Here is a 57,671-nt window from a genome sequence, read left to right as displayed (position 1 = left end):
GAAGAATTACAGCGAGAAACACTAGCTATTGTTGGTTGGCGTAAAGTTCCTATCAATACGGATATCTTAGGAAGTATTGCGCTTTCAACACTTCCTATGATTGAACAAATTTTTGTTAACGCCCCAGCAGGCTGGCGTGGAAGCGATGTAGAACGCAGATTATTTGTCGCGCGCAAACGCATAGAAAAACGCATCACTGATAACGATTTTTATATTTGCAGCCTTTCTAACTTAGTAACGGTTTATAAAGGCCTTTGTATGGCGACTGATTTACCACGTTTTTTTACTGATCTTGCTGATTTACGAATGGAATCCGCTATTTGTCTTTTTCACCAACGTTTTTCAACTAATACCACCCCTAAATGGCCACTAGCACAACCTTTTCGTTACCTCGCCCATAATGGTGAAATTAATACCATTACAGGGAATCGCCAGTGGGCGAGAGCGCGATCTTACAAATTTCACACGCCATTAATTCCTGATTTACAAAGTGTCGCGCCTTTTGTTAATGAAAGCGGATCAGACTCGAGTTCATTAGATAATATGCTCGAGCTATTTCTAAATGGTGGTATGGATATTGTTCGTGCTATGCGTTTATTAGTACCACCTGCATGGCAAAATAACCCTCAAATGGATGAAGATTTACGTGCTTTTTTTGATTTTAACTCTATGCATATGGAACCGTGGGACGGCCCTGCTGGTATCGTTTTATCTGATGGACGTTATGCTGCCTGCACTCTTGATAGAAATGGTTTACGCCCCGCTCGTTACGTAATAACAACAGATAAACTGATCACTTGTGCTTCTGAAATTGGTATTTGGGATTATCAGCCAGATGAAGTTGTCGAAAAAGGCAGAGTAGGTCCTGGTGAATTAATGGTGATTGATACCTATAACGGTCGTATTTTACATTCAACTGAAACGGATGAAGATTTAAAACGACGCCATCCATATAAATTATGGCTAGAGCGTAATGTGAAACGCTTAAAACCGTTTGAAAACCTGCCCGAAAACAAAGCAGTAGGCGAGCGAGCCTTTGATGATAATTTGCTGGCTACTTACCAAAAACAATTTGGCTATAGTCGTGAAGAGCTTGAAAGCATTCTGCATGTTTTAGGTGAGAATGGACAAGAAGCAACAGGTTCTATGGGCGATGACACACCATTTGCCGTATTCTCTCAGCGCCCTCGTATTATTTATGACTATTTTCGTCAAAAATTTGCTCAAGTAACCAATCCACCAATAGATCCTTTAAGAGAATCGCATGTAATGTCTTTAGCGACCTGCATTGGCCGCGAAATGAATGTCTTTTGTGAGGCGGAAGGTCAAGCGCATCGTTTAAGTTTTCAATCACCCATTTTGCTCTATTGCGATTTTCAACAGTTAATCAACCAAGACAGCAGCCACTATCAATCCATCACTATTGATATTACTTATTCACCTTCAGAGATTAATCTAGAAACAGCAATACATCTTCTATGTGAAAAAGTGCAACAAGAAGCCAAACAAGGTGCCGTTTTACTGGTTTTATCCGATAGAAATATTAGCCAAGAGCGCCTACCTATTCCCGCACCTATGGCGGTTGGGGCTGTTCAAAAAGCGCTTGTGGATAATAACTTACGTTGCGATACCAATATCATTGTTGAAACAGCAAGTGCTCGTGATCCTCATCATTTTGCTGTGTTGTTGGGTTTTGGTGCAACGGCAATTTATCCTTATCTTGCTTATGAATCATTAGCTCAACGAGTTGATAAACAAGCGCTTTCTGGTAGCTATGCTCAAGTGATGTCGAATTACCGCAACGGTATCAACAAAGGGCTGTATAAAATTATGTCCAAAATGGGCATTTCTACCGTTGCTTCTTATCGCTGCTCCCAGCTTTTTGAGGCCGTTGGATTGCATGATACGGTAACCGATCTCTGTTTTTATGGTGTTGATAGCCGTATTAATGGCGCTGATTTTAACGATTTTGAACAAGATTTATTTAACCTTTCTAAACGAGCATGGTTAATTCGTTATCCTATCGAGGCTGGTGGATTACTGAAATATGTCCATAAAGGGGAATATCACGCTTATAATCCTGATGTCATTCAAACCCTACAAAAAGCCGTGCATAGTGGCGATTATCAAGATTATCAACGTTATGCTTCATTGGTTCAGCAACGCCCAATCACGACACTACGAGATATGTTAATACTCAATCGCAATGCGACGCCGATTGCAATTGATGATGTTGAGCCTGAAACCGAATTATTTAAACGTTTTGATACCGCAGCAATGTCTATCGGAGCATTAAGCCGTGAAGCACATGAAGCACTCGCTGAAGCGATGAATACACTAGGTGGGTTTTCCAATTCAGGTGAAGGCGGTGAAGATCCCGCACGCTACGGAACCAATAAAGTATCAAGGATCAAACAAATTGCATCAGGTCGCTTTGGTGTCACACCATCATATTTAATGAGCGCCGATGTACTGCAAATCAAAGTAGCGCAAGGCGCAAAACCCGGAGAAGGCGGGCAACTCCCAGGTGATAAAGTCACTCCTTATATTGCACAGCTACGCTACGCTGTTCCTGGTGTAACGTTAATTTCACCACCTCCTCATCACGATATCTACTCGATAGAGGATTTAGCACAATTAATTTTCGATTTAAAACAGATAAATCCAACCGCTCTAATTTCCGTCAAATTAGTCTCTGAACCCGGTGTAGGCACTATTGCCACTGGGGTTGCTAAAGCTTATGCCGATTTAATTACTATCGCGGGTTATGATGGTGGCACCGGTGCTAGCCCATTAACATCGGTAAAATATGCCGGAAGCCCTTGGGAATTAGGTCTAGTCGAAACACAACAAGCTTTAGTCGCAAATAATCTTCGCCATAAAATTCGATTACAAATTGATGGTGGATTAAAAACAGGTTTAGACATTATTAAAGCCGCAATTTTAGGTGCTGAAAGTTTTGGTTTTGGTACTGGTCCTATGGTTGCTTTAGGTTGTAAATATTTACGTATTTGCCATCTTAATAACTGTGCAACAGGCATTGCTACTCAAGATGAAACCTTACGACGTAATCACTATCACGGATTACCAGAACGCGTAATTAACTACTTTCGCTTTATTGCGCAAGAAACACGTGAATTAATGGCATTGCTAGGTGTAAGAAAACTCACGGATTTAATTGGCCGAACAGATTTACTTTCATGCTTAGAAGGCTATAGCAGTAAACAACAAAAATTGTTCCTTGAGCCTTTATTAGAAACGGTAACACCCTCTACTGGCACCGCACTTTATTGCCAAGAAAAAAATGAAACTTACGACAAAGGCGAATTAAATCAGCGAATTATTTCTCAAACTAATCAAGCAGTAGAGCAACGGAAAAGTCAGACATTTTATTTTGATATTCGTAATACAGATCGCTCTGTGGGTGCAACTTTATCTGGTGTGATTGCAAAAAAATATGGTGAAACAGGGTTATCAACAACACCATTAAAATTGCATTTTACGGGTACCGCAGGACAAAGTTTTGGCGTTTGGAATGCGCAAGGTGTTGAACTAACATTGATTGGTGATGCTAATGACTATGTTGGTAAAGGCATGGCAGGCGGGCGTATTGTAATTTCACCACCAATAGGTTCAGCATTTAAAAGTCATCAAGCAACCATTATGGGCAATACCTGTCTTTACGGTGCAACAGGTGGCAAACTTTATGCGGCCGGCTTAGCAGGTGAGCGTTTTGCAGTCAGAAATTCTGGTGCTATTGCAGTTGTTGAAGGCGTGGGTGATAACGGCTGTGAATATATGACAGGCGGCATTGTCTGTATTTTAGGTAAAACGGGTATTAACTTTGGCGCAGGCATGACAGGTGGATTCGCTTATATTTTAGATGAAGAGGCAACGCTCTCGCAACGCATCAATACTGCTTCTATTGAGCTACTTTCTGTTGCTTCTTTTGCTATTCTCGCTGAACACCTAAGGGGCATGATTGCCGAGCACGTTAGATTAACGGGTTCACAACAAGGTGAAGTATTGCTTTCGCAATGGGAATACTGGTCACAACACTTTAAATTGATTAAGCCTAAATCTAGTGATGTAAATGCATTATTGGGTCATCCTCGTCGCTCATCAACTGAATTACGCGTTCAGGCACAATAGGAAAATAATATGAGTCAAAATGTGTATCAGTTTATCGACTTAAATCGTATTGAGCCGACAAAAAAGCCATTAGCACTGCGTAAAATTGAGTTTGTAGAAATTTACGAAGCCTTTTCATCGCAGCAAGCAGCAGCCCAGGCAGACCGTTGCTTAAGTTGTGGTAATCCTTACTGTGAATGGAAATGTCCCGTTCATAACTATATTCCCAATTGGCTAAAATTAGCCAATGAAGGTCGTATTATAGAAGCCGCTGAGCTTTCTCATCAAACTAATAGCTTGCCTGAAATTTGTGGCCGCGTTTGTCCCCAAGACAGACTCTGTGAAGGTGCTTGTACGTTAAATGATGAATTTGGTGCGGTGACTATTGGTAATATCGAGCGCTATATTAATGACACTGCATTAGCGCAAGGATGGCGTCCTGATCTTTCTCATGTCACGATGACCAATAAAAAAGTAGCCATTATTGGTGCAGGTCCTGCAGGTCTTGCTTGTGCTGATGTCCTTATTCGTCATGGTGTTAAACCTGTCGTTTATGATAAGCACCCAGAGATCGGTGGCTTACTTACTTTTGGTATTCCCTCTTTTAAACTCGAAAAATCACTGATGGTAAGACGTAGAGAGCTCTTTAGTGAAATGGGCATTGAATTTTGCCTTAATACTGAAATAGGTAAAGATATCTCTCTTAAATCACTGACAGAACAATATGATGCAGTATTTATCGGCATAGGAACGTATCATAGCCTAAAGGGGAACTTTGCACATGAAGATGCTTCTGGCGTTTATAGTGCACTACCCTATTTAATTGGAAATACGCGTTATTTAATGGGTTATGAAGAAGATCCACAAACACCTTATATCGACCTAAAAAATAAACAAGTCGTAATCTTAGGTGGCGGTGATACAGCAATGGATTGTGTTCGTACAGCAATTCGACAAGGCGCAACTAAAGTAACGTGTGTTTATCGTCGTGATGAAGCCAATATGCCAGGCTCAAAACGCGAAGTGAAAAATGCCAAAGAAGAAGGTGGCGAATTTTTATTTAATCTTCAACCTGTTGATATTGAAATTGATAACAAAAATAATGTTTCTGGCATTCAGGTTATTAAAACGCAAAGTAATAATACGATGGAGCATATTAAAGGCAGTGAGCATATATTATCTGCCGATGCTGTTATCCTCGCATTTGGTTTTAAGCCCGCACATTATCCGTGGTTAGATGAAAATAATATTGCTTACAGTAAATCAGGAAGAATTATTATTTCTGAAAATCAAAAAGTAATGAATCAAACAACAAATCCAAAAATATTTGCCGGTGGCGATATAGTGAGAGGCTCTGATTTAGTGGTAACGGCTATTGCAGAAGGAAGAGATGCAGCGGAAGGGATCTTACATTACTTATCTTGTTAAAATTTATTGCTTTTAACTTTAATTTTTAACTATTTATTCTATTTATTATCCCATTTCTTTAACGTGGGATAATTTATTTTTGTGTTTTATTTTCTAATAAACATTACTTTTATAACTAAAATGAATTTAATTAAATAACCATTCTCATTACCATTTGATATATTTTGTTGTTTTATATATTAATAAAAGTAGGTATTATTTTTTGTATCAAAATAACAGCTGCACTCTATAGTTAATATAATTTATTTTCGTACTGTTTACTTCTTCTCTTTTTATTTAACTTTTCTGTCATCTTTTAATGATAAATATCTTGTAGCATTTGTTAATAACATCACAGTCTAAAAAAATAGATTTTATTTCGGCTATTAAATTTGATAACAATCAAATATTGTCAATCAACCAACTTCATAATGGAGTCACCTAATAACTTTACAGAAAAATATAATTTATTGATGTTAGGTTCGTTTTCATAAAATTGTCATAATTAACTAGGGGATCACTATGGTGATGCAACTTATAGCTGTAGCCGTTATTATCGTAACTGTCTATTTGCTAATAAAAAAATATGAAACCCGAATGGTGCTAATTGGCGCGGGCTTATTGCTATGTATTTTAAGCCTAACCCCATTAGATGCATTTAATGCATTTAGTGAGCGCATGGTGTCTTCATCATTAATTCAAGCAATCTGTGCGAGTATGGGTTTTGCTTATGTAATGAAATACACCAAATGCGATATGCATCTGGTACATGTATTATCAAAAGTATTAACGCGTCTTGGTTTCTTCTTGATCCCAGCGACTGTTATCGTTACTTATTTCATTAACATTGCAATTCCATCAGCAGCAGGTTGCGCAGCCGCGGTAGGTGCGACATTAATTCCATTATTAATCGCCGCACGTATTCACCCAGCTATCGCGGGTGGTGCAGTTTTATGTGGTACTATCGGCTCGATGTTAAGCCCTGGTATGTCGCATAATGCCTTCGTTGCTAATATGGCAAATATGGAAGTAGTCGACTTAATTGCTCGTCATAGTCCATACAGCTTAATGGCAGGTGGTATTGCAGCCGTTTCACTGGCCGTTGTCGCTTTAGTGAAAAAAGAGTTTAAAGTTGCAGTTGCTGGAGATGCAGCTTCAGCATCATCAGCTCAAGCAACACCAGAGGCGGTTCGCCCTAACTATTTATATGCTACCGCGCCTTTTATTCCATTACTTCTGCTCATTTTGCCATTCTTTGAAACGTTCAGTACCTTCAAATTGTCAGTACCAGCAGCAATGTTAATTGGTTCAATCTATGCGCTGTTCATCACATTAACTAACCCTGCTCAAGTTACTAAAGAGTTCTTTAAAGGTATGGGTAATGCTTATGGTGATGTATTAGGTATTATCATCGCAGCAGCAGTATTCGCAGCAGGTCTGAAAGCATCAGGTTTAATCGACGCATTCATTAGCTTCTTAACTCACTCTCCTGAGTTCGCACGTTGGGGTGGTACTTTAGGGCCATTCTTAATGGGTATTATTACAGGTTCTGGTGACGCAGCAGCATTCGCATTCAACGAAACAGTGACACCACATGCATCACTGTTTGGTTATGAAATTCCAGACATGGGTATGGCTGCAGCGCTATCTGGCGCATTAGGTCGTACAATGTCACCACTTGCAGGCGCAGCAATTGTTTGTGCTGGTCTTGCAAATGTAAATCCTATGGAAATCGCAAAACGTACTGCACCGGGTATGATTATCGGCGTCATCGCTGTTGCGTTATTCATGTTATAAGTGTGGAGAAATGAATATGTCAGCAATTACTCTCGAAAAATTAATTAAATGGCGTCGTGAATTTCATCAATATCCTGAAATTGGTTGGTCTGAATTTTTAACTACAGCAAAAATCGTTAAAGAATTACGTAGTTTAGGTTTAGAAGTTAAAGTCGGACCCGATGTTATTAATCAAGAGTTTGCTTTTGGTCGTCGCCGTCAAGTAGTCGAAAAAGGACTAGCTGTAGCAAGAGAGCATAAAGTTGATGAAGCTCTGCTAAGCGAAATGAAAGAACTTACTGGTTGTGTGGCTATTTTTGACAGTGGAAAAGCAGGTCCAACTGTTGCACTACGTTTTGATATTGACTGTGTTGGTGTTAATGAAGCAACCGAAGATAAACATCGTCCACATGCAGAAAATTTCGCATCTTGTCACGCTGGTGAAATGCATGCTTGTGGTCACGATGGCCATATTTCTATCGGTTTAGGTGTTGCACACTGGTTAGTAGAAAATAAAGATAAAGTTGTTGGTAAAGTTAAAATCTTATTCCAGCCAGCAGAAGAAGGCGTTCGTGGCGCAAGAGCAATGGCTGAAAGTGGTATTGCTGATGATGCTGACTACTTTTTAGGTGCTCATTTAGGCTTTATCGCTAACAGTGGTGAAATCGTTATTAATCCAACGCATTTCCTTTGTACAACCAAATATGATTTTCGTTTCAAAGGTGCGCCATCTCATGCCGGTGCTGAGCCTGAATTAGGCCGTAACGCATTAGCGGGTGCTTGCCATGCGGCAACACAAATGCTGGGTATTTCTCGCCACGGTAAAGGAATGTCACGCATTAACATCGGTGTATTAAAAGCGGGTGAAGGTCGTAACGTCACTCCTGCTAATGCCGAAATGCAAATCGAAGTTCGTGGTGAAAATGAAGAGATCAACAGCTTTATGGCTGCAAACGCAGTACGTATGGCTGAAGGCGCAGCACATAGCTTCCAATTAGAAATGGAAAGCGAAATCATGGGTGAAGCCGTTGACCTTACTAATGACCAAGAACTGATTGATGTGATGACGAAAGTTGTCGGCAAACACGCTGAGCTCACCGCTGTTGCGACTCGCCCGTTTGGGGGAAGTGAAGATGCGACTGTTCTAGCTAAACGAGTACAACGTTGTGGTGGTAAATCACTGTACTTCGTTGTAGGTGCTGATAGAACGGCGGGTCATCACCAAGCGGGTTTTGACTTTGATGAAAAACAATTAATGACCGCAGTTAATCTTTACACGGGTTGTTTAGAAGAACTGCTGAAATAATTTCAGTTAAATACTTAACAAAACGCGCTATAGAAATATAGGGCGTTTTTTTTCTCTCGATAGCCAGAAACAATAAATAGCTTAATAAAAATAAAAAAGCCCAGTTGTTTTAAACTGGGCTTTCTAATTTATAAACAATAAATTCAATAAATTATTTAACGACTCGCAGTGATGGGCGACCTGTTGGACGAGGTGGCTCTGGATCACCATCTGGCGGGGTTGTATCGTCAGAAGCGTTATCTGTTACTAAAGATAATACTTCACCAGTAGGTGCTTCTGAGCTCTCTTGACGATCTTCTTCAGCAAATGCTGATGGTTGGCCATCTTCATATGCAGGTTCAGGCTCAAACATCATTCCCGCACCGTTTTCTCTCGCATAAATTGCCATAACAGCAACCATTGGCACTCGTACTTTACGAGGTATTCCACCAAAGCTTGCGCTAAATAATACCTGTTGCAGTGTTAACTCTAAGTTATTCACAGCTCGAGGTGAAATATTCAGTACAATTTGACCATCGTGCGCATATTCCATAGGAACCTGAACACCAACAATATTCACATCGACAACAAGATGTGGGGTTAAGTTGTTTTCTAGGATCCACTCATAATGCGCACGCAATAAATGCGGACGGCGCGGAGACATATCCATAATCTCCATGCTCAATTACCCTCTTGAAGGTAAGCGCATTTCACGCTCTGCTTCGGTTAATGACGCAAGGAAAGAGTCGCGTTCAAAAACACGTTGCATATAAATTTGCACATCTTTAGCCGCTGCACCACTTAGGTCTACACCTAATACTGGTAAGCGCCATAATAATGGAGCAAGGTAGCAATCTACTAAGCTAAATTCTTCACTCATAAAGTAAGGATATTCTTTAAACACTGGAGAAATAGCTAACAGTTCTTCTGCTAACTGTTTACGTGCAGCGTTAGCTTGTTGCTCTGTACCTTTCTCAATGATGTTCATGAGAGAATACCAATCCTGCTCAATGCGGTGCATCATTAAACGGCTGCTACCACGAGCAACTGGATAAACAGGCATTAAAGGAGGATGAGGGAAGCGTTCATCAAGGTATTCCATGATGATACGTGAATCATACAGGGTCAATTCGCGATCAACCAAAGTCGGTACACTTTGGTATGGGTTCAGATCGATAAGATCCTGTGGAAGATTACCAGCTTCAACCTGTTCAATTTCAACACTGACACCTTTCTCCGCTAGGACAATTCTGACCTGATGGCTGAAAATATCAGTCGGACCGGAAAACAAAGTCATTACCGAACGTTTGTTGGCAGCGACAGCCATGAAAACCTCCAAGTTAATCAATTAAAGGAATGAATCCGTTTATGCATCCATCATTCCCCCATTCCTAAAAGACAAGCATACCAAAATAGCTAACTTAAATAATTATCTAAGCTATTTCGCTATGTTGGGTGACTACCTGTATAAACGAATTATCGAGGGATAATCTTATTCTACAAAGGTAAATGTTCACTTGTCTTTGCGGCACATATCATTATCAAGCAATACCAAAACAATCACACAGCCACATAACGTCACTGTCGTTATAATAGTTTTGGTATTACTTTCAAATTATTAATGAGCATTATTATAAAAACACCCACTAGGCAGCATTATGAAATCACAGAAAGAAAGACGCCAAAGTACGCTATTCTATCAGATTTCATGTTACTTAGGGTGACTCATGCAAATAATTCAACAGAATATGTCATGTTATTAAAGAATAAAGATAATAATATTAAAAAATAATTTAAATTAGAATATTAATCTAAAAATAGTGATTTTTTGTTCTAATTAGTGCTTACCTATTATGTGATTTAGTTACGTTAACGCCTAAATACATACAATTAATTTATTTTCATACAGTTAACAAAGTTAATTAACAAAACAATGAAAATAAAAAAACCCGCCTGTGAAGACGGGTTTCAACATCAAATTGATATCTAGAAGATAACAAATTAACGTTTTGAGAACTGTGGACGACGACGTGCTTTACGCAGACCCACTTTCTTACGTTCAACAGAACGCGCATCACGGGTAACGAAACCAGCTTTACGCAGATCAGAACGTAGAGTCTCATCGTACTCCATCAGTGCACGAGTGATACCGTGGCGGATCGCACCTGCTTGACCAGAAATACCACCACCTTTAACAGTGATGTATAAATCTAATTTGCCCAGCATATCAACTAATTCCAGCGGTTGACGAACAACCATACGCGCTGTTTCGCGGCCGAAGTAAACTTCTAGGCTACGTTTGTTGATTACGATATTACCGCTACCTGGCTTAATGAAGACACGTGCGGAAGAACTTTTGCGGCGACCTGTGCCGTAGTATTGATTATCAGCCATTGCCTAATATCCCGATTAAATGTCCAGAACTTGCGGTTGTTGTGCCGCGTGGTTGTGCTCAGATCCTGCGTAAACTTTCAGTTTACGATACATCGCACGACCCAGAGGCCCTTTTGGCAGCATGCCTTTTACCGCGATTTCGATTACACGCTCAGGACTACGGGCGATCATCTCTTCGAAAGTCGCTTGTTTGATACCACCTACGTGACCAGTATGACGGTAGTAAACTTTGTCAGTACGCTTATGACCAGTTACCGCTACTTTTTCAGCGTTTAAAACGATGATGTAATCACCGGTATCAACGTGCGGAGTGTATTCTGCTTTGTGCTTACCGCGCAGGCGGCTAGCGATTTCAGTTGCTAAACGGCCTAAAGTTTTGCCGTCTGCATCAACAACATACCAGTCGCGTTTTACGGTTTCTGGTTTAGCTGTAAAAGTTTTCATTATTGAAAATTACCCAATGTTTAGTTACACGTTGGTGAACGCTCGGTTCAAATACTATTGAGGTTCACACGACTCTTGTGTCCAGCAAACCTACCCCTTCGAGTAGCACTGCTGACTCTAAAATGCGAGTTTTTTGGGAAATAAAAAACTTGCTGCAACGTGGGGTCGCAAGATTATAGAGAAGTCAGAAAAAAAAATCGAGTTATAATTGAAAACAATTGAATTATTTTTTATCAAATTCGCTTTATCAGCCAATTTAACCTGATTTCCTGGGCTAACCAATCTAACTATTAAAATCAATGCCACCTGAAGAGAAGAATTGTCCCTTTCCAAAGCGCTTGCTAGTAGCTGAGTGATTCTTACTTTAACGTAGAAATAGCTCTGTGCTACTCAACGGGTGCCATCCTAACACAGTAAAAGCTGACTTTCTTCAAGAATTAAGCAAGATGAGGCTCTATTAAATACGCTTCACTTTGCATCTCTTGTAAGCGAGATAAACAACGCTGATATTCAAAGCGTAAGAAGCTCCCTTGATAAATATCATCCATCGCCACTTCAGCATTAATGATAAGCTTCACTTTACGCTCGTAAAATTCATCAACTAAAGCTAAAAAACGTCGTGCAGCATCTTCATTTCTCGAGTCCATTTTTACCATTTTATAAATTAAAACAGTGTGATAGCGTTTTGATAGCTCGATATAATCTAGCTGACTACGCGCTTCAATACACAGCGTTGAGAAGTTGACGCCAAGTACACCATTAGCTGATTTTATAACTTGCATCGGCCGATGATTAATCATTAATGTTTGTTCTGATTGACCTTCATGGCTAGCTAGATTATTAAAAATCCTCTCCATTTCTTGAGTATTTTTATCTGTTAACGGTGATAAAAAAAGATGAGCTTGCGTTAACGTGCGCAGGCGATAATCAATACCCGCATCAACATTTAAAATGTCACAATGCATTTTAATTTGTTCTATTGCAGGTAAAAAGCGAGCACGTTGTAACCCATTACGATAAAGATTATCAGGTGGAATATTTGATGTTGCCACCAGCGTTATGCCGCGTGCAAATAAGGCTTCAAGTAATGTTCCTAAAATCATTGCATCGGTAATATCCGAGACAAAAAACTCATCAAAGCAGAGCACATCTGTTTGTGCTTTAAAAGTATCAGCAATGATTTCTAAGGGATCCTCTTGCCCTTGCAAAACTTTTAATTCATCTTGAACCCGCAACATAAAACGATGAAAATGTAGGCGAAGTTTTCTTTCAGTTGGCAAACTATGATAAAACATATCCATCAGCCATGTTTTACCTCGACCAACCCCTCCCCACATATATAAACCACGCTCTGGCACCACTTGCTCTTTCTTGTTACGAAAACGGCCAAATAAGCGCTGAGTTAAGGTATTTTTTTCTGGCGAAGTTGGCTTTAGTAATGCATGGTATATCTGTTGAAGATGGATAACCGTTTGTCGTTGAACGTCATCAGGTTGGTAATCACCCTGTTTTAATGCGGCTTCATAAAGAGATAACGGCGTGCTAACAGTCATGAATGCCCTCGGTCCTTAAATTTATAACATGCTGATTATAGTCGCTAGAATGACACCATTATAAGCATTAAAAATTGATTTAACATCGACGTAACACGTGAATTTCATATTAAGATTAAGGATATTATTCCACTCATGCCTTTTAGTGGTTATGATGTTATAAGAATCCATCGTCCTCACTATTAGATGAAAAGGAGTTGCCATGGTTTGGGTTTATGCACTGATTGGATTAGTTGTTGGTCTCATTATCGGCGCACTCGCAATGCGTTATGGTAATAGCACCCTTCGCCAACAAGACGCTATAAAAGCAGAATTAGATACTAAAAAAGAAGAACTTGATACTTATCGCAATGAACTTGTTAGTCACTTTGCGAGAAGCGCTGAACTTTTAGATAATATGGCGAAAGATTACCGTCAGCTTTATCAACACATGGCAAAAAGCTCTAATGAGTTAATGCCTGATATGCCAGTACAAGATAATCCGTTTAACTATCGGTTAAGCGAATCTGAAGCGGCGAATGACCAATCCCCAATTAAGATGCCGCCTCGCGATTATTCCGAAGGTGCTTCTGGATTGTTCAGACCTACTGAGAAAAAAGATAGCTAAGATGAAAACGCCGCAACTTCAAACTTGCGGCGTTTTTCTTTCTAAATAAAAGTATAGAAACAGCAATAATTTATTGTGGTTTTAAAGATAACTATTGTCTTGTAAATCCATGTAAAAGGAAGCAAAACTCGCCTTCTCTCAGTGAACTTTCCTTTGTTAGTACAGGTCTTAGTGACATCGCGCCCAAATTGGGCACTCAATATTGTTTTGATAACTGTATCAAGAGACTCTAATTCATGTTGACTAAAAAAAGAAAATTATTACTTAGCGCACTTGCTATGAGTGTCGGACTTTCACTATCAACAATCCCGACAACCAGTATGGCTGCTCTTCCTGCGGTAATGCCTGCGGGTCAAGAGTTACCAAGTCTTGCACCAATGCTAGAACAAGTATTGCCAGCCGTTGTTAGTGTGCATGTTTCAGGTACTCGCGTACAAAATCAGCAAGTACCTGAAGAGTTTAAATTTTTCTTTGGCCCTAATTTCCCATCACAGCAACAAAGCACTCGTCCTTTTGAAGGATTAGGCTCTGGCGTGATTATTGATGCACAAAAGGGCTATGTATTAACGAATAACCACGTTATCGATAGCGCAGATAAAATTCAGTTACAAATTAACGATGGTCGTGAATTTACCGCTAAATTGATTGGTAGCGACCCACAAACTGATATCGCCCTACTTCAAATCGAAAAACCAGTCAATTTAACTGCAATAAAAATGGCAGATTCAGACAAACTTCGAGTGGGTGATTTTGCCGTAGCTGTTGGTAATCCGTTCGGTTTAGGTCAAACCGCGACCTCAGGTATTATTTCAGCATTGGGTCGTAGTGGTTTAAATCTTGAAGGTCTAGAAAACTTCATTCAAACCGATGCCTCTATCAACCGTGGTAACTCTGGTGGTGCTTTAGTTAACCTAAATGGTGAGCTAATTGGTATTAACACAGCAATTTTAGCGCCTGGTGGTGGCAATATTGGTATCGGTTTTGCTATCCCAAGTAATATGGCTCGTGACTTAAGCCAACAGCTTATTGCTCATGGTGAAGTTAAACGTGGCATTTTAGGTATTCGTGGCGCTGAAATGAACGCTGACCTTGCGAAATCCTTTAATATCGATGCACAACGTGGTGCTTTTGTTAGTGAAGTGCTCCCCGAATCATCCGCAGCAAAAGCAGGCATCAAACCAGGAGATGTGCTTATTTCTGTCGATGGCAAACGCATCAATAGCTTCGCTGAATTAAGAGCAAAAGTCGGTACAACACCACCAGGTAAAGAAATCTTAATTGGTTTAATCCGCCAAGGTAAACCAATGGATGTCAAAGTGACCTTGGAAAAACAGTCAGCTGATGCGACCCGTGCAGATAACTTCTCACCAGCATTACAAGGTGCGACACTCAGTAATTATGTTAATAAACAAGCAAAAGGGGTTGTTGTCGATTCAGTTGAGAAAGACTCTCCGGCAGCAATGTCTGGTTTACAAAAAGGCGACCTGATCATTGGTATTAATAATACTCGTATTGAATCATTAGGTGACTTACGTAAAACCATTGATGCAAAACCACCAGTACTGGCATTAAATATTCAACGTGGTAATGAAGAAATTTATCTTTTACTGCGTAATACACCACGCTAATTAATTCGCCTTACACATACTTTGTTTGTTTCCTTATGCCCTATAACTGTTCCTGTTATAGGGCTTTTTTTATCACTCTTTTCGTATGAATCAGGAATTTATGCGCTGGCATATCCTTTCATAAGCCAAACTATGATATTCTCGCTGCACTTGTACAAATAATCTCCCAATCAAACATAAATACAGGATTTTTATGTTAACTAAGCTACTGCGATCTACCTTGATTGGTATTTTAACAGCTGCCATTCTCTTGGTTGCGGTACCCTCTATTCGCCCTATTTTTATTGAGCACTTACTCAATGGCGACTTTCTAAATGCCCCATTTAGTTACAATAAAGCAGTACGGCGAGCAGCGCCGGCTGTCGTTAACGTCTATAGCAGTACAATGGGAAGCTTCTCTCAAGAAGGTAGAGAGTTAACCTCACTAGGAGCTGGCGTTATTATGGATAGCAGAGGTTATGTTTTAACAAATCAGCATGTTATTAATAATGCGGATCAAATAATTGTCGCATTACAAAATGGTGATCTCTATGAAGGCTTATTGATTGGTTCTGATCCTTTAACTGATCTTGCTGTCTTAAAAATTGATGCTGAAAATCTTCCTACCATCCCCATTAATAGTAAAAGAGTTTCTCATGTAGGTGATGTTGTTCTCGCTATTGGCAACCCCTTTAATATAGGGCAAACCATCACTCAAGGTATTATTAGCGCTACGGGGCGGGTGGGACTTAGCCCGACTCGTTACCAAAATTTCCTACAGACTGATGCCTCAATTAACGAAGGTAACTCTGGAGGCGCATTAATTAATACTGAAGGCGAACTAGTGGGTATTAATACAATGACGTTTGATTCGGGCACTTATAATGGCTATCGCCCAAGTGCGGAAGGTTTGGGATTTGCGATCCCTACTGAACTTGCTGTAAAAATAATGAATAAACTCATTCGCGATGGTCGTGTTATTCGGGGATTTATTGGTATCACCGCCAAAGAGCTACCAAAAATTCGCTCTTCAAATTCAGATATCAAACAAATTCAAGGATTACGTATTTTCCGTATTAGCCCTAATAGCCCTGCGGATAAAGCGGGTATGAAAACAGATGATATTATTCTTAGTATTAATCATGCACCCGCAGTCTCTGCAATGGAAATGATGGATTATATTGCAGAAACACGTCCAAATACGGTATTGCCAGTCACACTATTACGCAATGGCGAAGAAATTAACCTTAATGTCACCATTTCTGAATATCAGCCTGAATCATAAAGCAAAAAACGCCCTCTTTAATAGGGCGTTTTCATATAAAACGTAGCGTCTTGTAAACAATTTTGTTCAAAATCCACCGTTTGTCGGTAATCAGCCAAAGTACTATGGTTGCATTCACTGTATTTATCACCTGTAGTACCATCGTTTTGCCAGCCACAAACGGGACAAATTTCAAAAAAGGCTTCGTCTTTATCTTTAAAAACTAAGTAGTGACAAGCGACACAACTTACTTCCAAAGGAAGATGACAACTTCGCTTCTCCATAAATATCAACTCCGATCACAATCATTCATTAACGTGACATTACTCTTTATGTGTTTTGTCAGCGCTATCGATACCTATCAAGCTATTATTATCAATACTATGCCAAATTTTTTCTGCTTTTCTACCAATCAATATTAATGAAACAGCTAAAATCGTGAAGAAAATCGCACTATGTAAACTATTCCAGAAATATTCAAAAAAGCGGGTATATAAATTAAGGCCAAGGAAAGTCAGCCCAAACCCTCTTAGCATTCCATCATCTGTTTTCAAGCTAATATAAATACAAACAGCCGCTACCACACCAAATAATAATGCCCAAGGCAATAAATTAACGCTTGAAGTGTAATACCATGTATCAGGATCATAATTACCAAATATCGACATTATCCAGAGTGCGATAAATAAATAAGTTAGTCCCATAATTTTACTCATGGTAAATAGGCGACGATTTACTAATAAATTCTGTAGAAAATAACAGGCTGCTAATAGCCCTAAACCAAAAAAGACAAAGCGTATAGGGTAATTCATTCCTAACCAATAAGCGCCCCAGCCTGACATATAACCAGTTTTAGCGCCGAACCAACTACCTAACATTAACAAGAAAAATAGCCAGACCAAAGAAGAACGACTGATAAAACCAACCACAGCATAAATCACACATCCAATTAAAAATAGCGGCGCTATATGACCACTGCCTGTATCTAATAACTCACCTAGCTGCCAAAGAAAAAGAGCCGTAAATATCACACCGATAAATAGAATGAACTCGGTACTGTAGTGCCATTTCACTTCGTTTCTTTGCCGTCTAAAGCCCCAAAAATAGAGAACAGATGCAATAATACCAGGTGAGATAACGCGCATTATTTCAGAAACACTAAAAATTTCGATTAAATAAGCGACCAACGCACTGTCACTAAAAATACTGCCAACAGCGATAATTAAACATGCAATTGCTGTCCAAAATGCATAACGACTCAAACGCTTCCAATCAAAAAGGGCACCTTGTAAAGTATTACCTAATTTTTGCTGTTCTTCGGTTGATAATATGCCCGATTTTTGCCACTCATCAAGCGCTTGACGAATAATACGTTCTTGTTTCCTTGTTACTTGCATATCAATTCATTCCTTTTCGGATGATCGACCTATTTTTATTTATGTTTTGTGACTAAATATCATCCTTAGCCAAGATAATTAGTCCGGTTATTTTAATAAAATAATTAATGTATTTTCTTTAATGTATCGCGCGCAAAATGAAATACCTTATGAATTATCTGATTCTCAAATAATGCTTTATTCTTATGATATTCGAAATAAAAAAACCGTAGCAAATACAACGCTACGGTCTCAACATCATCAATTAGGAGTAATGACTTATTCAGTATCACTTGAACTTAAACGTTCAATTTTAGCCCCTAATCCTTGTAATTTAGCTTCGATATGCTCGTAACCGCGATCAATATGATAAATACGATCAACGATAGTTGTGCCCTCAGCAATACAACCTGCTAATACTAAACTTGCTGACGCTCTTAAATCTGTAGCCATAACTTGTGCACCAGAAAGCTTTTCAACACCGTGGCATAATACCGTATTACTTTCGATCTCAGCATGAGCACCCATACGGATCAGCTCAGGAATATGCATAAAACGATTTTCGAAAATCGTTTCAGTGATCATACCTGCACCTTCAGCAACTAAGTTCAGTAAGCTAAATTGTGCTTGCATATCTGTAGGGAATCCCGGATGTGGCGCGGTGCGCAGTGTAACCGCTTTTGGGCGTTTTCCATGCATATCAAGGCTAATCCAATCTTCACCTACTTCAATATCTGCACCGGCTTCACGTAATTTTGCCAATACCGCATCAAGCGTATCTGGTTTTGCATTACGACAAACCACACGACCACGAGAAACCGCACCAGCAACTAAAAAAGTCCCTGTTTCAATACGATCAGGCAGAATTTTATAGGTTCCGCCACCAAGGCGCTCTACACCTTCAATAGTAATGCTGTCTGTTCCTGCACCACTAATTTTTGCACCTAAGGTATTTAAGAAATTGGCTGTATCTTCAATTTCAGGTTCTCTTGCCGCATTCTCAATAATGGTTTTACCTTCAGCTAGCACTGCAGCTGTCATAATGGTGATAGTTGCACCAACGCTGACTTTATCCATTACGATATGAGCGCCTTTTAAGCGGCCATTAACGTGGGCTTTTACATAACCTTCATCAAGGGTAATTTCAGCGCCTAATTGCTCTAAACCCGTGATATGGAGATCAACAGGACGAGCACCAATAGCGCAGCCGCCAGGCAGTGAAACTTGGCCTTGACCAAAACGTGCCACCAATGGACCTAATGCCCAAATAGAAGCTCGCATTGTTTTAACTAAATCATAAGGAGCACAAAATTCGTTGATATTACGAGCATCAACAAAAACAGAGCCATTACGTTCAACCTTAGTACCTAAGCGATTAAGTAACTTAATCGTTGTGTCGATATCTTTTAACTCAGGCACATTGGTTAATTCTACTGGCTCTTCAGCAAGGATCGCAGCGAACAGGATTGGTAATGCGGCATTTTTTGCGCCTGAAATAGTGACCTCGCCTGATAAACAGGTTGGCCCTTGTACTCTAAATTTATCCATCTGTAGAACTCTCTTTTTTATTTTGCTGTACGCTGTATGCCTACTTTATCAAAGCCCGTTGAGTTTGCGATCCCTTTTCCACTCTTCAGGTGTGTAGGCTTTAATAGACAAAGCGTGAATACGATTATCTGCGATATATTCCATCAAAGGTGCATAAATGGTTTGCTGCTGTTTTACTCTGCTCATTCCCTCAAACATTGCGCCAACAACGACGACCTGAAAATGACTACCATCACCATTGACGATGACTTCATCTAAAGACAAGTTGTCCATTAATACTTGTTTGATTTCATTTGTATCCATAATTGCTCAATCTCAACGTTAAAATAATAATCAGTTGCCTATCCTAATAGAATCCGTCCTACTCTTAAACCACGAAAAACCCCCTTAATGATAAAAGTATCACCAAGGGGGCTTTTTATTACTTATGGCAAAAAATAAAACTAAGCAATATTCATAATTTCATCAAGATCATAGAGTGTAATCAATGTTTGAAAACGCTCTGTGGCACCTTGAATATTTAAATGACGATTTTGTGTTTCGACTTCCGCCTTCAGATGCACAAACAGGGCTAATCCCGTAGAATCAATATGGCTTAATGCAGAAACATCAATGGTATTTAAATCTGCTAACAACGTTTTACGTTGCTGCCAAACAGGCAATAAAGTTTCACGATCCAAGATCCCTTGGAGATAGAGAATATCGCCCTTTTTTTCCCAGTTTAGCGAAGCTGACATATTATTTTTTCTCTTCAAGAGTAATAGGTGTTTTTGCACTAATAGCTAACTGTTTCGTTAAGCCATCAACACCTTTAGCACTTAAAATATCAGACCACTCGTTCTGTTTTGTCGTGATCATACTAACGCCTTCCGCAATCATATCGTAAGCCTGCCATTCACCTGTTTTACTATTTTTACGCCATTGGAAATCAAGACGTACTGGTGGGCGACCATTTTTATCAATAATAGTGACTCGGATAGCTAATGTGGTTTTGTCAGCAAAAGGTTTTGCAGGTTCAATGCGATATTCTTGACCTTCATACATTGCTAAAGCCTGCCCATAAACTTGAGCCAAATAAGCTTCAAACTCAGTAAAATAAGCATCACGCTGTGCAGGTGTCGCATTTTTATAATATGGGCCTAATACCAAAGCACCTGCATATTTGATATGCACATAAGGTAATAACTCTTGCTGAACAATCTGACGTAAATACTCAGGATTTTTACGAATTTCAGGCTGTTCATTTTTCAATCTATTAAAAGTTTTTTGTGCTGCATCATCCATTAATGCATAAGGGTTGGTTTTATCAACCGCCATGGCAAAAGGTGTTATTACGACTAATAATGCAACCATCAATAAGCGTTTAAACATAATTTCGCTTCCCCTTGGGATATTTTATCAATAAATAGGATGTCTATTACCAAACTGCCATTTTAAACATCCTATTAGAATTAAAAATTAAGGTAATGTTGGGTGTTGTGTTGTTGGCTCAGATTCAGATTTTACTGAGCCATCTCCATCACCTGTTTTATAAAGGAATTGTCCGATTAAATCTTCTAACACCATAGCTGAATGAGTATTTTCAATTCTGCCACCGTCTTTTAAGAAATCAGATCCTAACTCTTCATCATAAAAGCCTAAATTAAGTGCTAAAAATTGCTCACCTAATAAACCAGAAGTACGAATAGACAATGAGCTGCTGTCTGGAATATGTTGATAAATATTCAAAATATCCAGTTCAACTTCAGGGCGATAATTCCCTTCACTTTCTTCTTTTAACGTGATTGACGAAACACGACCAATAACCACACCACCAATTTTAACGGGTGAGCGCTCTTTTAACCCACCAATATTACCAAAACTTGCATAAACGCGATAAGTCGGCTGATTTCCCATCGCTTTGATATCAGCTACTTTTAAGCAGAGAAAGGTAATCGCGGCTAACGCGATTAAAACAAATAATCCGACCCAAATTTCAACTTTTTTACTTTGCATGGCTTAATTCCCAAACATCAGTGCTGTTAGCACAAAATCTAAACCCAATACCGCTAGTGATGAATGAACAACGGTACGTGTTGTTGCTCTGCTAATCCCTTCTGATGTTGGGATTGCGTCATACCCATTAAAAAGTGCTATCCAAGTCACCGTAATGGCAAACACCACACTTTTAATAAAGCAGTTTACGAGATCATGTCGCCACTCGACAGCACCTTGCATTGATGACCAGAAAAATCCTTCATCTATCCCTTTCCAATCAACACCAACAATAGCACCACCCCAAATACCCACAGCAACAAAAATTAAAGAGAGTAACGGCATACTAATAAAACCGGCCCAAAAACGCGGTGCCACAACACGTCTTAATGGATCGACAGCCATCATTTCTAGACTTGATATTTGTTCAGTGGCTTTCATTAATCCGATTTCAGCAGTCAATGCTGAGCCTGCTCGTCCGGCAAAAAGCAATGCTGTAACAACTGGGCCTAATTCTCGAAGTAATGATAATGCGACCATCATTCCAAGGCTGGCTTCTGCGCTAAATGTGGTTAACACAAGATAACCTTGTAAACCCAGCACCATACCAATAAATAAGCCAGAAACCATAATGATCAGCAACGACTGAACACCAACGTTATACAGCTGCTTCATTAATAATGGCCACTGTTTACGAAATTCAGGCTTACCAAAGAGCGCTCGGAATAGCATAAAACCTGCTCTACCGAATGTCGCACAAACTTCTAACGCCCTAGCGCCTATGCGTGCTAATAAATTACCCACTTACTAATTTCCTCGTCCTAATAGGTCATCCTGATAATCACCAGCAGGAAAACGGAAAGGAACAGGCCCATCAGCAATACCATCCAAAAATTGTCTGACTTGTCGATTCGGGTTTTCCTGTAACTCTTTTGCACTACCCTGAGCAATAATCTTCTGTTCTGCAATAATATAGGCATAATCTGCAATACTCAGAACTTCTGGCACATCATGAGAAACCACAACACAAGTTACACCAAGTGCATGGTTTAGCTCATCAATCAATTTAACTAACACACCCATAGTAATAGGATCTTGTCCTACAAACGGCTCATCAAACATAATGAGTTCAGGATCAAGCGCTATTGCCCTTGCTAAAGCTGCTCTACGAGCCATACCGCCCGATAACTCAGAAGGCATTAAAGTTGCAGCTCCGCGTAAACCCACGGCTTCTAACTTCATCATTACCGTTGTACGGATTAATGATTCCGGTAAATTAGTGTGTTCTCTTAGTGGAAATGCTACGTTTTCAAACACATTCATATCAGTGAACAATGCACCGGACTGAAAAAGCATACTCATCTTTTTTCTTGCGTGATATAACGCCGAGCGAGATAAAGCGGGAATATTATCGCCATCAAACCAAATTTCACCGCTATCAGGAAGAATTTGTCCTCCCATTAAGCGTAACAAGGTGGTTTTGCCAATCCCTGAAGGCCCCATAATCGCTGTCACTTTACCTTTAGGTACCACAAGATTAATCTCTGAAAAGATTTTCCTGCTACCACGAGTAAAGTTCATATTGCGCACTTCAATTAAATTGTCAGTTTGTGCGGTCATGAATAAAACATCCTTAAGCCTGTCTGCATAAACAAATTTTTACGCTATTTTGGCAGGTCGTTACCTATGTTACAAAGAAATCACTATTATTTAGCAATTTATTGCGCGGTTAATTTTACTTTTCGTGCTTGGCTAGTCAAAATATGGCTGATTAGCAAAACCTTTTGACAATTATGTTTTTTATTGGCTCTGTCTTATTGGTTTTTTCTTTACCTTTCGTTCATTTTTGGAAAACTAATGGCATGTTGCTTACTTTGTCTTTATTGATTTTCGGGTTGATGTTACTCGTCTATGCTTCAGATAGGCTAGTCTATGGTGCTTCAGTTTTTGCACAATCGTTAAAGATCTCACCCGCTGTCATTGGTGTTTTGATTGTAGGCACGGGAACATCATTACCAGAACTTTTTGTTTCTACTGATGCTGCCGTTCATAACTTACCTGATATTGCTATTGGTACTGCTATTGGCTCCACTCTCACAAACCTGCTTTTAATTGCAGGTATTGGTGCCATGATTTACCCCATGAATATCCAATCTGCCGTTTTGAAAAAAGAATTTCCATTGATGATTATAGTCATCTTACTTGCTGGCATAGTGGTTTCGAGTGGTAATTTAGGATTACGAGAAGGTACCTTACTCTTTTTTATTGGCTTTGCTTCCATTTATCTAATGATAAAAATGATGCATAAAACACTGACACAAACACGTTATGTTTTACCATTAGAAACGTTAAGTCGATTTGAATTACAGACGAATCCACGTAATTCAGTTGCCCTCTTCTGGGTGGTTATCGCATTACTGATCATTCCTGTTGCAACAAGAATGATTATTGATAATGCATTCATTTTAACGCAACAATATCAAATTAGTGGTTTCTTTGTTGGACTAACCTTGCTATCGATAGGTACAAGCCTACCTGAATTAGCCACCACTATTGTTGCCGCCCTAAGAAGAGAAAATGAGTTAGCATTAGGCAATATTATTGGCGCTAATATTTTTAATCTCACATTTGTGCTTGGGATGCCAGCATTGCTCTCGCCAAGTGGTTTTAATGTTGATGCTTTCTACTTTAGTTTTGCTGTACTAGTGGCTGCCAGTTTACTCTTTGGTATCTTCTCATTAGGACGAAAACAGCGCCTTAATAGAGGGAAAGGGATATTCTTATTAGTTTGCTTTATTATTTATATTACGGTGTTGTGCGTCGCACATTCTCTTTTAACCTAAAATAAATGGTACAAAAAATGACCGAGTTTGATTTTCAGCAAGCAGGTAAAAAGGTTCTTCATATTGAACGAGAAGGATTAGCTGAATTAGAGCAATACATCAACGACGATTTTACCCTCGCTTGTCAAAAGATTTTTCACTGCCAAGGTAGAGTCATTGTGATGGGAATGGGCAAGTCAGGCCATATTGGACACAAAATTGCCGCCACTTTTGCCAGTACAGGCACACCTTCTTTTTTTGTTCACCCCGGCGAAGCCAGTCACGGTGATTTAGGCATGGTGACAGAAAAAGACATTGTTCTTGCAATTTCAAACTCAGGTGAAGCTAGCGAGATCTTAGCACTAATCCCTGTCCTTAAACGTAAACAAATAACACTGATTTGTATGACACGCACTCCTCACAGTACAATGGGGAAAGCGTCTGATATTCATCTTTGCATTAAAGTTCCTCAAGAAGCCTGCCCTTTAGGCCTTGCGCCAACTACCAGTACCACTGCAACACTAGTCATGGGTGATGCATTAGCGATAGCTTTACTACGAGCAAGAGGCTTTACGGCTGAAGATTTTGCACTTTCTCACCCTGGTGGGGCATTAGGCCGTAAATTACTGTTGCATGTCAGTGATTTAATGAATAAAGAAGATGATATTCCATGCGTTAAAAAAGATGCCTCTTTACGAGAAGCTTTGGTTGAAATAACCCGTAAAAAATTAGGTATGACAGTTATCTGTGATGATAATATGTTGATTAACGGGATTTTTACTGATGGTGATTTACGTCGTATTTTTGATCTAGGTATTGATTTAAATAACGCTAAAATTTCAGATGTTATGACTAAAGGGGGCGTACGTATTCGTCCTGATTGTTTAGCAGTAGAAGCCCTCAATTTAATGCAGGCTAAACATATCACTTCACTCTTAGTGACAGAACCTAATAGTGATATTCTATTAGGTGTTTTACATATGCATGATTTATTACAAGCCGGTGTAGTATAAGCTTGTCATAAGTTAGTAAGGATAAAAATGAATACAATGATAGAGACCTGTTATGGCGCAGTAAGTAATCAAATAATCAAAAAAGCAGAAAAAGTCCAATTGCTGATTTGTGATGTTGATGGTGTGATGTCTGACGGGTTAATTTATATGGGCAATAATGGTGAGGAATTAAAAGCCTTTAATGTCCGTGATGGTTATGGGATCCGTTGTTTGCTTACTTCTGGCATTGAGGTCGCTATCATTACAGGTCGTCAATCTAAATTGCTAGAAGACCGAGCTAAAACTCTTGGCATTACATATCTTTACCAAGGTCAGCATAATAAGCTTTTGGCGTATCAACAACTGTTAGATACACTGAACCTCAAGTCAGAGCAAACCGCTTATATTGGTGATGACTTAATTGATTTACCTGTAATGGAAAAAGTGGGGCTCTCTGTTGCCGTTGCTGATGCGCATCCATTACTGATACCTCGCGCTAACTATGTTACCCGTATAGCGGGTGGGCGTGGTGCAGTACGCGAAATGTGTGATTTAATACTTTTAGCACAAGGTCGGCTTGACGAAGCTAAAGGTCTTTCGATTTAAAACGTATAACGATACAGAATGAATAAATTAAAATCCTGGTTTACCCTGTTTCTTGCCATTGTAGCGCTTGGGCTAATCGGCTGGAACTATACAAATAACACTGAATTCGGTGATGGCGACATTGTTGATGACGGGCAACCGACTTATCAATCTAAATCATCGGTATCCTTTGTTTATGAACCAACAGGTTTACTGGGATATAAACTGGTTGCTGATGACGTTAAAAACTATGCTCAGCAAAAGTTTACATGGTTTACTAACCCTGTCTTAACCACTTACTCACCGACAGGAGAAGCAACATGGACTGTTCGCGCAAATAAAGCGAAGCTAACCAATAGTAAAATGCTCTATCTTTATGGCGATGTTCAAGTCGATAGCTTATCTGCCGATGCACAATTGCAGCGGATCAGTACAGAGAATGCCATCGTTAATCTGGACACACAGGATGTTTCCTCTGATGATGAAGTGACTATTATCGGCGTCGGACTGAAATCAGTCGGCTTAAAAATGCGAGGCAATCTGCGTAATAAACACGCAGAGCTGATTGAACAGGTGAACACCTATTATGAGATCTCTAATGAATCTAAAAATCCGTAATACACTGATTATCAGTACATTATTATCAATTAGCGTACCAGCTATGGCGCTTAAAGATGATACACAACAAAAAATTGTTGTGAATTCAGAAAAACAGTCGCTTGATCTGGAAAAAAACATCACGACATTTACTACAAATGTAGTAATAAAACAGGGCTCTATCGATATTCGCGCAGATAAAGTGGTTGTCACGCGCCCGGGTGGTGACTCAAATAAAACCGTCATTGAAGCCTTTGGTAATCCAGTAACTTTTTATCAATTACAAGATGATGGCAAACCTATCAAAGGTCATGGTGATAAAATGACCTATGAAATGAATAAAGAGCTGGTGACGTTAACAGGTAAAGCTTATCTTGAGCAATTAGACAGTAATATTTCTGGTGATAAGATCACCTACCAAGTTCCAACTCAGCAAATGGAAGCATTTAGCTCTAAAGGTAAACAAGTCACCACTGTCTTACTGCCATCTCAGCTGCAAGAGAAAGGTACTGGTACTGGTACGAATAACAAAGGTAAGTAACACTTTATGGCGCTGTTAAAAGCTGAAAATTTAGCAAAAGCATACAAAGGGCGCACCGTCGTTGGTGATGTTAGCCTGAATGTTAACTCTGGTGAAATCGTGGGGTTACTTGGTCCAAATGGTGCCGGTAAAACAACCACATTCTATATGGTTGTGGGTATTGTTGCTCGCGATGCAGGTTGCATCACCATTGATGATGAAGATATCACTCTATTACCTCTGCACGAACGCGCACGTAAAGGTATTGGTTATTTACCACAAGAAGCGTCTATTTTTAGGCGCTTAAGTGTTTATGACAATATTATGGCTATCTTAGAGATCCGCCATGATCTTAGCGCTGAGCAACGTAAAGACCGAGCTGAGGAGCTGCTTGAAGAGTTCAACGTCAGTCATTTACGTAATAGCTTAGGTCAGTCATTATCAGGTGGTGAACGTCGTCGTGTTGAGATTGCTCGTGCATTAGCCGCAAATCCTAAGTTTATTTTATTAGATGAACCTTTTGCGGGTGTTGACCCAATTTCGGTATTGGATATCAAGAAGATAATCCAACATCTACGTGATTATGGCTTAGGTGTTCTTATCACCGATCATAATGTTCGTGAAACCTTAGATGTTTGTGAACGTGCCTATATCGTTAGCCAAGGCCATCTTATTGCTCATGGTTCGCCAGAAGAAATTCTTGAAAATGAGCAAGTTAAACGTGTTTATTTAGGTGAGGGCTTTCGTCTATAACGCTTAATTTCGCTTTTGCTCAGTCAAGGATGACAACATTAAAGGATTTATCACATCACTATGAAACAAAGTCTGCAACTTCGTCTTAGTCAGCAATTGGCGATGACGCCACAGCTACAACAGGCTATCCGTTTGTTGCAACTTTCTACGCTTGAATTACAACAAGAAATTCAGCAAGCGCTTGAATCAAATCCTCTTCTAGAGCAAGACGAAGATCAAGACGATCACAACCAAAATGATGAAGATTACACCGATAATCTCTCTGATCACCACATTGAAAATAGCACCGACAACGAAAGCGAACATGAAACGCAAGAGCTCGATACATTAGATGCGTTAGAACAAAAAGATATGCCAGAAGATCTTCCCTTAGATACACAATGGGAAGAGATATACACCGCAGGCACACCATCGGGCACAAGTAGTGACTATGGTGATGATGAGCTGCCACTTTATCAAGGTGAAACAACCGCATCACTGCAAGATTATCTTACGTGGCAAGCTGATTTAACTCCCTTTACAGAGACAGACAGAGCTATTGCTATTGCCATTATTGATGCTGTAGACGAAACCGGTTATTTAACTGTTTCAGCGGATGACATATTGTCTGGAATGGGCGATGATGAGTTAGAGCTCGATGAAATTGAAGCAGTCCTAAAACGTGTCCAACGATTTGATCCTATTGGCGTTGCTGCTCGTGATTTAAAAGAGTGCTTGTTAATTCAGCTTTCTGCATTAGCAACAGATACTCCTTATCTTAAAGAAACGAAGCTAGTTATCGAACACCATTTAGAGTTGTTAGGTAATAGAGATTTTCGCCAGCTCATGCGTCAAACAAAATTGCGAGAAGAGACACTAAAATCTGTTATTGATATGATTCAATCTCTTGATCCAAAGCCGGGTCTTAGCATTGATACTGGTGAGTCGGAGTATGTTATTCCAGATGTACTGGTAAAAAAATCAGGTGAACACTGGCAAGTTGAGTTAAATACAGATAGCATTCCTCGCTTACGAATAAATGAGACCTATGCCGCATTTGGGTTATCGGCGCAAAATGAGAGCGATGGAAAATTTATTCGTGATAATTTACAAGAAGCCAAATGGCTGATAAAAAGTTTAGAAAGTCGTAATGAGACATTATTAAAAGTCGCTCATTGCATTGTTGACACACAGCAGGCATTTTTCGAATTAGGTGATGAGCATATGAAACCGTTAGTTTTAGCCGACATTGCTGAACAGGTTGAAATGCATGAATCAACTATTTCTCGCGTGACAACACAGAAGTTTCTGCATTGTCCAAGAGGAATTTTCGAATTGAAGTATTTTTTCTCTAGCCATGTGAATACTGATAGCGGAGGCGAAGCCTCTTCCACAGCAATCCGGGCTTTAGTGAAGAAACTAATCGCAGCAGAAAACCCAGCGAAACCACTAAGTGATAGTAAACTGGCTAATATGCTCGCTGAGCTTGGTATACAAGTTGCTCGACGAACTGTTGCGAAATATAGAGAGTCATTATCCATCCCGCCATCAAACCAACGTAAAGAGTTAGTTTGAGCATAACTGAGAAGGAAGACACTATGGAACTTCAAATCACGGGTCATAATATTGAATTAACCGATGCTCTGCGTGACACTGTAAAAGCAAAAAGCGCTAAATTACCTCAGTTCTTTGACAAAATTAACAACATTCAGGTTATCCTGAAAGTCGAGAAAGTGAACAAAATCGCGGAAGCGACCATTCAAGTTAATGGCGGTGAATTACATGCCTCTGCAGAAGCAGATGATATGTACGCAGCAATTGATGGATTAATGGACAAACTGGCTCGTCAATTAACCAAACACAAAGATAAACTGAGACAACATTAATTCATTTCCCATTGTAAAATGGGAATACAATCGGCAATGTTACTGCGTTGTTTACGCTGAGTTTGCCATATTAAAAACGACGCCAAATTAATCAGTAACAAAAAACCAGATGTCACTTTGTGGCATCTGGTTTGCTGGTCTAAGTGAATAAGACAATGAACAACGATACAAAAATGAAAATTAGTGACGTTCTTTCTCTGACATGTACCCATAACGATGTACATTGCACGAGTAAAAAACGCGCTTTGGAAATTATCAGTGAATTAGCTGCTACTGAGCTTAATTTGCCAGAAACGCTGATATTTGAAGCCTTACTGACTCGCGAAAAAGTGGGTACAACAGGGATCGGTGGTGGCTTAGCTATCCCTCATGGGCGAATTGAAAGTGATCGAGCAGACCGTGTCGTTGGTGTGTTTCTTCACCTAAACGAACCTATTGCTTTTGACGCTATTGATAATCAACCTGTTGATTTGTTGTTCGCATTACTCGTTCCTGCAACACAGTGCAAGGAACATTTACACACACTGTCTTTAATTGCCAAACAGTTAGCGGATAAAAATTTATGTCGCCAACTACGCTCCGCACAAAGTGATGAAGAGCTTTATCAGATTGTCACAGAATAGACCCACAAGGTTTATTAGGAAGCGAAAAGCATACAGTGGGATGATATTCATCACTGGGAAATTTTAAGGGGAGCTACCTCATGGTGCTGATGATAGTCAGCGGACGCTCTGGTTCAGGTAAGTCAGTCGCTTTGCGTGCGCTTGAAGATATGGGATTTTATTGCGTAGATAACTTACCCGTTGATCTGTTACCTGAGCTTGCGAAAACGCTGGCGGAACGTGATGCTTCTGCTGCCGCAGTCAGTATTGATGTTCGTAATATGCCTGAATCGCCGGAGATCTTTGAAAAAGCGCTGGAAAGTTTACCCGCTGAATATTCTCCACAGCTGTTATTTTTAGATGCTGACAGAAACACCTTGATCCGTCGTTATAGTGATACACGACGCCTTCACCCTCTTTCGACCAAGAACCTTTCTTTGGAAGTGGCGATAGATACGGAAAGTGATCTGTTAGAGCCACTGCGATCACGTGCTGATCTTATCATCGATACCTCTGAAATGTCTGTTCATGAGTTAGCTGAAATGCTACGTACCCGCTTATTAGGTAAACGTGAACGTGAACTGACTATGGTGTTTGAATCTTTTGGCTTCAAACATGGCATCCCTATCGATGCAGACTATGTTTTTGATGTCCGTTTCTTACCAAATCCACATTGGGATCCTAAACTTCGCCCAATGACGGGTCTTGATCGCCCTGTCGCTGCATTTTTAGATCGTCACACAGAAGTACACAATTTTATTTATCAAACCAGAAGCTATCTCGAACTTTGGTTACCTATGTTAGAAACCAATAACCGTAGTTATTTAACGGTTGCGATAGGTTGTACTGGTGGTAAGCACCGTTCTGTATACGTTGCTGAGCAATTGGCTGATTATTTCCGCTCTCGTGGTAAAAACGTACAGTCGCGCCATAGAACGTTAGAAAAACGTAAATGACCCAACACCGACAAGTTGCGATAAAAAATCGGCTTGGTATACACGCTAGGCCAGCAATGAAGTTGTTTGATTTAGTAAAAACATTTCAATCAACGGTGATTTTACGCAATCATGAAGGGGTTGAAGCACAAGCAGATAGTGTGATAGCAATGTTGATGCTTGACTCGGAACAAGGGAGTCATATTAACATCGAAGTCACGGGAAGTGATGAAAAAGAAGCTATTGATGCTATTATTGCATTATTTGAATCAGGGTTTGATGAAGAATAATCATAATAGAAAACAATAGATTAGCATTTCTTAACAAAAGTACTTGAAAGAGATCGTGATCACCGTCTCTTTCTTTTTTATACAGAACCGCCTATTATCTCTATATGAGTTTAACAACACCCCCACCTAACCCGTGGGGGTGTTGTTTTGCATTGGAATAAATTGGAGTGTGGTATGACAAAGCCAACAATTATCATCAACGAACTTGATGCAGAACGTTTAGATTCATTACTAGAGCAACCTGCATTTGCAGATAGCCCAATTGCAGAAGCGCTAAATGAAGAGTTAGATCGTGCTGACATTGTAGCACCCGCTGATATCCCAGCGAATATCGTTACCATGAACAGCAAAGTCCGTTTTATGGACTTAAAAAATAATGAAGAGCGTACACGTACTTTAGTTTACCCTGCATCATTAAAAGACAGTACTACAGAGCTATCTGTAATGGCACCTATGGGAGCAGCATTACTGGGTTTAACCATTAATGATGAGATCAGCTGGAAGTTGCCAAACGGCCTTGAAACAAAGGTTAAAGTGTTAGAAATTCTTTATCAACCGGAAGCCGCTGGTGAATATCACCGTTAAGCAACGCTGAAGGTTCGTGTCTTATTTTTGTTTTAATTACTGTTAAACTACATCAATAAACGCGATATCTCAGCCCATCAATGGGCTGAGATTAATGGCTATAAATACCCTTTAGGTCTTATTCACCCGCAATACTCATTTCTGGCAATAACAGCGAGCCACACTGAATATTACTACGGGTTTCAATATCATCACCAATCGTGGCAATATTCGCCCACATATCTTTTAAATTCCCAGCGATAGTCACTTCGCTAACCGGATATTGAATTTCGCCATTTTCAACCCAAAAACCACTTGCACCACGAGAATAATCACCTGTTACAGTACTTACCCCTTGCCCCATCAATTCAGTCACAACCAGTCCAGTGCCCATCTCTTTTAATAGAGCATCAAATGACAGACCTTGCCCTGGAATATACCAATTATGAATACCACCAGCATGGCCATTACTTTTTAAACCTAATTTTCTTGCTGAATAGGTTGTCAGTAACCATTCTTGCAATACACCGTTTTTAATAATGTCAGCATCCATAGTACGAACGCCCTCACTATCAAATGGAGTTGAAGCAAGCCCCCCCATTAAATGTGGGCGCTCTTGAATATTCAGCCATTGAGGAAAAATCTGTTTGCCTAAGCTATCTAACAAGCAAGAAGATTCACGATAAATCATGCTGCCACTGATTGCGGCAACCAAATGACCGAAAATACCCGTTGCAACTTCAGAAGAGAAAATAACTGGCGCTTTCATGGTAGAAAGCTTACGAGGAGAAAGACGCGACAGTGTACGGCGCGCACACTCTTTACCTACCCACTCAGGCGTCTCTAAGCCATCAAAACGACGACTAATGGTATAAGCATAGTCACGCTCCATATCTTCGCCTTCTTTTGCTATTACACAGCTAGACATTGAATAACGAGAGGAAGAATAACTTTTTAGTAACCCAAGACTATTACCAAATACACGCGTACCACTGTGGCTATTAAAACTACCACCTTCGGTATTAATAATACGTTTGTCGCAGTCTAAAGCCGCTTTTTCTGCACGAGAAGCCAGTTCTATCGCTTTATCGGCAGTCACTTCTGCAGGATGGTAAAGATCCAAAAAAGGCGCATCAAATGCCAGTAGTTCTTTATCAGCAGGGCCTGCGTAAGGGTCAACTGACGTATAACGTGCAATATCAACAGCAGCTTGTACAGCGCGTCTAATCGCATCAGGACTTAAATCTGTGGAAGAGGCACTACCTTTACGTTGTTGTTGATAAACCGTGATACCTAAAGCACCATCGCTATTAAATTCAACATTCTCAACTTCACCATAACGCGTACTCACGCTAATGCCTGTTGATTTATTAATTGCCACTTCTGCACTGTCACACTGCTTTGCTGCTAGCTCTAAAGCGAGCGAAACAGCGTCTTCCAGCTGTTTTACCTGATCTGAATTATTCATTGAGAACCATTTTTCCTAAGGAGAACATCACTTTTTACTTATTTTTAGTAAAGTAAATCAATTGACAGGTGGTCAACAAGCGATTTTCCCAGTTACAATAGAAGATATATGAATGTTATCACCCGTCGGGCTTTTGGTCATTCACCAAATCGCACTCCCGGCTTACTCTGCAACAGGAATTTTTATTATGGCAAAGCAGCCAGAAGAGTGGCATTACCTTGACCCTGAATTTGACAACACATCATCAGAAGAAGAAGAAGATGAAGAAATCATCTGGGTCAGCAAAAGTGAAATCAAACGTGATGCTGAAGTACTGAAAAAATTAGGCACCGAACTGGTTGAATTAAGTGCTCAAGAGTTAGAGCGGATCCCACTCGATGAGAAATTACTCGCATCCATTCAATTAGCGCAAAAAGTACAGCGTGAAGCACGCCGTCGCCAAATCCAATATATAGGTAAATTACTGCGTAACGTTGATGAAGATCCTATTCGCCAAGCGTTAGACAAACTTAAAAATCGTCATAACCAACAGATTCTAGTATTACATAAATTAGAAGATCTGCGCATTCGCCTTATTGAAGGTGGCAATGAAGTGATTGAAGAAGTTGTCGAACTTTATCCAATGGCAGATCGTCAACAATTACGTACACTTATCCGAAATGCCAAGAAAGAAAAAGAAGGCAATAAACCACCAAAATCATTTCGTTTATTGTTTCAGTATTTGAAAGATCTTTCTGAATCAGCGTAAAGCCTACGCTTTACCCTTATGCCCCTGAAAACGCAGTGTAGTGAAAATGGACTGTCACTGCTGTTTTCGGGACTAAGGATGTTATTTGTTACTCTTCACATATGAATTGAAAAAGTGCATCACCTAATTCAATTTGGGTTTCTTGCATCAGCACGATCAACGGCTGGAAAACCGGCGAGTATTGAGGAAAATGCTTAAAAACCACCTGCACAGGTAATGCTATTTCCCCAGTTAATACATCCCATAGCGCATCTAAATTATTACCAAAGTAATTAGGTAGATCGAACTGCTTAGCAAAGCTAAGATAAAACGCTTCCATATTGGGAAGCCTTGCAAAATCAAAAATTATTTTCTGCATTAGGGAGCAACTTTTGTCATAGTGCGATAATGATCTGTCGTTAAATAAATCAACCCATCATTAGAATACAGCAATCTATCACTGCCACGATGTCCACAGTGATAATTCACATCTGCCTCAAACCATTGACGACCACTTTTTTCAGGAAGCTGTTTTTCGCGATTCATAAAACGATCACCCCCAATTGCTCTGCCGGGTAATACTTCGCATAAATTACCGGCTTTTGCATCCCAGCCATTTGCTCTAGCTTCTTTTTTCGTTAGATAAAAATCTGGCAACTGCTGATGGCGCTGTAAATAATCAGCAACTTTATTAGCTTGTGTTTTTTCATCAATTGGTAAAGGGATCTGTGCGGGTTTATTCGTGTTACTGCTTGGTAATGTAGAAATAGACGTTGATGACGTTGAGACAGGTGCTTGGGTTTCAGACAATAAACCTTTATAAAGAACACCAAATAGCACTGCGACAACAATAAGTACTGGTAATAAACGTTTCCCCATTCGTTAGCTCCTTTAACTATAACTATGATTCTGATAAAAAACTCCATCATTTGATGGAGTTTTAAAAATACGTATAGATAACTATAGCAACAATTAAGCGGTTCCGCCGACAGTAATTTTATCAAGCTTCAGTGTTGGTTGACCCACACCAACAGGCAAGCTTTGACCTTCTTTACCACAAACACCAACACCTTTATCTAAGGCTAAATCGTTACCAACCATAGAAACTTGCTGCATCGCTTCAATACCAGAACCAATTAATGTTGCGCCTTTAATAGGTTTAGTAATTTTGCCATTCTCAATTAAATACGCTTCCGAGGTTGAGAAAACAAATTTACCTGAAGTGATATCCACTTGCCCACCACCAAAGTTTGGCGCGTAAATTCCACGCTCAACGCTAGCAATAATTTCTTCAGGTGAAGAGCTGCCAGCTAACATATATGTGTTTGTCATACGCGGCATAGGAAGGTGTGCATAAGATTCACGACGACCATTACCTGTAGGAGCAACACCCATTAAGCGCGCATTCATCTTATCTTGCATATAGCCTTTTAAGATGCCGTTTTCGATCAACACATTATATTGGCCTGGTACACCTTCATCATCTATTGCCACTGAGCCACGACGACCTTCTATCGTACCATCATCAACAATAGTACAAAGCTCAGAAGTCACTTTTTCACCAAGGCGACCAGAAAATACGGAGGTTTCTCGACGATTAAAATCGCCTTCTAAACCATGCCCCACTGCTTCATGAAGTAAAACACCCGGCCATCCTGCGCCAAGTACAACAGGCATTGTGCCAGCAGGTGCAGCTATTGCAGATAGATTAACTAATGCCATACGCACTGCTTCACGGGCATAAGTTACAGCGTGGCTTTCACCGTCAATTTTCGTTAAGAAATAATCATAACCAAAACGACCACCACCACCGCTTGCGCCACGCTCACGCTTGCCATCTTCTTCCACCAACACACTAACGGAAAGGCGAACGAGAGGACGCACATCAGCAGCTAATGTACCGTCTGTTGCTGCAACTAAAATATGTTCATAAACGCCGGTTAAAGAAGCATTAACCTGTTTTACGCGCTTGTCTTCAGCGCGAGCTGCTTTATCGACTTCATGTAATAAAGCAATTTTTTCTTCGCGAGAAAGACTTTGCAGCGGATCACTTAAGCTATACAACGGAGAATGTTGAATAGCACCCAAGGTATGAATACGACCATTTCCCTGAGCTTGAACAATGCTTCGTGCAGCTGCAGCGCTTTGATTAAGTGCATTAAGTGTTAACTGGTCAGCATAAGCAAAACCGGTTTTTTCACCGTAAATAGCTCTAACACCTACCCCTTGATCAATATTGTAAGAGCCATCTTTAATAATTTGATCGTCTAAGATCCACGCTTCGTGGTAACTAGACTGAAAATAAAGATCACCATAATCAATTTGACGCTGTGCAAGCTGTTCAAGTGTAGATGCTAAATCATCCAGACTGAGTTGGTTCGCTTCCAACAGACTTTCGCTGACAACAGCTAAACTCATAATTCTTTTTTATCCTTAACTTTTTTTATTAAGTGAGTCAGTTTCGGGCGAAAGCGATTATGTTTCACAACCCGTATCTGTTCACGCATACCATCTAAACTATCAACGCGAATATTCAGCGTTAGTGCACTTACGGCATCAGGATTCTTTTTCAAGACCTTCCCCCAACCGTCAACAGCCATCGTATGGCCCCAAGTGCGACGCGTATCATGAGTACCAACTTGTGCAGGAGCCAAGATAATACATTGGTTTTCTATTGCACGAGCACGTAGCAGTGGTTCCCAGTGCGCTTTTCCTGTTAAACGAGTAAATGCGGCAGGTACAGAAATAATTTCAGCACCTTTTTCTCTTAATGCTTGGAAAATACCAGGGAAACGTAAATCATAACAAATAGTTAGGCCTAACTTACCAACAGGTGTATCAACAACAGTTAAACGTTCACCGCGTTGATAAATAGCAGATTCATTATATTCGCCCTGCTCATCATCAATACTCACATCAAACATATGAATTTTGTCATAACGAGCACGAATAACACCTTCGTTATCAAATACTAAACTACTACTGGTAATTTGGCTTGGATCATCACGACTAATTAAAGGCATAGAACCCACAAGGATCCACACTTTATAACGCTGTGCCATTTTAGCAATAGCGTCTTGTAAAGGCCCTTCACCCTGAATTTCAGCATGTTTATGATAATCTTTAGCACTCGAAAAAAGTAACGCATTTTCAGGGGTTAACACAAGTTCAACTGAATCGGGTAATTGCTTAATCTGTTGCTCTATTTGCGCCAGATTATTTTTTATATTTTTTCCGCTACAAAGCTGCAAAAGTGCGACATTAACTTTTTTCATAACGCCTGATTCTCCTTGAGCTGACGCAGTACTTCGTCGATTTTAGGTTGTTCCATTGTTCCGGTCACATGATAACGTATTACTGAGATCTTACTCCAAAGTGGACCAAGAACTTTTGATGCCGCGAATACCGCAGCACCTGCAATTGGATTAATAGCAAAAGCGGTAGCTACTCCTACTGTAGCTGAAATCTCTGGGGTTACCACAACTTGTAGATCCATTTTACGCTCAATTAAATCAACTTGCCCTGTAATAACAATATCGGCAATTACCCCATCGATACGAACACTGTCGGCGTTCATCACACCTTGCTTAATGATGATTTCGCTCTTAATAGAATCATATTCAAAATTATCACTAAAAGTATCTCTGAAATCGAATTGTAATTTACGCAATAATGCATCAAAACTCACAAGGCGCAGTAGTTTCCCTGCTTGTCCTACATTGACTCGTTCGATACGTCCCTTACCTAATAACGATTTAACTTCTCCATTCAACGTCGCTAAATCAAAATTCCACGGGGTATTGTGCCACTGTAATGAAAAATCAGCCGAAAGTGGGGATTGAATAATTGGCACGATATAACCAAAATAGGCCGCCATTTCATCAATTTCTTCTGCTTTCAGTTTCCCACTGAGTTTAGTGTTATTTTGTCCAGCTGCATTTTCAGACCACACACCCGTAACGGATAATTCCCCGCTGCTATTGACCAATTTACCGTTTGTCAGAAATAACGCGCCATTGCTCTGTTGCATAGACGCTTTAATGTTGCCTAACAGCAATCCGTTAACCCAACACTCTTTACATTCAAATTCGACAGAAGGTATATTTTTCACTGAGAATGCAGCAGATTTACTTGTAGGATCCATTGCTATTTTCAATGTTTTTTCTTCTTCAGAAGACTGCTCGCCATTGAAATAGAGATAATTAACATTAACTTGCCAAGGTGCTGTTGTCGTAGGTATAAACATATCACCGCGTAATTCACTGCCTGAAAAAGAGAATTTTATACCATCGTTAACTCGCATAATTTCAGATTGCTGATCACGCCATTTTTGTCCTGCAAAATTAAGCTCTGGTAAACTGATATGAATATTATCAGGGAAACTGATTTCATTTTCAGAAGGTGTTAATGCAGAAAAAGCGACTAAAGTAGGCAGCCATTTATCGCCATTTAATCCTATAAGTTCAATTGTTAATCTTTCTTGTTCAGTAAGCTTTGGTAATTTAATTGATGCTGAAGCAAGATTACCACGTAATAAACGTAACTGTTTTCCAAGCAACCATTCGCTATTTAGTGCCCACAATTTATCCGCGCTCACATCAATATTTAATTTTTCGCTATTACCTTTAGCAGAAATAATTATTGGTGGTGATGCTTTAAAATCTTGTGTTTCAGGTGCGGACAATTTACTGATTAACCCATTCACATTTCCAGTTAAATCAACTTGATAATTAATATCACCGGTCTCAGGTAAATTAACTTTCACCTTCCCATTCCAAGGTAGCACACCGCTTATTTGACGTTGAATATCCGATGGCAGACCTTGAATTTTTTGCATATTCCACAGGCCTTTTAATCCAACATCTACTTGATAAATATCGCTATTATTGTGGCTTGCAAATGAAAAAGAGAGCGGCTGTCCAAACCAATTCCCCGTTAATATATCGCTTTCAAGTTTATCATTATTATAACGAAATTGACCTGTTACGCCCTTTAACGTGGTATCCATAAACGCGAGTGTGACGTCATTATTTTTTAGATTGATATCACCACTTGCAACCACATCTTCACCATCAAAAGGAATATCAAGCTTCAGCGTGCCATTAATATTGCCAGCAACTTTCAGTTCTTCAAGAGTATGGCCAATACTCGCCATTTGAGAATCGAGAAAATAATCTTTTAATTCATCACCTGTTGCAACAATATCGGCATCAATCACTATTTTTTCTTGCGCATAATCACTGATAACAGCCGTTAAATTCGATGCAGAAGCATTACCTACTTTGGCTTTATCTGCAGACATCCACAGTCCTTGATTGCGAAAATCTAAATTAATATCAAGATCAAACAACGCAGGCCATTCATTATCGAATTTAAATGTTGCCTGCTTTACAGGAGCATAAACTTGGAACCAACCATCGTGTTTTTCAAAAGGGAAATCCACTGGGTCACCATGAAAAATAAAAGTCGCATTCTCAATATTACCCGTAATAATCGCATCAGAAAGATACTGCGTTAAATTTTTACCCACATACTGCTCAGGTAAATAACGCCATGTATCACCAGCATTGCTAACTCTGATACCAGACAAAATAGACAATAATTGATCGTCGCCTTTTTTCTCATAGCGAAAATCACCCGTCACCCATGCTGACGTTGCTTGAATATCTAATTTTTGGCTCCAAAGAGATAAATCATCCTCTTTATATTGCCAATAAATTGTTCCACTTCCTTTCTCAATCTCAAGCGGGGCTTTAAATAACTCGCCTGTATCAACCTTACTATTGGTTAAAGAAAAATCTAGCTCACCACCTTGTAAGTTACCTTTTAGGCGACCATCAAAATGCTCTACTGATGGGATCTCCTGCCAACGTTTCCAACCAACATCTTGCCAACGCATATCAATGGCACTTTGTTCAAAATTAGCCGGCGTAAGGTCTAAAGCAAAATCACTCACTAAACCCGAAAATTGACGATATTGCCATTGACGCACAAAGTCTGGTGTTAAAAATGAAAATAGAGGCAATACTGCATATAAACTATCTAGTTCTATATTTTTAGCTCGGATCCGCCAAGCTTCATCACGCTCTTTCTCTTTTGGCTGATAGAGCACCGCTAAATAACCATCGGGCCACTCTTTACCATCCATCGTAATTTTTCGTGTATAAGGAATATCTGCAAGCCAGCCATTTTCTTGCCGTCTCATCCGCAAAATAAGATCTTCTACATTTAATACGTGTGAAACCCCTTCACTTTGCCAATCCATTTCACCTTGGTGGATTTGCAACTGGCTGCCAGTAATACGCCCTTGTGTTATTTCAATCCAATTAGATAAGCTGGCTTTCGCCTCATCAAGACCACTATTACTTTTTACCCATTGGCTTAACCACGGTGATATATCAACATCATCCGCAGTAACGAAAATTTCACCGTTATCTATCAATCCCTTATCGTTGGTGTAGAGATCAAGACGAACCTTCATCCCACCATAATGATTAAGCAATGTATCAAGAGTTACCTCACCCTGAGCCCGATGACGCTCTTTTTGGTTTAACCACATTAACTCGGGAATGTTTAAGGTGCTGGTATCCCCTGAAGGGGTAAGAAAAGTAAAGCGGCTATTAACCAACTTAAAACGGTCGAACTGTTCAAAAAATAGAGAAGAGATATCATCAGGCTTAGTTAAAGTAATATCACCACTTTGCCCTGTAAAAATAGGGCGATGATAATTAACGTATAACTGTTCAAAGGTGAGTTCACGAAAGTAAGGACGAAAAGCAAAAAGAGAACGCCAGATATCAAAAGAAAACGTAATTTGTTGAGCCCTAACATCCACATCTTTGTTATTAATAACAAGTGAATCGACTTGAATATCAGGACCAAAATTTTGCCATTCCCCTTTAATTTTAGCCATACTAACAGGGCTATTGAGTTGTTTTGTTAGATAAGCTTCAATTTCAGGACGATAATTATCAAGCCTTGGCAGAAAGTAGCGAAAACCGCTTAAAATTAAAGCAAAAACAATGAGACAAAAAACCGTTAGTAATAACAGGTATTTTGGCAGCCGCTTCATTTTTTTCTCCTTTCTACCGTCATTATCATGACAAAAGAGTATCCATTACATCATCACCACATCAAATTGTTCCTGACTATAAAGCAGCTCTGTTTGTACTTTAACCTGCTTACCAACAAAGATTTCAACTTCTGCCAAAGCGTGAGATTCTTCACTTCGTAGCGCTTCTGATACGGCGGATGAGGCATAAACAAGAAAGCGATCTGCATCTATCGTTTTATGGACACGCACAATTTCACGTAAAATTTCATAGCAGACTGTTTCTACTGATTTTACCGTTCCTCGACCTTGGCAAGCTGGACAATCGTCGCACAATACATGCTCAAGGCTTTCGCGAGTTCTTTTACGGGTCATTTCAACTAACCCTAACTGAGAAAACCCATTAATCGTGGTTTTTACTCGGTCTTTACTTAATGCTTGTTCAAGGGAAGCTAATACTCTGCGTTTATGCTCATCATTATTCATATCAATAAAATCAATAATAATGATGCCGCCTAAATTACGTAATCTTAATTGACGAGCTATTGCTTGGCTTGCTTCAATATTAGTATTAAAAATAGTTTCTTCTAAATTACGATGCCCCACAAATGCGCCAGTATTAATATCTATTGTGGTCATTGCTTCTGTTTGGTCGATGATAAGATAACCACCTGATTTCAGTTCAACCTTACGCTCTAATGCACGTTGAATTTCATTTTCAACACCATAAAGATCAAAAATAGGTTGATTACCTTGATGCAATTCAAGCTTGGCCGTTAACTCAGGAATATATTCACCAATAAATTCCTGTAATTGATTATAGGTAAGTTTTGAATCAACACGAATACTATCAAGTTCAGAACTCGCAAAATCACGCAAAATACGTTGTGCTAATGCCAATTCGCCATAAATTTGAATACGTGTTTTATTTCTTTTCTTACGTTCAATAATTTTATTCCATAAACGTTTAAGAAAAGCCGCATCCTGTTTTATTTCGTGCTCACCCACCCCTTCAGCAGCAGTTCGAATAATAAAACCACCGTTTTCATCGCAATATTCTTCAACTAACAGCTTTAAGCGCTCTCGCTCTTCTTCACTTTCAATACGCTGAGAAACACCAACATGAGAAGCGCCCGGCATAAAAACTAAATAACGTGAAGGGAGTGTAATATCTGTGGTTAAACGTGCACCTTTCGTGCCTAGAGGATCTTTAACAACTTGTACAATTAAATCCTGCCCTTGATGAACCAACTGAGCAATATCACGGACATTGAATTTTTTTTGCTCTTCACCAGCAATACATTCGGTGTGAGGCATAATATCAGAAGCATGTAAAAAAGCGGCTTTATCCAGCCCGATGTCAATAAATGCAGCTTGCATCCCGGGTAAAACTCGACTCACCCGACCTTTGTAGATGTTTCCGACTATGCCACGTTTGGCTTCTCTTTCAACATGAATTTCTTGAAGTATGCCTCCGCTGATATAGGCAACACGGGTTTCAGATGGAGTGATATTCACTAATAGCTCTGCAGTCATGAAATCTCCTTCTCATTAGCTAGAGACAAAAATTGAGCTATCAACGCCTCGGTTTCAACAAGAGGTAATCCGACAACAGCGTGATAACTTCCCTCAATCCGTTGAACAAAACGGCCTCCTTTTCCTTGAATACCGTAAGCGCCTGCTTTATCCATCGGCTCTCCCGTTTCAATATACGCGTTAATTTCCTGATCTGTCATCTCTCTAAATGTAACTAGTGTGACGACCAATTGATTTACTGTATGATTTCTATCAGAAATTGCAATCGCGGTGATCACTTGATGGGTTGATCCCGCTAGCGCGCGTAACATTTGTGCGGCGTGAGCTTTATCACGCGGTTTTTCGAGAATTTTACCTTCGCAAACAACTATTGTATCAGAACCTAAAACCGGATAATCACAAGGTGCTTGTCGCACCCCTTCTAGCGATTTTTCTGTCGCTAAACGAGTAACATACTGTTCTGGCGTTTCACCTTGTTGCCAAATTTCATCAATAGCTGGCGTAATAATACTAAATTCAACATCCAATAATGCGAGTAACTCGCGTCGTCTTGGTGAACTGGAAGCAAGGTAAAGCGTTGTCACAGTTAGTGTCCTCATGACGGTAATACAAAAATACCGCCATGTTCAGTAAGCTGTTAGTGTACAGAAAACTGATGACGGACTTTGCGAAGTAAAAAATAGAGCCATGGCCAAAGAATACCACTGACTGGACTATTCCAGAATACTTGGGGGTGAAAAGTAACGGGGGAAAGCAAAAATTCTGCCCAAAATACAGCAAGATCAACCACCACAACGGTAACCATAACAACCAAAGATTGCTGCCATAATGCAAGATTACAAAAAAGTTGATATTTAAATGCCACGACATAACTCACTAAAGTATAAGCAAGGGCATTCACACCTAAGGTTGTGCCTTGGACTAAATCCATACTCATACCCAGCACAAATGCCGTTCCCACACTAACACGATGTGGAATAGCTGTTATCCAATAGATAAGAAATAGTACTGGCCAAATAGGGCGGTACATCTCTAATTGCTCAGGCCACGGCATAATTTGCAATACTAATGCGATTAGAAAAGAGAGCCAAATAATCCAGCGCCCGCGGCTTTGATAAGGATTCATCGCCACTATTGACCTCGGCTTGTGCTAGGTTGCACACCCGTATTTGTTGTAGGAGGTGCGACAGCTGGAGTCTTGGAGTCAGGTGTATTTTCTAACGGCTCCTGAGACATAGAACGTGGTAATGGAGGGCCTGCTTGCTCATAGTTAGGCAACACTTGTGGCATCAGCTGCATTAAACGTTCATTTGCTGCATGATAAACTTCTGAAGGTAAAGGCGGTTCACCTTTTTTATCCGAAGCCCCCCACAATAAAAGTAGATAACGTAAACGCTGTAATTCCGCAGAAGGTCTTACATCAATAACAGAATAAGCACGTTGATTATCCACTTTAACCGAAGAAACAACCCCAACTGGGTAGCCTTCAGGGAAACGGCCACCTAATCCCGATGTCACTAATACATCCCCAACACGAATATCAATATTAGCAGGCAATGCTTCTAATAACAGATCGTCAGCACATCCACCACCAGATGCAATAACGCGAATATCATTTCGCAATACTTGCACAGGCAAAGCATGGCTCGTATCACAAATTAACAGCACTCGGCTAGTTAACTCACTTACGGCAATTACTTGTCCAACAACTCCTTTATCACTGATAACGGGTTGTCCTTCATACACACCATCATTGGTACCTTTATCAATTACAACTTGATCTCGATAAGGTGTACTGTTGCCTGACAGCACTTGAGCTACTGTCATCTGTTCATTTTGGCGTAAAGGTGAACCAAGTAACTCTCGTAAACGAGCGTTTTCTTGCTTAAATTGTTCAAGTAATTGGCTTTCACCACTACGAACAAGCAGCTCTTTTCTCAGGGCTTGATTTTCAAACTGAAGGCGTTCTCGTGTGGCAAAAGTTTCAGAGATTTGATCAAGAAAACGACGAGGGCCATTGGCAAGAAAATAGAAAGGGCTAACAGCCGTATCCAAATATTGACGGACTTTAGAAAACGCCCCCAAACGATTATCAGCAATTAGTAATGTAATAGCGATAATCACGGCGATTATTAATCTTAGTTGCAGGGATGGTCCCCGACTAAAAATTGGCTTCATAAACTCAGAAATCACTCACACGGGAAGTAAAAGAACGGGTGTCGATATTTCACACCAAGGGGGAATCCGTTCTCCCTTGTTTAAAATCAATCTTAATCTTCGCTAAACAGATCGCCACCGTGCATATCGATCATTTCTAATGCTTTACCACCGCCACGAGCCACACAGGTCAGTGGATCTTCAGCCACAATCACAGGGATGCCAGTTTCTTCCATCAATAGACGGTCAAGGTTACGTAACAGAGCACCACCGCCGGTTAATACCATACCGCGCTCTGAAATATCAGAAGCCAATTCTGGCGGACATTGTTCTAATGCAACCATAACTGCGCTGACGATACCTGTTAATGGTTCCTGTAATGCTTCAAGAATTTCATTAGAGTTCAATGTAAAGCTACGAGGCACACCTTCTGCAAGGTTACGGCCACGAACTTCGATTTCATTAACTTCATCTGAAGGATACGCTGAACCAATATCATGCTTGATACGTTCTGCGGTTGCTTCACCGATTAATGAACCATAGTTACGACGGACATAGTTAATGATAGCCTCATCAAAGCGGTCACCACCAATACGAACAGAAGAAGAATAAACAACACCATTTAAAGAAATAACGGCAACTTCAGTGGTACCACCACCGATATCAACCACCATAGAGCCTGTTGCTTCAGAAACTGGTAAACCAGCACCAATAGCAGCAGACATAGGTTCTTCAATCAAGAACACTTCGCGAGCACCTGCACTTAATGCAGATTCACGAATTGCTCTGCGCTCAACTTGCGTTGCACCAACAGGTACACAAACCAATACCCGAGGGCTTGGACGCATAAAGCTGTTGTTATGAACCTGTTTTATGAAGTGTTGAAGCATTTTTTCGGTTACATAAAAATCAGCAATCACACCATCTTTCATTGGACGGATAGCTGCGATATTACCAGGAGTACGCCCCAACATCTGTTTGGCTTCATGCCCTACGGCTGCAACACTTTTTGAGGTTCCTGCGCGATCTTGACGAATAGCGACAACGGAAGGTTCATCGAGAACAATACCCTGCCCTTTGACATAAATAAGGGTATTGGCGGTACCCAAGTCAATAGACAAATCGTTGGAAAACATGCCACGAAATTTTTTAAACATACGAAAGGATAATCCTGCAAGCCGGGACGGAAAAATCCGTCTACTCTACCAACCACAATAAGCAGCGACAAGGCGCGATTCGCTACTTAGTTAAAAGTGGACACGTGAATAATCTTAAAGGCACAATATTCTACGTTACTTTTCCCAATTGGAGCAGAAAAAAACTGCATAAAAATGGGCTAATTAAAACGATTAACGTATAAATTCGATCCTACGTTGTAGATATTTGACTTAGCTACAATACAAACAACGATTGCATCAATAAAGAAAAAAACTTTCTTAGTAGCCACTATGTGACTCAAAAGCCTTGCTACAAGTTCAAATAAAATTTATTCATTTGATTATTCACATTAGCTATATCGAAATTTGATGATATTTCACCTTGTTATTTTTATTGATTAACCAATAAGAATACTCACCAAAGGCATATCAAAAACAAAGCATTCTTCTATTGACCCACAATATAAGTGCTTAATTTTCATCCTATCGTAAAACACCAAAGGCATCATCCATTAATCAAGATATAAACCCCAGAATAATCTCTACTCCAATTAACGCAGAACCCTGAGTTTATACACTAAAAAAGGTTAATTTGTCTCATTATTACAATAGATATTGTGCACAATCACGACGCCACCTAAAAAATCGCCTATCATGTTAGCAATAAAAAATCGATAAGGGGTCATCATGAAAGCATTATTACTTGAAGAACAAGGCGATAAAATATTAGCAAGCGTTCAAAACGTCGATGAAGCCAAACTACCCTCTCATGACGTTATCGTTGATATTCACTATTCCACTCTTAACTATAAAGATGGATTAGCGATAACAGGTAAAGGAAAAATTATTCGACAATTTCCAATGATCCCTGGTATCGATTTTTCTGGCGTTGTTCATCACAGTGAAGATCCTCGTTTTCATATTGGCCAACACGTTCTATTAACGGGCTGGGGTGTAGGCGAAAATCACTGGGGTGGATTATCACAAAAAGCGGGCGTTAAAGGCGATTGGCTTACTGCTGTTCCTGAAGGCTTATCCTTAAAAAATGCCATGATTATTGGTACTGCGGGTTTCACTGCCATGTTGTGTGTTATCGCATTAGAACAAGGTGGTATTACCCCTCAAAGCGGTGAGATCTTAGTGACTGGTGCAAGTGGTGGCGTCGGAAGCACTGCAATTAGCTTATTAAGTACGTTGGGATATCAAGTTACTGCGTTAAGTGGCAGAAGTAGCAACCATGAATACCTAAAAAAATTAGGTGCAACAAACATTATTACCCGTGAAGAATTTGAACAGCCGGGTAGAGCACTAGATAAACAACGTTGGGCTGGTGCGCTAGACACTGTTGGCGGACAAATTTTAGCTAATATTTTAGCGCAAACAAACTATAACGGAACCGTGGCTGCTTGTGGATTAGCAAGTGGTTTCTCATTACCAACTACCGTTATGCCGTTTATTTTACGCAATATTCGTCTGCAAGGTGTCGATTCTGTTTATTTCCCAGCAGAAAAACGCGCTCAAGTTTGGCAACGTTTGCTACAACTATTACCAGAAACTTTCTACCAGCAAGCCATGACCGAGATTACACTTGATGAAGTACCACGTTATGCTCAAATGATCATGGATAACCAAGTAACGGGTCGCACACTGGTAAAAATTAGTTAAATTTACGTCCTATCGAACAATTTTCTGGCATTAAAACACTTCTTTTAATGCCAGATTGCGATTATTTTCATTTCAAATCGCCAAGTAAACGTGATGCAGATCACATTTTAAAGATATATTAACGATCACCCTCAAATAAGGTCATATTTCCAGTGACATCAATAAATAACGTGATGTTATGATTATTTTTTAAACATACGTTTATTTTGCTTTATGAGCATAACAATAGCGCAAAAACGTTCTCTATTTTACCGAAATAAAGCTCGCCTTCCCTGATTAGACCAGTATTTTGCTGCTATCTTCTGTGAAATGTCTATAATGTCGGACTTTGTGATATGCATCGTGACATTAAATACAATAAAAGATGACAAAACGAAAAGCACAGGTTATTTTGTCATTTCGTTGACGTATTGACGGAGATAGAAGCATAATGTCGGAAAATTTTCATATTTTGCTCCTGAATGGTCCGAACCTGAACCTGCTTGGAACGAGAGAGCCGGAAACCTACGGACACTTAACTCTGGACGATATCGTTCACAGTTTGTCAGCAGATGCTCAAGCATTAAATGTGAAGCTTAGTCACTTTCAGTCGAATGCTGAATTTGAGCTAATAAATAAAATTCATGCAGCGCGCGGTAATATCGATTATATATTAATCAATCCCGCGGCTTTCACGCATACCAGTGTTGCACTGCGTGATGCATTATTAGGGGTGAATATTCCATTTATTGAAATTCACCTTTCCAATGTCTACAGTCGGGAGCCTTTCCGCCACCATTCTTATCTTTCTGATATCGCAACTGGCGTCATCTGTGGATTAGGTGCAGAAGGTTATCGATTTGCTTTACAGGCAGCGGTTAACCGTTTGTCTTAATAAAAAACATCAAAAAGAGTACGGAATCAACTCATGGATATTCGTAAAATTAAAAAACTGATCGAGCTGGTCGAAGAGTCTGGCATTTCTGAACTGGAAATTTCTGAAGGTGAAGAGTCAGTACGTATTAGTCGTAACTCTGGTTTTCAGGGTCAAATGGCTCCTCAGCAATATTTTGCGGCACCAACAGCAGCGCCTCAACCTGCATTGGCAACTGCCGTTGCACCAGTAGCGCCTGAAACGTCAGCAGTTGTAGCCCAAGAGATCAGCGGTCATGTTGTTCGCTCACCAATGGTAGGAACGTTCTATCGTTCACCAAGCCCAGAAGCCAAAAAATTTGTTGAAGTCGGTCAACAAGTGAATGTTGGTGACACTCTGTGTATCGTTGAAGCAATGAAAATGATGAACCAGATAGAATCCGATAAAGCAGGCGTTGTTAAATCTATCCTTTGTCAAGATGGCGACACCATTGAGTTTGACGATCCACTCTTTGTCATCGAATAACGAGGCAGGTCCATGCTAGAAAAAATCCTCATTGCCAACCGTGGTGAGATTGCACTGCGTATTCTAAGAGCTTGTAAAGAACTTGGGATCAAAGCAGTTGCCGTTCACTCCACGGCAGACCGTGATTTAAAACACGTTCTGCTGGCAGACGAGACTATCTGTATTGGTCCCGCTGCTTCAGCAAAAAGTTATCTAAATATTCCTGCAATTATTGCAGCGGCTGAGATCAGCGGTGCACAAGCTATTCACCCAGGATATGGTTTCCTGTCTGAAAATGCTGATTTTGCAGAGCAAGTTGAACGCTCTGGCTTTATTTTTATCGGCCCAAAAGCTGAAACCATCCGCCTAATGGGCGATAAAGTTTCTGCTATTGAAGCGATGAAAAAAGCAGGTGTTCCTTGTGTTCCAGGATCTGATGGTCCTTTAGGTAACGACACCGCAAAAAATATCGAGATTGCTAAACGTATTGGCTATCCAGTCATTATTAAAGCATCTGGCGGCGGCGGCGGACGCGGAATGCGTGTTGTCCGTGCTGAAAAAGATTTAGAACAATCCATCATAATGACTCGTGCTGAAGCCAAAGCGGCATTTAGTAACGATATGGTCTATATGGAAAAATACCTTGAAAATCCACGCCATATTGAAATTCAAGTCATGGCTGATGGTCAAGGTAATGCAATTTATTTGGCTGAACGTGATTGCTCTATGCAACGCCGTCACCAAAAAGTTGTAGAAGAAGCGCCAGCACCAGGTATTACTCCAGAAATCCGTAAAAATATCGGCGAACGCTGTGCGAACGCTTGTATCGAAATCGGCTATCGTGGTGCAGGTACTTTTGAATTCCTATATGAAAATGGTGAATTCTACTTTATTGAGATGAACACCCGTATTCAGGTTGAGCATCCAGTAACAGAAATGATCACAGGCATCGACCTAATCAAAGAACAATTACGTATTGCATCTGGCTTGCCGTTATCGGTAACTCAAGATCAGATAAATGTTCACGGTCACGCTATTGAGTGTCGTATTAACGCAGAAGATCCGAAAACCTTCTTACCAAGTCCGGGAACGATTACTCGCTTCCACTCACCGGGTGGGTTTGGTGTACGTTGGGAATCGCATATTTACGCAGGTTATACTGTTCCACCTCATTATGATTCAATGATCGGTAAATTGATCACTTATGGTGAAACTCGCGAAATCGCGATCTCTCGTATGAAGAATGCTTTGACAGAACTTATCATCGATGGCATTAAAACCAATATTGAGCTGCATCAGTTCATTATGAATGATGAGAAATTCCAACAAGGTGGCACAAATATTCACTACCTTGAAAAGCGTTTAGGATTAGCTGAGAAATAATATTTTCTCATCGATACAAAAAAGCATAGTTAAATTAACTATGCTTTTTTTTTGCTTTATTTAATTGGAAAACCTTTAAAAGGTTTGATTTCACGAATACTAAAGCTGGTATTCATCTCTTTGATATTACCTATTGCACGTACTTTCACCATCGATACATTATGAAAATCGTCCATATCCTTTACGACTAACTGCAAAATATAGTCATAACGGCCAGAGATATTATGACAAGAAATAACGTTTTCAATTTTCATTATCTCTTGTTCAAAATGCGCCATATTATCTTCAGAGTGTAAATCTAGCGTAATATTCATAAAGGCATAAAAATTAAATCCCAAGTGTTTAGGATCAATATTTGCACGATAATTTTTTATCACGCCCTTCTCTAGCGCCTTAAGTCTTTTCCAACAAGCTGGGGGAGACAAAAATACACGCTTAGCTATTTCTGCATTATTTAATCGCCCATCTTCTTGTAACAGCTTAAGGATCCCCATATCCGTTTTGTCAAGACTCATCATATTCGAGACCTTGTGACGTTAATCAAAATAACGTTTTTATCAAATATTATTCGCTTATAGACTTATTTTAACTAATTTTATTAATAAATAAGCGCGTACAGATTCCAATATGAAAAAATAATTAACCAGCCTAATTGTTAGAATGATCCGTGAAGTCTCGTTATTCAGCTAATACAAAATCATTAAAAATCGTGTTCTAAAACGAGTTAATAAAACAAATACTATAAATTAATTACACATGGGATTACACGTATGACCTTATTAGAAAAAAAAATCGATAGGACCTCACTATCAAAAGAAGAATGGAAAAAATTAACCCGTTTTGATAATACAGACGCGGGTTGGATCATCATCAGTATTGGTATGGCAATTGGTGCAGGTATTGTTTTTTTACCGGTTCAAGTTGGCTTAATTGGGTTATGGGTCTTTTTGCTTTCTTCTATTATTGGCTATCCTGCCATGTACCTTTTTCAACGTCTATTTATCAACACACTTGCCGATTCTAAAGAGTGTAAAGACTACCCCGGCATTATCGAAGGTTACCTGGGTAAAAACTGGGGAATGTTTCTTGGCTTACTTTATTTTTTAATGCTTGTTATTTGGATATTTGCTTACCCTACTGCATTAACTAATGACACTGCATCTTATCTACATACTTTTGGTGTTACCGATGGACTTCTTTCTGACAATCCATTCTATGGCTTAATTCTTATTTCATTTTTAGTACTCATTGCATCACGGAGTGAAGAGCTGCTATTTAAAATTTCCAGTTTTATGGTGTTATCAAAATTACTGGTTGTGCTCGTTCTTGGTTTAATGATGATAAGCATGTGGGATTTATCAAAAAATATCGATTCATTCCCTCCTTTTAGTCTGCTTATTAAAAATGCCATTATTACGTTACCTTTTACTCTTACCTCAATTTTATTTATTCAATCACTTAGCCCGATGGTTATTTCCTATCGAGCCAAAAATCAGTCAATTGAAGTTGCTCGCTATAAAGCATTAAGAGCCATGAATATTTCATTTGGTACACTGTTTTGTATCGTTTTCTTCTATGCCGTTTCTTTCACTTTCGCCATAGGCCACGATGAAGCGGTAAAAGCGTATGAACAGAATATCTCTGCACTAGCAATTGCAGCGCAATTTATTGAAGGAGACGCCGCTAAATTTGTCACACCTGTTGGTGTTGCTCTGAATATTTTTGCACTAATGACCGCTTTCTTTGGTGTATATCTTGGATTTAAAGAAGCCGTTCAAGGATTAGTAATGAATGCGCTTACTCGCGTTATTCCAGCAGAGAAAATTAATAAGAAAATACTTAATTTAAGTATTGTTATCTTCACTGTGGTTATTGCATGGGGAGCTATTGTTCTTAATCTACCCGTATTAATGTTCACCTCTATTTGCAGCCCAATATTCGGTATTGTCGGTTGTCTTATTCCTGCTTATTTAGTTTACAAAGTACCTTCGTTGCACCGTTATAAAGGATTATCACTCTACTTAATTATTTTTACGGGCATCCTACTTTGTATCTCTCCATTCTTGAAATTTATTTAATAAAATGTATTAAAGGCTAAATCATGAAATATAACTTTGATGAAATTATAGATAGAAAAAATACAGATGCGCTAAATTACGATGGCTGGCGTCAGTATATTTTCAAGACAGATAAAGATGCAAAATTTGCCTTTACAGATGATGAATTCATTAGAATGTGGGTAGCTGATATGGATTTTTCTACACCACCAGAAGTACTTGACGCAATTAAAGCCAGACTAGACAGAAAAATATTAGGTTATACCAAAATCTATGACGATGAGTATTACCACATTTTTAAAGATTGGTGCCAAAGACACTATAATTGGAATATTGATACTCGTGAGATTGTTTTATCTCCAGGAATTATTCCTGCATTAAATCGCTTAGTTTCTTTATTAATTAAACAAGATGAAAGCATTTTAATTCAAACCCCTTCTTATACGCCATTTAAACAAGCAGGTGATTATAATTCACGCCAAGTTATCTATTCTGATTTATTAGAAAAACAAGGTGAATATGCACTTGATTTTGCTGATATGGAACGAAAAATTAAAGATAACTCATTAAATATTAAATTATTTATTCTATGTAACCCACAGAACCCAACAGGGAAAGTGTGGACACAAGAAGATTTAATAAAAATGGGAAAATTGTGCGTCGAAAATGATATTTGGATGATATCAGATGAAATTCACTGCGACTTATTACGTAATGGAGTCAACCATACTCCTATTGCCAAGCTTTTCCCTAAATATGACAAAATCATTACCTGCATGGCTCCGAGTAAAACATTTAATCTCGCGGGCAACTTAATGTCTCATATCTTTATTAAAAATGAAGAAGTGAAAAAAGAGTGGCTTCGCTTATATGATGACTTTATTTCACCATTAAGTTTAGTAGCAACAAAAGCGGCTTATTCAGAGTGCGATGAATGGTTAAAACAACTTAAAAACTATCTTGATGATAATTTCAAATTAGTTGAAGAATTTGTTCATACTCATTTTCCAAAAGCAAACTTTAAAGTGCCTGATTCAACCTATTTAGCATGGATCAATCTTAAAGAATACTTGCCAGAGAATATCGATAATCAACAGCTTTCACTCTATTTTGCTAACAAAACAGGCATCCTGCTAGAAGGTGGAAATATGTTTGTTAGCAATGGTGATAACTATATTCGCATCAATCTTGCATGTCCTCGCGCCATAATTAAGCAGGGATTAGAAAGAATTAAAAACGCCCTTTAGTTTTTTAAAGTTACCTTTGTTTTAAAGGAGGGAAGGGAATACTTTCATTTTATAGAGGTGAGTTATATTAAAAAGAGTACGATGATAATTAATCTGTTGAAATCGTACTCTTTTTGTTTTTTATTACTCATAAAATCGTAGAAAAATATTTCTTTATTATTTTGATTAAAAAAACATCTTTAATCTGATTATCTTGATAATGAACGCGAGATCGCCTTCAAAGCAACTCTATATAACTGTTAAAAAACAATCAGATAATAAATACTTTAATCTAACTGCTTAGTTTATGACTAATTTTCACTGAATCACTATTCACTTTCCCGTACAATCCTCCCATTCGTTTTAACCCTATTAAGATTGGGAGAACAGATGGACAAGCGTTTTGTTCAGGCCCACAAAGAAGCCCTTTTGGCCCTAATTTTAACTTTTATGTATTTATTGGGTTGGTTAATGACCGCCTATTTACCTGATAACACACTAGGCATTATTGGTTTACCGCTTTGGTTCGAGCTTTCATGCTTATTTTTACCTATTTTGTTTTTTCTGTTGTGCTATCTGATGGTTCGTTATTTCTTCAAAGATATGCCGCTAGGAGATGAGCATGACGATGCAAACTGAAGTTATTGTACCGCTGATTGGTTATCTACTATTGGTCTTTCTGTTGTCGGCCTACGCCTACCGTAAACGTGAGAAAGGGGAATTTCTTAACGAATACTTTCTTGGTAATCGTTCGATGGGCGGCTTTGTTTTAGCCATGACTATCACTGCAACTTATGTCAGTGCAAGCTCCTTTATTGGTGGCCCCGGCGCCGCTTATAAATACGGCATTGGTTGGGTGCTGCTTTCTATGATCCAGCTACCTGCCATTTGGCTTTCTTTGGGCGTATTAGGGAAAAAATTCGCCATTTTAGCGCGTCGTTATAATGCAGTAACACTTAACGATATGCTATATGCACGCTATCAGAGTCGTTTTTTAGTTTGGTTTGCCAGTTTAAGTTTGTTAGTCGCTTTTATTGGTGCCATGACTGTGCAGTTTATTGGTGGTGCTCGACTATTAGAAACCGCCGCAGGCATTCCCTATGAGTTTGGTTTATTAATATTTGGTATCTCTATCGCGCTGTATACGGCAATAGGTGGATTCCGCGCAAGTGTATTAAATGATGCATTACAAGGTCTTGTAATGCTGCTGGGTACCTTTATTTTACTGTTTGCTATCATTTATAAAATTGGTGGCTTAGATATCGCGATACAAAAACTCAATGCTATCGACCCCGCATTAACATCGCCACAGGGCGCTGATGGCATCTTAAGTGGGCCATTTATGGCATCATTTTGGGTGTTAGTCTGTTTTGGGGTGATTGGATTGCCCCATACGGCAGTACGTTGTATCTCGTATAAAGATAGCAAAGCAATGCACAAAGGCATTATTATTGGCACTATTGTGATGTCATTACTGATGTTTGGTATGCACTTTGCTGGCGCATTAGGTCGTGCCATCATTCCTGATTTAACGGTACCTGACCAAGTAATACCCACACTAATGGTTGATGTATTGCCGCCTTTTGCCGCAGGTATTTTCTTAGCAGCACCAATGGCGGCGATAATGTCGACCATTAACGCGCAATTGTTACAATCATCAGCGACGTTGGTCAAAGATCTCTATTTAAATTTTGCGCCTCATGCCATAACGAATGAGAAACGTATTTCACGCTTATCGAGCCTTTCAACCTTGATTTTAGGTATACTTTTGCTCTTTGCAGCGTGGAACCCACCGTCAATGATCATTTGGCTAAACTTGCTGGCATTTGGCGGATTACAAGCGGTTTTCTTATGGCCATTAGTGCTCGGCCTTTACTGGAATAAAGCCAATCGCTATGGTGCGATAGCTGCGATGATCACCGGGGCAACGCTTTATGCAACCTTAGCAACATTCAATATTCAAATTGCTGATTTTCACCCTATTGTTCCTTCACTATTGCTGAGTTTAGCGGCATTTCTTGTGGCTAATCGGTTCGGAGAGCATACTTTAGCGCAATCCGTTCCATTACAGTGAACCCGTTTTTAAAGAGATAGATTAATATGCCTTGGATACAATTAAGACTTAATGCAACTGCGGCGAATGCAGAAGCGATTGGTGATGAACTTGTCGAAAGTGGTGCTGTATCAGTCACTTTTCAAGATAGCCACGACACGCCTATTTTTGAACCTCTGCCGGGTGAAACTCGTCTTTGGGGTGATACCGATGTTGTTGGTTTATATGATGCTGAAACCGATATGAAGATTATCGTTGCCATGCTGGAGAACAACCCGCTATTTGGTCAGCATTTTATTCATAAAATCGAACAGATCGAAGATAAAGATTGGGAACGCGAATGGATGGATAATTTCCACCCGATGCGTTTTGGCGAGCGCTTATGGATTTGCCCTAGCTGGCGTGAAGTGCCTGATCCTAACGCCGTCAACGTTATGCTAGACCCCGGTCTTGCTTTTGGTACAGGAACCCACCCAACAACCTCTTTATGCTTACAATGGCTTGATGGTTTAGATTTAGCGAGCAAAACGGTTATCGACTTTGGTTGTGGCTCCGGTATCTTAGCTATTGCGGCACTTAAACTGGGTGCAGCAAAAGCGATAGGCATTGATATCGATCCGCAAGCTATTCAAGCTAGCCGAGATAATGCTCAGCGTAACGGTGTTTCTGATGCTCTGACGTTATATCTTGCCAAAGATCAACCAGAGAATCTTTCTGCTGATGTTGTTGTCGCTAATATTCTAGCCGGCCCACTACGTGAACTTGCGCCTGTGATTAGCACTCTTCCTCGTCAAGGTGGCCATCTTGGTCTTTCTGGCGTATTAGCAACCCAAGCAGAAGGAGTGAGTGCTGCTTATGAAGGATTATTCACTCTAGATCCTGTTGCTGAAAAAGAAGAATGGTGTCGTATTACCGGTGTGAAAAAATAACAATGTGCAAATATTAACCAAATCGAGATAATCTCATTAGGTTAAAATTTCACTTAATTATTGTTTATCAGACATTAATCTCATTTTTGTCTGATAAACTTCACTTTGTTAAGAGTGTTTATCAATTCTGTACTATCAATTTTCAAAATAAAAAATATTTATAACTATATGTTTTTATTGACTAAATAATATAATCAAAAAAAATCAAGTGTAAAAAAGTAACTTTTTTTCACGATTTGGTTAAACTTTGTCCTTTCATATCTGATAAAAAATGCGTAATATACGCGCCCTTGCAGTCACAGTTTGGCCCTCTTTTCATCTATGCGAATCGGACAGTATCAGTTAAAAAATTGCCTTATCGCAGCTCCAATGGCTGGCGTTACAGACCGACCTTTTCGGTCACTTTGCTATGACATGGGCGCGGGTATGACAGTTTCTGAAATGCTTTCTTCTAATCCTCAGGTTTGGAAGACAGACAAGTCTCGGTTGCGAATGATACATAGCGATGAATTGGGGATCCGCTCCGTACAGATTGCTGGAAGTGACCCTGCCGATATGGCTGCTGCTGCGAAAATAAACGCAGAAAGTGGCGCTCAGATTATCGACATAAATATGGGTTGTCCGGCAAAAAAGGTGAATAAAAAGCTGGCGGGTTCAGCATTGCTTCGTTATCCCGACCTTGTCGCAGAGATCCTCTCTGCTGTGGTTAACGCGGTTGATGTACCTGTTACTCTGAAGATCCGTACTGGCTGGTCACCTGATGAACGTAACTGTGTAGAGATTGCCAGATTGGCTGAACGTTGTGGTATTCAGGCTCTCACTATTCATGGACGTACACGCGAGTGTTTGTTCAAAGGAGAAGCCGAATATGACAGTATTCGGACAGTTAAGCAGAGTGTTTCTATTCCCATTATTGCGAATGGAGACATAACTGACCCGCTAAAAGCCAGAGCAGTGCTCGACTACACTGGAGCCGATGCTTTAATGATCGGTCGCGCTGCTCAGGGAAGACCC

At 39.7% G+C, this 57,671-nt stretch carries 56 protein-coding genes (2 of these 56 cut by a window edge); 30 read left to right on the top strand and 26 right to left on the bottom strand.

Features of this window, described 5'->3' with window-relative positions; all coding sequences use genetic code 11:
* The 4 genes from gltB to PH4a_RS09785 all read left to right on the top strand — a co-directional run.
* A protein-coding gene (gltB, locus tag PH4a_RS09800) for a glutamate synthase large subunit (protein ID WP_129039440.1) crosses the window boundary here: on the top strand, window positions 1-4,152 show its 3' portion. 309 nt of this gene lie to the left of the window's left edge; only the last 4,152 of its 4,461 coding nucleotides appear in the window; its start codon lies off the left edge, out of view; its stop codon occupies window positions 4,150-4,152.
* Window positions 4,153-4,161: 9 nt separating this feature from the next.
* On the top strand, window positions 4,162-5,559 hold the full coding sequence (locus PH4a_RS09795; protein WP_129039438.1) for an FAD-dependent oxidoreductase: 1,398 nt from the start codon (window positions 4,162-4,164) through the stop codon (window positions 5,557-5,559).
* Between the two features lie 501 nt (window positions 5,560-6,060).
* On the top strand, window positions 6,061-7,335 hold the full coding sequence (gene dcuC, locus PH4a_RS09790; RefSeq protein WP_064718893.1) for a C4-dicarboxylate transporter DcuC: 1,275 nt from the start codon (window positions 6,061-6,063) through the stop codon (window positions 7,333-7,335).
* A 16-nt stretch (window positions 7,336-7,351) separates the two neighbouring features.
* Window positions 7,352-8,620: an amidohydrolase gene (locus PH4a_RS09785; RefSeq protein WP_064718892.1), complete on the top strand. Its 1,269-nt coding sequence runs from the start codon at window positions 7,352-7,354 to the stop codon at window positions 8,618-8,620.
* Window positions 8,621-8,771: 151 nt separating this feature from the next.
* Here PH4a_RS09785 and sspB read toward each other — a convergent pair whose 3' ends face one another.
* The 5 genes from sspB to zapE form a co-directional block, all read right to left on the bottom strand.
* A complete protein-coding gene (gene sspB, locus PH4a_RS09780) occupies window positions 8,772-9,278 on the bottom strand; it encodes a ClpXP protease specificity-enhancing factor (RefSeq protein WP_129039436.1) in 507 nt (168 codons plus the stop codon).
* Between the two features lie 6 nt (window positions 9,279-9,284).
* Window positions 9,285-9,926, bottom strand: coding sequence for a stringent starvation protein SspA (gene sspA / locus PH4a_RS09775; RefSeq protein ID WP_064718890.1), 642 nt, complete (start codon window positions 9,924-9,926; stop codon window positions 9,285-9,287).
* A gap of 674 nt (window positions 9,927-10,600) precedes the next feature.
* Window positions 10,601-10,993 (bottom strand): 30S ribosomal protein S9, encoded by a 393-nt coding sequence (gene rpsI, locus PH4a_RS09770; protein WP_004245284.1) that lies wholly within the window; start codon window positions 10,991-10,993, stop codon window positions 10,601-10,603.
* Between the two features lie 15 nt (window positions 10,994-11,008).
* A complete protein-coding gene (gene rplM / locus PH4a_RS09765; RefSeq protein ID WP_006535327.1) occupies window positions 11,009-11,437 on the bottom strand; it encodes a 50S ribosomal protein L13 in 429 nt (142 codons plus the stop codon).
* A 437-nt stretch (window positions 11,438-11,874) separates the two neighbouring features.
* Window positions 11,875-12,990, bottom strand: a complete 1,116-nt coding sequence (gene zapE / locus PH4a_RS09760) for a cell division protein ZapE (protein WP_129039434.1) — start codon at window positions 12,988-12,990, stop codon at window positions 11,875-11,877.
* A 202-nt stretch (window positions 12,991-13,192) separates the two neighbouring features.
* Between zapE and zapG the strand changes: the two genes are divergently transcribed.
* The 3 genes from zapG (at window position 13,193) to degS (ending at window position 16,489) form a co-directional block, all read left to right on the top strand.
* The gene (gene zapG / locus PH4a_RS09755; RefSeq protein ID WP_129039432.1) at window positions 13,193-13,597 is read left to right on the top strand and encodes a Z-ring associated protein ZapG; all 405 of its coding nucleotides are present in this window, start codon (window positions 13,193-13,195) and stop codon (window positions 13,595-13,597) included.
* Window positions 13,598-13,833: 236 nt separating this feature from the next.
* Window positions 13,834-15,225 carry a serine endoprotease DegQ gene (gene degQ / locus PH4a_RS09750; protein ID WP_064718887.1) on the top strand — a complete coding sequence of 464 codons (1,392 nt, stop codon included), beginning with the start codon at window positions 13,834-13,836 and terminating at the stop codon, window positions 15,223-15,225.
* 193 nt (window positions 15,226-15,418) lie between these two features.
* A complete protein-coding gene (gene degS / locus PH4a_RS09745; RefSeq protein ID WP_129039430.1) occupies window positions 15,419-16,489 on the top strand; it encodes an outer membrane-stress sensor serine endopeptidase DegS in 1,071 nt (356 codons plus the stop codon).
* 17 nt (window positions 16,490-16,506) lie between these two features.
* Here the strand turns inward: degS and PH4a_RS09740 are convergent, their stop codons facing one another.
* The 9 genes from PH4a_RS09740 to mlaF all read right to left on the bottom strand — a co-directional run bounded on the left by PH4a_RS09740 (window position 16,507) and on the right by mlaF (window position 22,986).
* Window positions 16,507-16,752, bottom strand: coding sequence for a CPCC family cysteine-rich protein (locus PH4a_RS09740; protein WP_129039428.1), 246 nt, complete (start codon window positions 16,750-16,752; stop codon window positions 16,507-16,509).
* A gap of 39 nt (window positions 16,753-16,791) precedes the next feature.
* On the bottom strand, window positions 16,792-17,865 hold the full coding sequence (locus tag PH4a_RS09735) for a DUF2157 domain-containing protein (protein ID WP_129039426.1): 1,074 nt from the start codon (window positions 17,863-17,865) through the stop codon (window positions 16,792-16,794).
* A gap of 258 nt (window positions 17,866-18,123) precedes the next feature.
* Entirely contained in the window at window positions 18,124-19,392 is a 1,269-nt protein-coding gene (murA, locus tag PH4a_RS09730) for a UDP-N-acetylglucosamine 1-carboxyvinyltransferase (RefSeq protein WP_129039424.1), read from the bottom strand.
* Between the two features lie 48 nt (window positions 19,393-19,440).
* On the bottom strand, window positions 19,441-19,695 hold the full coding sequence (gene ibaG / locus PH4a_RS09725; RefSeq protein ID WP_064718882.1) for a BolA family iron metabolism protein IbaG: 255 nt from the start codon (window positions 19,693-19,695) through the stop codon (window positions 19,441-19,443).
* A gap of 140 nt (window positions 19,696-19,835) precedes the next feature.
* Window positions 19,836-20,129: a lipid asymmetry maintenance protein MlaB gene (gene mlaB, locus PH4a_RS09720; protein WP_064718881.1), complete on the bottom strand. Its 294-nt coding sequence runs from the start codon at window positions 20,127-20,129 to the stop codon at window positions 19,836-19,838.
* Between the two features lies 1 nt (window position 20,130).
* On the bottom strand, window positions 20,131-20,763 hold the full coding sequence (gene mlaC, locus PH4a_RS09715; RefSeq protein WP_129039422.1) for a phospholipid-binding protein MlaC: 633 nt from the start codon (window positions 20,761-20,763) through the stop codon (window positions 20,131-20,133).
* A gap of 87 nt (window positions 20,764-20,850) precedes the next feature.
* The gene (gene mlaD / locus PH4a_RS09710) at window positions 20,851-21,387 is read right to left on the bottom strand and encodes an outer membrane lipid asymmetry maintenance protein MlaD (RefSeq protein ID WP_064718879.1); all 537 of its coding nucleotides are present in this window, start codon (window positions 21,385-21,387) and stop codon (window positions 20,851-20,853) included.
* A gap of 3 nt (window positions 21,388-21,390) precedes the next feature.
* Complete coding sequence (gene mlaE, locus PH4a_RS09705) at window positions 21,391-22,170, bottom strand: lipid asymmetry maintenance ABC transporter permease subunit MlaE (RefSeq protein ID WP_064718878.1); 780 nt, start codon at window positions 22,168-22,170, stop codon at window positions 21,391-21,393.
* Window positions 22,171-22,173: 3 nt separating this feature from the next.
* Window positions 22,174-22,986: a phospholipid ABC transporter ATP-binding protein MlaF gene (gene mlaF / locus PH4a_RS09700; protein WP_064718877.1), complete on the bottom strand. Its 813-nt coding sequence runs from the start codon at window positions 22,984-22,986 to the stop codon at window positions 22,174-22,176.
* Between the two features lie 173 nt (window positions 22,987-23,159).
* Between mlaF and PH4a_RS09695 the strand changes: the two genes are divergently transcribed.
* The 12 genes from PH4a_RS09695 (at window position 23,160) to rnk (ending at window position 31,912) form a co-directional block, all read left to right on the top strand.
* Complete coding sequence (locus PH4a_RS09695) at window positions 23,160-24,209, top strand: calcium/sodium antiporter (RefSeq protein WP_129041876.1); 1,050 nt, start codon at window positions 23,160-23,162, stop codon at window positions 24,207-24,209.
* Window positions 24,210-24,226: 17 nt separating this feature from the next.
* On the top strand, window positions 24,227-25,201 hold the full coding sequence (gene kdsD / locus PH4a_RS09690) for an arabinose-5-phosphate isomerase KdsD (RefSeq protein ID WP_064718876.1): 975 nt from the start codon (window positions 24,227-24,229) through the stop codon (window positions 25,199-25,201).
* 27 nt (window positions 25,202-25,228) lie between these two features.
* Window positions 25,229-25,786 carry a 3-deoxy-manno-octulosonate-8-phosphatase KdsC gene (kdsC, locus tag PH4a_RS09685; RefSeq protein WP_129039420.1) on the top strand — a complete coding sequence of 186 codons (558 nt, stop codon included), beginning with the start codon at window positions 25,229-25,231 and terminating at the stop codon, window positions 25,784-25,786.
* Window positions 25,787-25,804: 18 nt separating this feature from the next.
* Window positions 25,805-26,383, top strand: coding sequence for an LPS export ABC transporter periplasmic protein LptC (lptC, locus tag PH4a_RS09680; protein ID WP_064718874.1), 579 nt, complete (start codon window positions 25,805-25,807; stop codon window positions 26,381-26,383).
* On the top strand, window positions 26,364-26,903 hold the full coding sequence (gene lptA, locus PH4a_RS09675; protein ID WP_129039418.1) for a lipopolysaccharide ABC transporter substrate-binding protein LptA: 540 nt from the start codon (window positions 26,364-26,366) through the stop codon (window positions 26,901-26,903). The genes lptC and lptA overlap by 20 nt, the downstream gene beginning before the upstream one ends.
* A gap of 6 nt (window positions 26,904-26,909) precedes the next feature.
* Window positions 26,910-27,635, top strand: a complete 726-nt coding sequence (gene lptB, locus PH4a_RS09670) for an LPS export ABC transporter ATP-binding protein (RefSeq protein WP_064718872.1) — start codon at window positions 26,910-26,912, stop codon at window positions 27,633-27,635.
* A gap of 60 nt (window positions 27,636-27,695) precedes the next feature.
* Complete coding sequence (rpoN, locus tag PH4a_RS09665) at window positions 27,696-29,189, top strand: RNA polymerase factor sigma-54 (RefSeq protein ID WP_129039416.1); 1,494 nt, start codon at window positions 27,696-27,698, stop codon at window positions 29,187-29,189.
* A 23-nt stretch (window positions 29,190-29,212) separates the two neighbouring features.
* On the top strand, window positions 29,213-29,500 hold the full coding sequence (hpf, locus tag PH4a_RS09660) for a ribosome hibernation promoting factor (protein WP_064718870.1): 288 nt from the start codon (window positions 29,213-29,215) through the stop codon (window positions 29,498-29,500).
* Window positions 29,501-29,655: 155 nt separating this feature from the next.
* Complete coding sequence (gene ptsN / locus PH4a_RS09655; RefSeq protein WP_064718869.1) at window positions 29,656-30,123, top strand: PTS IIA-like nitrogen regulatory protein PtsN; 468 nt, start codon at window positions 29,656-29,658, stop codon at window positions 30,121-30,123.
* Between the two features lie 80 nt (window positions 30,124-30,203).
* Window positions 30,204-31,058 carry an RNase adapter RapZ gene (gene rapZ / locus PH4a_RS09650; protein WP_064718868.1) on the top strand — a complete coding sequence of 285 codons (855 nt, stop codon included), beginning with the start codon at window positions 30,204-30,206 and terminating at the stop codon, window positions 31,056-31,058.
* On the top strand, window positions 31,055-31,327 hold the full coding sequence (gene npr / locus PH4a_RS09645; protein WP_064718867.1) for a PTS phosphocarrier protein NPr: 273 nt from the start codon (window positions 31,055-31,057) through the stop codon (window positions 31,325-31,327). The genes rapZ and npr overlap by 4 nt, the downstream gene beginning before the upstream one ends.
* Window positions 31,328-31,501: 174 nt before the next feature.
* Window positions 31,502-31,912, top strand: coding sequence for a nucleoside diphosphate kinase regulator (gene rnk / locus PH4a_RS09640; protein WP_064718866.1), 411 nt, complete (start codon window positions 31,502-31,504; stop codon window positions 31,910-31,912).
* A gap of 118 nt (window positions 31,913-32,030) precedes the next feature.
* On the opposite strand, the gene pmbA is transcribed toward rnk, so the two are convergent.
* Complete coding sequence (gene pmbA / locus PH4a_RS09635) at window positions 32,031-33,359, bottom strand: metalloprotease PmbA (protein ID WP_064718865.1); 1,329 nt, start codon at window positions 33,357-33,359, stop codon at window positions 32,031-32,033.
* A 187-nt stretch (window positions 33,360-33,546) separates the two neighbouring features.
* Here pmbA and yjgA point away from each other — a divergent pair, with 187 nt between their 5' ends.
* Window positions 33,547-34,107 (top strand): ribosome biogenesis factor YjgA, encoded by a 561-nt coding sequence (gene yjgA, locus PH4a_RS09630; protein ID WP_129041874.1) that lies wholly within the window; start codon window positions 33,547-33,549, stop codon window positions 34,105-34,107.
* Between the two features lie 88 nt (window positions 34,108-34,195).
* Here the strand turns inward: yjgA and PH4a_RS09625 are convergent, their stop codons facing one another.
* The 10 genes from PH4a_RS09625 to mreB form a co-directional block, all read right to left on the bottom strand.
* On the bottom strand, window positions 34,196-34,465 hold the full coding sequence (locus PH4a_RS09625) for a barstar family protein (RefSeq protein WP_129039414.1): 270 nt from the start codon (window positions 34,463-34,465) through the stop codon (window positions 34,196-34,198).
* Window positions 34,465-34,965 carry a ribonuclease gene (locus PH4a_RS09620; protein WP_129039413.1) on the bottom strand — a complete coding sequence of 167 codons (501 nt, stop codon included), beginning with the start codon at window positions 34,963-34,965 and terminating at the stop codon, window positions 34,465-34,467. Before PH4a_RS09620 ends, PH4a_RS09625 begins: the two co-directional genes overlap by 1 nt.
* 93 nt (window positions 34,966-35,058) lie before the next feature.
* Window positions 35,059-36,504, bottom strand: a complete 1,446-nt coding sequence (gene tldD, locus PH4a_RS09615) for a metalloprotease TldD (protein WP_064718862.1) — start codon at window positions 36,502-36,504, stop codon at window positions 35,059-35,061.
* The gene (gene nit1 / locus PH4a_RS09610; protein ID WP_064718861.1) at window positions 36,501-37,361 is read right to left on the bottom strand and encodes a deaminated glutathione amidase; all 861 of its coding nucleotides are present in this window, start codon (window positions 37,359-37,361) and stop codon (window positions 36,501-36,503) included. Before nit1 ends, tldD begins: the two co-directional genes overlap by 4 nt.
* Entirely contained in the window at window positions 37,358-41,158 is a 3,801-nt protein-coding gene (gene yhdP / locus PH4a_RS09605) for an AsmA2 domain-containing protein YhdP (protein WP_129039411.1), read from the bottom strand. Before yhdP ends, nit1 begins: the two co-directional genes overlap by 4 nt.
* 45 nt (window positions 41,159-41,203) lie before the next feature.
* A complete protein-coding gene (gene rng, locus PH4a_RS09600) occupies window positions 41,204-42,673 on the bottom strand; it encodes a ribonuclease G (protein ID WP_129039409.1) in 1,470 nt (489 codons plus the stop codon).
* A complete protein-coding gene (locus PH4a_RS09595) occupies window positions 42,670-43,257 on the bottom strand; it encodes a Maf family protein (protein WP_129039407.1) in 588 nt (195 codons plus the stop codon). The genes rng and PH4a_RS09595 overlap by 4 nt, the downstream gene beginning before the upstream one ends.
* Window positions 43,258-43,310: 53 nt before the next feature.
* On the bottom strand, window positions 43,311-43,799 hold the full coding sequence (gene mreD / locus PH4a_RS09590) for a rod shape-determining protein MreD (RefSeq protein WP_064718897.1): 489 nt from the start codon (window positions 43,797-43,799) through the stop codon (window positions 43,311-43,313).
* Window positions 43,800-43,804: 5 nt separating this feature from the next.
* Window positions 43,805-44,851: a rod shape-determining protein MreC gene (mreC, locus tag PH4a_RS09585; RefSeq protein WP_129039404.1), complete on the bottom strand. Its 1,047-nt coding sequence runs from the start codon at window positions 44,849-44,851 to the stop codon at window positions 43,805-43,807.
* Between the two features lie 92 nt (window positions 44,852-44,943).
* A complete protein-coding gene (gene mreB / locus PH4a_RS09580; RefSeq protein ID WP_023582893.1) occupies window positions 44,944-45,987 on the bottom strand; it encodes a rod shape-determining protein MreB in 1,044 nt (347 codons plus the stop codon).
* Between the two features lie 687 nt (window positions 45,988-46,674).
* Here mreB and acuI point away from each other — a divergent pair.
* The 4 genes from acuI (at window position 46,675) to accC (ending at window position 50,392) form a co-directional block, all read left to right on the top strand.
* A complete protein-coding gene (gene acuI, locus PH4a_RS09575; protein ID WP_064718857.1) occupies window positions 46,675-47,652 on the top strand; it encodes an acrylyl-CoA reductase (NADPH) in 978 nt (325 codons plus the stop codon).
* Window positions 47,653-48,082: 430 nt separating this feature from the next.
* Window positions 48,083-48,526 (top strand): type II 3-dehydroquinate dehydratase, encoded by a 444-nt coding sequence (gene aroQ / locus PH4a_RS09570; protein ID WP_064718856.1) that lies wholly within the window; start codon window positions 48,083-48,085, stop codon window positions 48,524-48,526.
* Window positions 48,527-48,559: 33 nt separating this feature from the next.
* A complete protein-coding gene (gene accB, locus PH4a_RS09565) occupies window positions 48,560-49,030 on the top strand; it encodes an acetyl-CoA carboxylase biotin carboxyl carrier protein (RefSeq protein WP_129039402.1) in 471 nt (156 codons plus the stop codon).
* 12 nt (window positions 49,031-49,042) lie between these two features.
* On the top strand, window positions 49,043-50,392 hold the full coding sequence (accC, locus tag PH4a_RS09560; RefSeq protein ID WP_129039400.1) for an acetyl-CoA carboxylase biotin carboxylase subunit: 1,350 nt from the start codon (window positions 49,043-49,045) through the stop codon (window positions 50,390-50,392).
* A 56-nt stretch (window positions 50,393-50,448) separates the two neighbouring features.
* Here the strand turns inward: accC and PH4a_RS09555 are convergent, their stop codons facing one another.
* On the bottom strand, window positions 50,449-50,910 hold the full coding sequence (locus PH4a_RS09555; protein ID WP_082918384.1) for an Lrp/AsnC family transcriptional regulator: 462 nt from the start codon (window positions 50,908-50,910) through the stop codon (window positions 50,449-50,451).
* 252 nt (window positions 50,911-51,162) lie between these two features.
* On the opposite strand from PH4a_RS09555, the gene PH4a_RS09550 reads away from it, so the two are divergent.
* The 6 genes from PH4a_RS09550 to dusB form a co-directional block, all read left to right on the top strand.
* Window positions 51,163-52,470, top strand: a complete 1,308-nt coding sequence (locus PH4a_RS09550; protein WP_129039398.1) for an aromatic amino acid transport family protein — start codon at window positions 51,163-51,165, stop codon at window positions 52,468-52,470.
* A 23-nt stretch (window positions 52,471-52,493) separates the two neighbouring features.
* Window positions 52,494-53,696, top strand: a complete 1,203-nt coding sequence (locus tag PH4a_RS09545; protein WP_129039396.1) for a MalY/PatB family protein — start codon at window positions 52,494-52,496, stop codon at window positions 53,694-53,696.
* Between the two features lie 369 nt (window positions 53,697-54,065).
* On the top strand, window positions 54,066-54,314 hold the full coding sequence (locus PH4a_RS09540) for a YhdT family protein (RefSeq protein ID WP_064718851.1): 249 nt from the start codon (window positions 54,066-54,068) through the stop codon (window positions 54,312-54,314).
* Window positions 54,304-55,749, top strand: a complete 1,446-nt coding sequence (panF, locus tag PH4a_RS09535) for a sodium/pantothenate symporter (RefSeq protein ID WP_129041872.1) — start codon at window positions 54,304-54,306, stop codon at window positions 55,747-55,749. The genes PH4a_RS09540 and panF overlap by 11 nt, the downstream gene beginning before the upstream one ends.
* A 26-nt stretch (window positions 55,750-55,775) precedes the next feature.
* Entirely contained in the window at window positions 55,776-56,657 is an 882-nt protein-coding gene (prmA, locus tag PH4a_RS09530) for a 50S ribosomal protein L11 methyltransferase (protein ID WP_129039394.1), read from the top strand.
* 321 nt (window positions 56,658-56,978) lie between these two features.
* Window positions 56,979-57,671 carry the 5' portion of a tRNA dihydrouridine synthase DusB gene (gene dusB, locus PH4a_RS09525; protein ID WP_129039392.1) on the top strand. It continues 279 nt past the right edge of the window, so only the first 693 of its 972 coding nucleotides appear in the window; its start codon is at window positions 56,979-56,981; its stop codon lies beyond the right edge, outside the window.

This window comes from Proteus hauseri, assembly GCF_004116975.1.
Classification (GTDB): domain Bacteria; phylum Pseudomonadota; class Gammaproteobacteria; order Enterobacterales; family Enterobacteriaceae; genus Proteus; species Proteus hauseri.
This window is presented reverse-complemented; position numbering and strand designations above follow the sequence as displayed.

What these genes read in the sequence shown, in the direction of transcription:
- PH4a_RS09795 (WP_129039438.1), top strand. Translation starts at nt 4,162, where the DNA reads ATGAGTCAAAATGTGTATCAGTTTATCGACTTAAATCGTATTGAGCCG.
- mlaD (WP_064718879.1), bottom strand. Translation starts at nt 21,387, where the DNA reads ATGCAAAGTAAAAAAGTTGAAATTTGGGTCGGATTATTTGTTTTAATC.
- PH4a_RS09740 (WP_129039428.1), bottom strand. Translation starts at nt 16,752, where the DNA reads ATGGAGAAGCGAAGTTGTCATCTTCCTTTGGAAGTAAGTTGTGTCGCT.
- mreB (WP_023582893.1), bottom strand. Translation starts at nt 45,987, where the DNA reads ATGTTTAAAAAATTTCGTGGCATGTTTTCCAACGATTTGTCTATTGAC.
- sspB (WP_129039436.1), bottom strand. Translation starts at nt 9,278, where the DNA reads ATGGAGATTATGGATATGTCTCCGCGCCGTCCGCATTTATTGCGTGCG.
- kdsC (WP_129039420.1), top strand. Translation starts at nt 25,229, where the DNA reads ATGAATACAATGATAGAGACCTGTTATGGCGCAGTAAGTAATCAAATA.
- lptC (WP_064718874.1), top strand. Translation starts at nt 25,805, where the DNA reads ATGAATAAATTAAAATCCTGGTTTACCCTGTTTCTTGCCATTGTAGCG.
- zapE (WP_129039434.1), bottom strand. Translation starts at nt 12,990, where the DNA reads ATGACTGTTAGCACGCCGTTATCTCTTTATGAAGCCGCATTAAAACAG.
- sspA (WP_064718890.1), bottom strand. Translation starts at nt 9,926, where the DNA reads ATGGCTGTCGCTGCCAACAAACGTTCGGTAATGACTTTGTTTTCCGGT.
- rapZ (WP_064718868.1), top strand. Translation starts at nt 30,204, where the DNA reads ATGGTGCTGATGATAGTCAGCGGACGCTCTGGTTCAGGTAAGTCAGTC.
- PH4a_RS09550 (WP_129039398.1), top strand. Translation starts at nt 51,163, where the DNA reads ATGACCTTATTAGAAAAAAAAATCGATAGGACCTCACTATCAAAAGAA.
- murA (WP_129039424.1), bottom strand. Translation starts at nt 19,392, where the DNA reads ATGGATAAATTTAGAGTACAAGGGCCAACCTGTTTATCAGGCGAGGTC.
- nit1 (WP_064718861.1), bottom strand. Translation starts at nt 37,361, where the DNA reads ATGAAAAAAGTTAATGTCGCACTTTTGCAGCTTTGTAGCGGAAAAAAT.
- ptsN (WP_064718869.1), top strand. Translation starts at nt 29,656, where the DNA reads ATGAACAACGATACAAAAATGAAAATTAGTGACGTTCTTTCTCTGACA.
- mlaF (WP_064718877.1), bottom strand. Translation starts at nt 22,986, where the DNA reads ATGACCGCACAAACTGACAATTTAATTGAAGTGCGCAATATGAACTTT.
- mlaC (WP_129039422.1), bottom strand. Translation starts at nt 20,763, where the DNA reads ATGTTTAAACGCTTATTGATGGTTGCATTATTAGTCGTAATAACACCT.
- degS (WP_129039430.1), top strand. Translation starts at nt 15,419, where the DNA reads ATGTTAACTAAGCTACTGCGATCTACCTTGATTGGTATTTTAACAGCT.
- tldD (WP_064718862.1), bottom strand. Translation starts at nt 36,504, where the DNA reads ATGAGTTTAGCTGTTGTCAGCGAAAGTCTGTTGGAAGCGAACCAACTC.
- lptB (WP_064718872.1), top strand. Translation starts at nt 26,910, where the DNA reads ATGGCGCTGTTAAAAGCTGAAAATTTAGCAAAAGCATACAAAGGGCGC.
- rplM (WP_006535327.1), bottom strand. Translation starts at nt 11,437, where the DNA reads ATGAAAACTTTTACAGCTAAACCAGAAACCGTAAAACGCGACTGGTAT.
- PH4a_RS09540 (WP_064718851.1), top strand. Translation starts at nt 54,066, where the DNA reads ATGGACAAGCGTTTTGTTCAGGCCCACAAAGAAGCCCTTTTGGCCCTA.
- PH4a_RS09555 (WP_082918384.1), bottom strand. Translation starts at nt 50,910, where the DNA reads ATGATGAGTCTTGACAAAACGGATATGGGGATCCTTAAGCTGTTACAA.
- rpsI (WP_004245284.1), bottom strand. Translation starts at nt 10,993, where the DNA reads ATGGCTGATAATCAATACTACGGCACAGGTCGCCGCAAAAGTTCTTCC.
- lptA (WP_129039418.1), top strand. Translation starts at nt 26,364, where the DNA reads ATGAATCTAAAAATCCGTAATACACTGATTATCAGTACATTATTATCA.
- prmA (WP_129039394.1), top strand. Translation starts at nt 55,776, where the DNA reads ATGCCTTGGATACAATTAAGACTTAATGCAACTGCGGCGAATGCAGAA.
- PH4a_RS09695 (WP_129041876.1), top strand. Translation starts at nt 23,160, where the DNA reads ATGTTTTTTATTGGCTCTGTCTTATTGGTTTTTTCTTTACCTTTCGTT.
- kdsD (WP_064718876.1), top strand. Translation starts at nt 24,227, where the DNA reads ATGACCGAGTTTGATTTTCAGCAAGCAGGTAAAAAGGTTCTTCATATT.
- PH4a_RS09785 (WP_064718892.1), top strand. Translation starts at nt 7,352, where the DNA reads ATGTCAGCAATTACTCTCGAAAAATTAATTAAATGGCGTCGTGAATTT.
- aroQ (WP_064718856.1), top strand. Translation starts at nt 48,083, where the DNA reads ATGTCGGAAAATTTTCATATTTTGCTCCTGAATGGTCCGAACCTGAAC.
- dcuC (WP_064718893.1), top strand. Translation starts at nt 6,061, where the DNA reads ATGGTGATGCAACTTATAGCTGTAGCCGTTATTATCGTAACTGTCTAT.
- mlaB (WP_064718881.1), bottom strand. Translation starts at nt 20,129, where the DNA reads ATGTCAGCTTCGCTAAACTGGGAAAAAAAGGGCGATATTCTCTATCTC.
- PH4a_RS09735 (WP_129039426.1), bottom strand. Translation starts at nt 17,865, where the DNA reads ATGCAAGTAACAAGGAAACAAGAACGTATTATTCGTCAAGCGCTTGAT.
- PH4a_RS09620 (WP_129039413.1), bottom strand. Translation starts at nt 34,965, where the DNA reads ATGGGGAAACGTTTATTACCAGTACTTATTGTTGTCGCAGTGCTATTT.
- ibaG (WP_064718882.1), bottom strand. Translation starts at nt 19,695, where the DNA reads ATGGATACAAATGAAATCAAACAAGTATTAATGGACAACTTGTCTTTA.
- pmbA (WP_064718865.1), bottom strand. Translation starts at nt 33,359, where the DNA reads ATGAATAATTCAGATCAGGTAAAACAGCTGGAAGACGCTGTTTCGCTC.
- PH4a_RS09625 (WP_129039414.1), bottom strand. Translation starts at nt 34,465, where the DNA reads ATGCAGAAAATAATTTTTGATTTTGCAAGGCTTCCCAATATGGAAGCG.
- yhdP (WP_129039411.1), bottom strand. Translation starts at nt 41,158, where the DNA reads ATGAAGCGGCTGCCAAAATACCTGTTATTACTAACGGTTTTTTGTCTC.
- hpf (WP_064718870.1), top strand. Translation starts at nt 29,213, where the DNA reads ATGGAACTTCAAATCACGGGTCATAATATTGAATTAACCGATGCTCTG.
- mreC (WP_129039404.1), bottom strand. Translation starts at nt 44,851, where the DNA reads ATGAAGCCAATTTTTAGTCGGGGACCATCCCTGCAACTAAGATTAATA.
- mreD (WP_064718897.1), bottom strand. Translation starts at nt 43,799, where the DNA reads ATGAATCCTTATCAAAGCCGCGGGCGCTGGATTATTTGGCTCTCTTTT.
- npr (WP_064718867.1), top strand. Translation starts at nt 31,055, where the DNA reads ATGACCCAACACCGACAAGTTGCGATAAAAAATCGGCTTGGTATACAC.
- rpoN (WP_129039416.1), top strand. Translation starts at nt 27,696, where the DNA reads ATGAAACAAAGTCTGCAACTTCGTCTTAGTCAGCAATTGGCGATGACG.
- zapG (WP_129039432.1), top strand. Translation starts at nt 13,193, where the DNA reads ATGGTTTGGGTTTATGCACTGATTGGATTAGTTGTTGGTCTCATTATC.
- accC (WP_129039400.1), top strand. Translation starts at nt 49,043, where the DNA reads ATGCTAGAAAAAATCCTCATTGCCAACCGTGGTGAGATTGCACTGCGT.
- rnk (WP_064718866.1), top strand. Translation starts at nt 31,502, where the DNA reads ATGACAAAGCCAACAATTATCATCAACGAACTTGATGCAGAACGTTTA.
- PH4a_RS09545 (WP_129039396.1), top strand. Translation starts at nt 52,494, where the DNA reads ATGAAATATAACTTTGATGAAATTATAGATAGAAAAAATACAGATGCG.
- accB (WP_129039402.1), top strand. Translation starts at nt 48,560, where the DNA reads ATGGATATTCGTAAAATTAAAAAACTGATCGAGCTGGTCGAAGAGTCT.
- panF (WP_129041872.1), top strand. Translation starts at nt 54,304, where the DNA reads ATGCAAACTGAAGTTATTGTACCGCTGATTGGTTATCTACTATTGGTC.
- acuI (WP_064718857.1), top strand. Translation starts at nt 46,675, where the DNA reads ATGAAAGCATTATTACTTGAAGAACAAGGCGATAAAATATTAGCAAGC.
- degQ (WP_064718887.1), top strand. Translation starts at nt 13,834, where the DNA reads ATGTTGACTAAAAAAAGAAAATTATTACTTAGCGCACTTGCTATGAGT.
- rng (WP_129039409.1), bottom strand. Translation starts at nt 42,673, where the DNA reads ATGACTGCAGAGCTATTAGTGAATATCACTCCATCTGAAACCCGTGTT.
- yjgA (WP_129041874.1), top strand. Translation starts at nt 33,547, where the DNA reads ATGGCAAAGCAGCCAGAAGAGTGGCATTACCTTGACCCTGAATTTGAC.